Origin of the sequence: Jatrophihabitans sp. (assembly GCF_035474675.1) — a bacterium.
Taxonomy (GTDB): domain Bacteria; phylum Actinomycetota; class Actinomycetes; order Mycobacteriales; family Jatrophihabitantaceae; genus Jatrophihabitans_A.
Map to the genome: position 1 here is coordinate 1 of NZ_DATINC010000185.1, position 55,166 is coordinate 55,166.

The 55,166-nt window shown below is 70.9% G+C and carries 41 protein-coding genes, 2 tRNA genes and 1 other RNA gene; 23 read left to right on the forward strand and 21 right to left on the reverse strand.

Annotated features, from left to right (window positions below; translation table 11 throughout):
* Positions 1-19 precede the first annotated feature (19 nt).
* Genes VLJ82_RS21015 through VLJ82_RS21030 form a run of 4 tightly spaced genes read left to right on the forward strand, consistent with a single transcriptional unit; the run spans position 20 to position 4,636 of the window.
* On the forward strand, positions 20-532 hold the full coding sequence (locus VLJ82_RS21015; protein WP_408665362.1) for a (2Fe-2S)-binding protein: 513 nt from the start codon (positions 20-22) through the stop codon (positions 530-532).
* The gene (locus VLJ82_RS21020; RefSeq protein ID WP_408665323.1) at positions 529-1,872 is read left to right on the forward strand and encodes an 8-oxoguanine deaminase; all 1,344 of its coding nucleotides are present in this window, start codon (positions 529-531) and stop codon (positions 1,870-1,872) included. Before VLJ82_RS21015 ends, VLJ82_RS21020 begins: the two co-directional genes overlap by 4 nt.
* Positions 1,869-4,094 carry a xanthine dehydrogenase family protein molybdopterin-binding subunit gene (locus VLJ82_RS21025; RefSeq protein ID WP_408665324.1) on the forward strand — a complete coding sequence of 742 codons (2,226 nt, stop codon included), beginning with the start codon at positions 1,869-1,871 and terminating at the stop codon, positions 4,092-4,094. Before VLJ82_RS21020 ends, VLJ82_RS21025 begins: the two co-directional genes overlap by 4 nt.
* Positions 4,095-4,096: 2 nt before the next feature.
* Positions 4,097-4,636 (forward strand): hypothetical protein, encoded by a 540-nt coding sequence (locus tag VLJ82_RS21030; protein WP_408665325.1) that lies wholly within the window; start codon positions 4,097-4,099, stop codon positions 4,634-4,636.
* A 58-nt stretch (positions 4,637-4,694) separates the two neighbouring features.
* Here VLJ82_RS21030 and VLJ82_RS21035 read toward each other — a convergent pair whose 3' ends face one another.
* The 5 genes from VLJ82_RS21035 to ffs form a co-directional block, all read right to left on the reverse strand.
* Positions 4,695-4,952, reverse strand: a complete 258-nt coding sequence (locus VLJ82_RS21035) for a Txe/YoeB family addiction module toxin (protein WP_408665326.1) — start codon at positions 4,950-4,952, stop codon at positions 4,695-4,697.
* On the reverse strand, positions 4,949-5,194 hold the full coding sequence (locus VLJ82_RS21040) for a type II toxin-antitoxin system Phd/YefM family antitoxin (RefSeq protein WP_408665327.1): 246 nt from the start codon (positions 5,192-5,194) through the stop codon (positions 4,949-4,951). Before VLJ82_RS21040 ends, VLJ82_RS21035 begins: the two co-directional genes overlap by 4 nt.
* Before the next feature lie 59 nt (positions 5,195-5,253).
* Positions 5,254-6,021 (reverse strand): 3-oxoacyl-ACP reductase, encoded by a 768-nt coding sequence (locus VLJ82_RS21045; RefSeq protein ID WP_408665328.1) that lies wholly within the window; start codon positions 6,019-6,021, stop codon positions 5,254-5,256.
* Between the two features lie 54 nt (positions 6,022-6,075).
* Positions 6,076-6,798: a FadR/GntR family transcriptional regulator gene (locus VLJ82_RS21050; protein ID WP_408665329.1), complete on the reverse strand. Its 723-nt coding sequence runs from the start codon at positions 6,796-6,798 to the stop codon at positions 6,076-6,078.
* Positions 6,799-6,979: 181 nt separating this feature from the next.
* Positions 6,980-7,076: signal recognition particle sRNA small type (ffs, locus tag VLJ82_RS21055), an RNA gene on the reverse strand.
* Positions 7,077-7,218: 142 nt separating this feature from the next.
* Here ffs and VLJ82_RS21060 point away from each other — a divergent pair.
* The 7 genes from VLJ82_RS21060 (at position 7,219) to VLJ82_RS21090 (ending at position 14,395) form a co-directional block, all read left to right on the forward strand.
* Positions 7,219-7,731, forward strand: a complete 513-nt coding sequence (locus tag VLJ82_RS21060) for a hypothetical protein (protein WP_408665330.1) — start codon at positions 7,219-7,221, stop codon at positions 7,729-7,731.
* A 112-nt stretch (positions 7,732-7,843) separates the two neighbouring features.
* The gene (locus VLJ82_RS21065) at positions 7,844-8,380 is read left to right on the forward strand and encodes a MauE/DoxX family redox-associated membrane protein (protein ID WP_408665331.1); all 537 of its coding nucleotides are present in this window, start codon (positions 7,844-7,846) and stop codon (positions 8,378-8,380) included.
* Positions 8,377-9,165 (forward strand): hypothetical protein, encoded by a 789-nt coding sequence (locus VLJ82_RS21070; RefSeq protein ID WP_408665332.1) that lies wholly within the window; start codon positions 8,377-8,379, stop codon positions 9,163-9,165. Before VLJ82_RS21065 ends, VLJ82_RS21070 begins: the two co-directional genes overlap by 4 nt.
* Positions 9,162-9,668, forward strand: coding sequence for a hypothetical protein (locus VLJ82_RS21075; protein WP_408665333.1), 507 nt, complete (start codon positions 9,162-9,164; stop codon positions 9,666-9,668). Before VLJ82_RS21070 ends, VLJ82_RS21075 begins: the two co-directional genes overlap by 4 nt.
* Complete coding sequence (locus VLJ82_RS21080) at positions 9,665-11,581, forward strand: twin-arginine translocation signal domain-containing protein (RefSeq protein ID WP_408665334.1); 1,917 nt, start codon at positions 9,665-9,667, stop codon at positions 11,579-11,581. The genes VLJ82_RS21075 and VLJ82_RS21080 overlap by 4 nt, the downstream gene beginning before the upstream one ends.
* Positions 11,578-12,387 carry a hypothetical protein gene (locus tag VLJ82_RS21085; RefSeq protein ID WP_408665335.1) on the forward strand — a complete coding sequence of 270 codons (810 nt, stop codon included), beginning with the start codon at positions 11,578-11,580 and terminating at the stop codon, positions 12,385-12,387. The genes VLJ82_RS21080 and VLJ82_RS21085 overlap by 4 nt, the downstream gene beginning before the upstream one ends.
* A gap of 85 nt (positions 12,388-12,472) precedes the next feature.
* Positions 12,473-14,395 (forward strand): hypothetical protein, encoded by a 1,923-nt coding sequence (locus VLJ82_RS21090; RefSeq protein ID WP_408665336.1) that lies wholly within the window; start codon positions 12,473-12,475, stop codon positions 14,393-14,395.
* A 78-nt stretch (positions 14,396-14,473) separates the two neighbouring features.
* Here VLJ82_RS21090 and VLJ82_RS21095 read toward each other — a convergent pair whose 3' ends face one another.
* Genes VLJ82_RS21095 through VLJ82_RS21110 form a run of 4 tightly spaced genes read right to left on the reverse strand, consistent with a single transcriptional unit; the run spans position 14,474 to position 17,691 of the window.
* On the reverse strand, positions 14,474-15,247 hold the full coding sequence (locus VLJ82_RS21095; protein ID WP_408665337.1) for a phosphatase PAP2 family protein: 774 nt from the start codon (positions 15,245-15,247) through the stop codon (positions 14,474-14,476).
* Positions 15,244-16,122: a diacylglycerol/lipid kinase family protein gene (locus VLJ82_RS21100; protein ID WP_408665338.1), complete on the reverse strand. Its 879-nt coding sequence runs from the start codon at positions 16,120-16,122 to the stop codon at positions 15,244-15,246. The genes VLJ82_RS21095 and VLJ82_RS21100 overlap by 4 nt, the downstream gene beginning before the upstream one ends.
* Positions 16,119-16,844, reverse strand: coding sequence for a phosphatase PAP2 family protein (locus VLJ82_RS21105; protein WP_408665339.1), 726 nt, complete (start codon positions 16,842-16,844; stop codon positions 16,119-16,121). The genes VLJ82_RS21100 and VLJ82_RS21105 overlap by 4 nt, the downstream gene beginning before the upstream one ends.
* A 31-nt stretch (positions 16,845-16,875) precedes the next feature.
* Complete coding sequence (locus tag VLJ82_RS21110; protein ID WP_408665340.1) at positions 16,876-17,691, reverse strand: DUF1206 domain-containing protein; 816 nt, start codon at positions 17,689-17,691, stop codon at positions 16,876-16,878.
* Between the two features lie 79 nt (positions 17,692-17,770).
* Between VLJ82_RS21110 and VLJ82_RS21115 the strand changes: the two genes are divergently transcribed.
* Both VLJ82_RS21115 and VLJ82_RS21120 read left to right on the forward strand, forming a co-directional pair.
* Positions 17,771-18,328 (forward strand): hypothetical protein, encoded by a 558-nt coding sequence (locus tag VLJ82_RS21115; RefSeq protein ID WP_408665341.1) that lies wholly within the window; start codon positions 17,771-17,773, stop codon positions 18,326-18,328.
* Between the two features lie 51 nt (positions 18,329-18,379).
* Positions 18,380-18,467: transfer RNA gene (locus tag VLJ82_RS21120), tRNA-Ser, on the forward strand.
* A gap of 236 nt (positions 18,468-18,703) precedes the next feature.
* On the opposite strand, the gene VLJ82_RS21125 is transcribed toward VLJ82_RS21120, so the two are convergent.
* The 7 genes from VLJ82_RS21125 to VLJ82_RS21155 all read right to left on the reverse strand — a co-directional run bounded on the left by VLJ82_RS21125 (position 18,704) and on the right by VLJ82_RS21155 (position 27,471).
* Positions 18,704-19,189 (reverse strand): hypothetical protein, encoded by a 486-nt coding sequence (locus VLJ82_RS21125; protein WP_408665342.1) that lies wholly within the window; start codon positions 19,187-19,189, stop codon positions 18,704-18,706.
* 321 nt (positions 19,190-19,510) lie between these two features.
* Complete coding sequence (locus VLJ82_RS21130) at positions 19,511-21,274, reverse strand: DEAD/DEAH box helicase (RefSeq protein WP_408665343.1); 1,764 nt, start codon at positions 21,272-21,274, stop codon at positions 19,511-19,513.
* A gap of 60 nt (positions 21,275-21,334) precedes the next feature.
* Positions 21,335-21,736, reverse strand: coding sequence for a DUF2237 family protein (locus VLJ82_RS21135; protein WP_408665344.1), 402 nt, complete (start codon positions 21,734-21,736; stop codon positions 21,335-21,337).
* Between the two features lie 53 nt (positions 21,737-21,789).
* A complete protein-coding gene (locus VLJ82_RS21140) occupies positions 21,790-22,479 on the reverse strand; it encodes an ABC transporter ATP-binding protein (protein WP_408665345.1) in 690 nt (229 codons plus the stop codon).
* Complete coding sequence (locus tag VLJ82_RS21145) at positions 22,476-23,345, reverse strand: ABC transporter ATP-binding protein (protein WP_408665346.1); 870 nt, start codon at positions 23,343-23,345, stop codon at positions 22,476-22,478. The genes VLJ82_RS21140 and VLJ82_RS21145 overlap by 4 nt, the downstream gene beginning before the upstream one ends.
* The gene (locus VLJ82_RS21150) at positions 23,342-26,506 is read right to left on the reverse strand and encodes an FtsX-like permease family protein (RefSeq protein ID WP_408665347.1); all 3,165 of its coding nucleotides are present in this window, start codon (positions 26,504-26,506) and stop codon (positions 23,342-23,344) included. The genes VLJ82_RS21145 and VLJ82_RS21150 overlap by 4 nt, the downstream gene beginning before the upstream one ends.
* A 5-nt stretch (positions 26,507-26,511) precedes the next feature.
* Positions 26,512-27,471 carry a DMT family transporter gene (locus VLJ82_RS21155; protein ID WP_408665348.1) on the reverse strand — a complete coding sequence of 320 codons (960 nt, stop codon included), beginning with the start codon at positions 27,469-27,471 and terminating at the stop codon, positions 26,512-26,514.
* Between the two features lie 71 nt (positions 27,472-27,542).
* Here VLJ82_RS21155 and VLJ82_RS21160 point away from each other — a divergent pair, with 71 nt between their 5' ends.
* A complete protein-coding gene (locus tag VLJ82_RS21160) occupies positions 27,543-28,466 on the forward strand; it encodes a LysR family transcriptional regulator (RefSeq protein ID WP_408665349.1) in 924 nt (307 codons plus the stop codon).
* Positions 28,467-28,519: 53 nt separating this feature from the next.
* On the opposite strand, the gene VLJ82_RS21165 is transcribed toward VLJ82_RS21160, so the two are convergent.
* On the reverse strand, positions 28,520-28,894 hold the full coding sequence (locus tag VLJ82_RS21165; protein WP_408665350.1) for a VOC family protein: 375 nt from the start codon (positions 28,892-28,894) through the stop codon (positions 28,520-28,522).
* Positions 28,895-29,041: 147 nt separating this feature from the next.
* Here VLJ82_RS21165 and VLJ82_RS21170 point away from each other — a divergent pair, with 147 nt between their 5' ends.
* Entirely contained in the window at positions 29,042-29,779 is a 738-nt protein-coding gene (locus tag VLJ82_RS21170; protein WP_408665351.1) for a Type 1 glutamine amidotransferase-like domain-containing protein, read from the forward strand.
* On the forward strand, positions 29,776-32,331 hold the full coding sequence (locus VLJ82_RS21175; protein WP_408665352.1) for a DEAD/DEAH box helicase: 2,556 nt from the start codon (positions 29,776-29,778) through the stop codon (positions 32,329-32,331). Before VLJ82_RS21170 ends, VLJ82_RS21175 begins: the two co-directional genes overlap by 4 nt.
* Here the strand turns inward: VLJ82_RS21175 and VLJ82_RS21180 are convergent.
* Positions 32,309-33,337: a LacI family DNA-binding transcriptional regulator gene (locus VLJ82_RS21180; RefSeq protein ID WP_408665353.1), complete on the reverse strand. Its 1,029-nt coding sequence runs from the start codon at positions 33,335-33,337 to the stop codon at positions 32,309-32,311. The two genes, VLJ82_RS21175 and VLJ82_RS21180, sit on opposite strands and share 23 nt — an antisense overlap.
* A 251-nt stretch (positions 33,338-33,588) precedes the next feature.
* Here VLJ82_RS21180 and VLJ82_RS21185 point away from each other — a divergent pair, with 251 nt between their 5' ends.
* Positions 33,589-34,518, forward strand: coding sequence for a ScbA/BarX family gamma-butyrolactone biosynthesis protein (locus VLJ82_RS21185; protein ID WP_408665354.1), 930 nt, complete (start codon positions 33,589-33,591; stop codon positions 34,516-34,518).
* A 46-nt stretch (positions 34,519-34,564) separates the two neighbouring features.
* Here VLJ82_RS21185 and VLJ82_RS21190 read toward each other — a convergent pair whose 3' ends face one another.
* A complete protein-coding gene (locus VLJ82_RS21190) occupies positions 34,565-35,242 on the reverse strand; it encodes a ScbR family autoregulator-binding transcription factor (protein WP_408665363.1) in 678 nt (225 codons plus the stop codon).
* A gap of 613 nt (positions 35,243-35,855) precedes the next feature.
* Here VLJ82_RS21190 and pglW point away from each other — a divergent pair.
* The 6 genes from pglW to VLJ82_RS21220 are packed head-to-tail and all read left to right on the forward strand — an operon-like array spanning position 35,856 to position 53,427.
* Positions 35,856-40,040: a BREX system serine/threonine kinase PglW gene (gene pglW / locus VLJ82_RS21195; RefSeq protein ID WP_408665355.1), complete on the forward strand. Its 4,185-nt coding sequence runs from the start codon at positions 35,856-35,858 to the stop codon at positions 40,038-40,040.
* Entirely contained in the window at positions 40,037-43,582 is a 3,546-nt protein-coding gene (pglX, locus tag VLJ82_RS21200) for a BREX-2 system adenine-specific DNA-methyltransferase PglX (RefSeq protein WP_408665356.1), read from the forward strand. Before pglW ends, pglX begins: the two co-directional genes overlap by 4 nt.
* Positions 43,579-47,301, forward strand: a complete 3,723-nt coding sequence (locus tag VLJ82_RS21205; protein WP_408665357.1) for a phage resistance protein — start codon at positions 43,579-43,581, stop codon at positions 47,299-47,301. The genes pglX and VLJ82_RS21205 overlap by 4 nt, the downstream gene beginning before the upstream one ends.
* On the forward strand, positions 47,298-50,042 hold the full coding sequence (gene pglZ, locus VLJ82_RS21210; protein ID WP_408665358.1) for a BREX-2 system phosphatase PglZ: 2,745 nt from the start codon (positions 47,298-47,300) through the stop codon (positions 50,040-50,042). Before VLJ82_RS21205 ends, pglZ begins: the two co-directional genes overlap by 4 nt.
* A complete protein-coding gene (brxD, locus tag VLJ82_RS21215; protein ID WP_408665359.1) occupies positions 50,039-51,325 on the forward strand; it encodes a BREX system ATP-binding protein BrxD in 1,287 nt (428 codons plus the stop codon). The genes pglZ and brxD overlap by 4 nt, the downstream gene beginning before the upstream one ends.
* Positions 51,325-53,427, forward strand: a complete 2,103-nt coding sequence (locus VLJ82_RS21220) for a DEAD/DEAH box helicase (RefSeq protein ID WP_408665360.1) — start codon at positions 51,325-51,327, stop codon at positions 53,425-53,427. Before brxD ends, VLJ82_RS21220 begins: the two co-directional genes overlap by 1 nt.
* Here the strand turns inward: VLJ82_RS21220 and VLJ82_RS21225 are convergent.
* Positions 53,424-54,809 (reverse strand): hypothetical protein, encoded by a 1,386-nt coding sequence (locus VLJ82_RS21225; RefSeq protein WP_408665361.1) that lies wholly within the window; start codon positions 54,807-54,809, stop codon positions 53,424-53,426. The two genes, VLJ82_RS21220 and VLJ82_RS21225, sit on opposite strands and share 4 nt — an antisense overlap.
* A 218-nt stretch (positions 54,810-55,027) precedes the next feature.
* Positions 55,028-55,112, reverse strand: a tRNA-Ser gene (locus tag VLJ82_RS21230).
* Between the last annotated feature and the right edge of the window lie 54 nt (positions 55,113-55,166).

Here is a 55,166-nt window from a genome sequence, read left to right on the forward strand (position 1 = left end):
CCTGGCAGGAGTACCGGTCATGCGCCTGAACACCACGGTCAACGGCGAGGCCCGCCAGGTCGACGACGTCTGGGAGGGCGAGAGCCTGCTGTACGTGCTGCGCGAGCGGCTGGGCCTGCCGGGCAGCAAGAACGCCTGCGAGCAGGGCGAGTGCGGCTCCTGCACGGTGTACCTGGACGGCGTGACGGTGTGCGCCTGCCTGGTGGCGGCCGGCCAGGCCGAGGGCCGCGACGTCCGGACCGTCGAGGGCTTGGCGGGCCCGGCCGATCCGGCGGAGCCGGCCGGCCTGGACGAGATCCAGCAGGCGTTCATCGACGCCGGCGCGGTGCAGTGCGGCTTCTGCACGCCTGGCCTGATCGTGGCCACCCATGACCTGCTCAACCGCCGTCCGGACCCCCGGGTGGCCGAGATCCGCGAGGCGCTGGCCGGCAACCTGTGCCGGTGCACCGGCTACCAGCAGATCCTCGAGGCGGTCCAGGCGGCCGCCGCGGCACGGGCAGAGCGCGCCGGAGAACAGCGGGGCCGGCGATGATCGTGCTGGAGGGTGGCCACGTCGCCACCGTGGACGACGCCGGCACCGAATACCCCGTCGGGCACGTGGTGATCGACGGCAGCGCGCTGGTCGCGGTCGGTCCCGGGCCGGCCCCGGACGGGCTGCGCGACGGCGCCGAGTGGGTCGACACCACCGGCTGCCTGGTGACGCCCGGCCTGGTGAACACCCACCACCACCTTTACCAGTGGCTGACCCGGGGGTACGCCACGGACAGCACCCTGTTCGACTGGCTGACCGAGCTGTACCCGGTCTGGGCCCGGCTGGACGCCGACGCCGTGCATGCCGGCGCCTCGGCCAACCTGGGCTGGCTGGCGCTGTCCGGGTGCAGCACCAGCACCGACCACCACTACGTGTTCCCGCAACCCAACCTGCTGGACGCCACCATCGAGGCGGCCCGGGAGATCGGGGTGCGGTTCCACCCGTGCCGGGGCTCGATGGACCTCGGCAGCTCGGCCGGCGGGCTGCCGCCGGACGAGGTGACCGAGGACCGGGAAGCCATCCTGATCGCCACCGAGGCGGCCATCGACCGCTGGCACGACCCGTCGCCGGCCGCCATGACCCGGATCGCGGTGGCGCCCTGCTCGCCGTTCTCGGTCACCGCCGAGCTGATGCGCGAGGCCGCCGAGCTGGCCCGTAGCAAGGGCGTCCGGCTGCACACCCACCTCGCCGAGACCGCCGACGAGGACGAGTTCTGCCAGCAGACGTATGGCCAGACGCCGGCCGAGTACCTGGCCGAGCTGGACTGGCTGGGTCCGGACGTGTGGCTGGCGCACTGCGTGCACCTGTCCGATTCCGCGATCGCCAGCCTGGCCGGTACCGGGACCGCGGTGGCGCACTGCCCGACGTCCAACGGCCGGCTCGGCGCCGGCAGCGCCCGGGTGCGCGACCTGATCGACGCCGGGGTGCCGGTCGGGCTGGGGGTGGACGGGGCGGCCTCCAACGAGGCCGGCCGGCTGGTGGACGAGCTGCGCTCGGCGATGGTGGTGGCCCGGTTGCGGGGCGGGCCGCAGGCGCTGACCGCGCGCGAGGTGCTGCGCCTGGCCACCGGAGGCGGTGCCCGGTGCCTGGGCCGGGAGGCCGAGCTGGGCTCGCTGGAACCGGGCAAGCTCGCCGACGTGGCGGTCTGGCGGCTGGACGAGCTGGGCCAGGCCGGCGGGGTTGACCCCGTGTTCTGCTGGGCATTCTCCTCTTCTGCTCCGCTGCGGCTGCTGCTGGTAAACGGCCGCGCGGTGGTCGCCGAGTCCATCCTGCTGACCGCCGACAGCGGGCGACTGGCCCGTGAGGCGGCCGCCGCCGGTGCCCGGCTGGTGGGGCGATGAGCAGCGGGGCCGCCACCGGCACCGTGGTGGCCGGCGGTATCGGCACCAGCCCGGTCCGTCCGGACGCCATCCTGAAGGTGCGCGGCGAGTTCGCCTACTCCTCGGACATGTGGCTGGACGACATGCTGTGGGGTGCCACCCTGCGCAGCCCGCACCCCCGGGCCCGGATCGTTTCGATCGACATCACCGAGGCATTGAAGACCGTCGGGGTGTATGCGGTGCTGACCGCCCAGGACGTGCCAGGGCGGAACCGGTACGGCCTGGAGATCGCCGACCAGCCGGTGCTCGCCGAGGGCGAGGTGCGCTACCAGGGCGAGCCGGTGGCGCTGGTGGCCGCCGACCATCCCGAGATCGCCCGGCAGGCCTGCAAGAAGATCGCGGTGCACTACGAGGTGCTGGCGCCGGTCACCGACGCGGTGGCGGCCAGCGCTCCGGATGCCCCGCTGGTGCACGAGAATCCCGTTGCCGGGCACGGCATCGAGGGCAACGTGCTGCGCCGGGTGCACATCGAGCGCGGCTCGGCGTCGGCCACCGCCGAGGTGGTGGTGACCGGCGAGTACCAGGTGGGCATGCAGGACCAGGCCTTCCTCGGCCCGGAGTCCGGGCTGGCGGTGCCGGCCGAGGACGGCGGCGTCGACCTCTACATCGCCACCCAGTGGTTGCACGCCGACCAGGCCCAGGTGGCGGCCGCGCTCGGGCTGCCGGCCGAGAAGGTCAGGTTCACCCTGGCCGGGGTGGGCGGTGCGTTCGGCGGCCGGGAGGACGTCTCGATGCAGGCGCATGCCTGCCTGCTGGCACTGCGGACCGGCCGGCCGATCAAGATGGTCTACAGCCGCGAGGAATCCTTCTACGGCCACGTGCACCGGCACCCGGCGGTGCTGCGCTACGAGCACGGTGCCGACGCCTCCGGCCGGCTGGTGTACGTGCGGGCGTCGATCGTGCTGGACGGCGGGGCGTACGCCTCGTCCTCGACGGCGGTGGCCGCCAACGCGGCGACCCTCGGCTTCGGCCCGTACGAGATCCCGAACGTCACGATGGACTGCCTGGTGGCCTACACCAACAACCCGCCGTGCGGCGCGATGCGCGGCTTCGGCGCGGTTCAGGCCTGTTTCGCCTACGAATCGCAGATGGACAAGCTGGCAGCCGCATGCGGGCTGTCGCCGGTGGAGCTGCGGCTGCGCAACGCGATGCGCGAGGGGTCGGTGATGCCCACCGGGCAGCTGGTCGACTCAGCCGCACCGGTTGCCGAGCTGCTGCGCCGGGTGCGCGACGCACCGCTGCCGGCCGATCCGGTGGGGGTGCGCGACGTCCGGGAACTGCCCGGCGGGGTATCCAACACCACGCACGGCGAGGGCGTGGTGCGCGGCATCGGCTACGGCGTCAGCATCAAGAACGTCGGTTTCTCCGAGGGATTCGACGACTACTCCACCGCCCGGGTGCAGCTGGAGCTGTTCGGCGACACCCCGGTGGCATCGGTGCACACCGCCGCCGCCGAGGTGGGCCAGGGCCTGGTGACGCTGCTGCAGCAGATCGTGCGCACCGAGCTGGGGGTGTCCCAGGTGACGGTGCTGCCGGCCGACACCAGCATCGGGTCGGCCGGTTCCACCTCGGCGTCCCGGCAGTCCTACGTCACCGGGGGTGCGGTGCAGGCGGCCTGCCAGGCGGTGCGGGCCAGGCTGGCCGAGCGCGGTGGGCGGCTCGGCGACGAGCCGATCTCGGAGACCGTGCAGTGGCGGCACCGGCCGACCGAGGCGCTGGATCCCGTGACGGGACAGGGGAATTCCCACGTGCAGTACGCCTTCGCCGCGCACCGGGCGGTGGTGGACGTCGACACCGAGCTGGGCCTGGTCAAGGTGGTGCAGATCTCCACCGCGCAGGACGTCGGCAAGGCGATGAACCCGCAGGCGGTGCTGGGCCAGATCCACGGCGGCACCGCACAGGGGCTGGGCCTGGCGGTGATGGAGGAGATCCAGCTGGCGGAGGGAAAACTGCGCAACCCGTCGTTCACCGACTACCTGCTGCCCACCATCCTGGACATGCCACCGATGCAGGTGGACGTGCTGGAGCTGGCCGACCCGCACGCGCCGTACGGCCTGCGCGGGGTGGGCGAGCCGCCGACGATCTCCTCGACGCCGGCCATCGTGGCCGCCATCCGGGATGCGACCGGGCTGACCCTGACCCGGGTGCCGGTGCGCCCGGAGCACATCACCGACCCGCCCTGACGATGAGCCCGCTGCCGTTCGGAATCACGCTCCCCACTGGAGTCCGCGCCCTCGACCCGGCGGAGGTCGCCATCCTGACCCCGGTGTTCGGGTCCTCGCTCGACTACTCGGCGATCCGGGTCAGCGATGCCGTCGGCAGTGCGGGCAGGGCGTACACGGTCTGGGTGCCTCTGCGAGGAACGGTCATCAACATCGGCCCGGCTGCCTACGCCACTCCGGGAGCGGACCCGGCGCTGCTCGTCCACGAGGCGACGCACAGCTGGCAGTCCCAGCACCACCCGGCCTCTGGCGCCTACATGGCCAACTCGCTGGCCAGCCAGGCGGCCGCTGCCGCCGCCGGGGGCAGCCCGTACTGCTACCTGCCCGGCAAGCCGTTCTGGGCATACGGCGCCGAGCAGATCGCCAAGCAGGTCGAGCACGGCGTGCCCGCGATCGTGGCGCATGTTCGCGGAGTGCCCGCAGGCAGCTGGGACTCCGAGAACGTCCGGAGCCTGTCGATTCCGCGGTGGGAGAAGCCGAACGCCCCTGGCGTGGTCTGCTGACGAGTCGCATCCCGACCCACCTGACGGGCGTCGTAACTATGGATTGCACAACTCCAGATCAGGAGTAGTGGTAACGCGCCTGCAACACGACGACATCGTCACCGTCGACCATGTACACCAACCGGTGCTCGTCGCTGATGCGTCGAGACCAACTGCCGGCCAGCGCATGGCGTAGCTGTTCAGGCTTTCCGATACCCGTGAAGGGATCGCGTAGCACGTCATCTAGAAGCCGGTTGATCCGCTTCAGCATGTTCCGATCAGCCGTCTGCCAGTACAGGTAGTCCTCCCAACCATGGGAGGTGAAGACCAGCCTCACGGAATGAGCGGGTGTTCCTGCCGATCGCCACTGCTAGCCTGCTGCAAACTCTCCAGCAGGCGTCGCGCGTTGGCCGGCGAGCGCAGCAGGTGCGCGGTCTCCTCCAGCGCCTCATAGTCCGCCCGCGACATCAGGACCGCATCGCCTCGTCGAGACGTGATCTCCACCGGTGTGCGATCGTCGTTCACCTGCTCGATGAGCGGAAACAGATTCTTACGTGCCTCGCTTGCGGTGATCGCCATACGCCCTCCTAGTGGTACTAAATATCGTACCACTCTGGACTGATGGAAGCTGAGCGGGCCTAGGTCGGGGTGACGTAGGCACCGGCGATGCCGCCGTCCACCAGGAACTGCGAGGCGGTGATGAAGCTGGACTCGTCCGAGGCCAGGAACAGCACCGCCGAGGCGATCTCCTGCGGCTCGGCGAACCGGCCCATCGGGATGTGCACCAGCTGCCGCTCCAGGGCATCTGGCTCAGAGGCAAGGACTTCCTGCGCCAGCGGCGAGGTCACCGGTCCGGGGCACAGCGCGTTGACCCGGATGCCGTCCCGGGCGAACTGCACGCCGAGCTCGCGTGACAGCGCCAGCACCCCGCCCTTGGCGGCGGTGTAGGCGATCCGGGAGTCGGCACTGCCCAGCACCGCGAGGTACGACGCGGTGTTGATGATCGAGCCGCGCTTCTGCTCCAGCATGAAGCGCAACGCCGCCTTGCAGCACAGGTACACCGAGGTCAGGTTCACCTCCTGCATCCGGTGCCAGTCGTCGAGGCCCGCGGCCAGGATCGAGCCGCCCTCCAGCGGCAGGATCTCGGCGTTGTTGAAGGCGATGTCGACGCTGCCGTAGGTGTCGAACGCGGTCTGGAACAGCGCCTCGACCTGCTCGGCATCGGTCACGTCCACCGCGACGAAGGTGGCGTCGAGCTCGGCGGCCAGCGTCGCGCCGGCCTCGGCGTTGACGTCGCCGATCACCAGCTTGGCGCCCTCGTCCACGAACCGCCTGGCGGTCGCCAGCCCGATGCCGGCACAGCCGCCGGTGATCACCGCGACCCTGCCCAGCAACCGTGTGCCCACTGCCCCGCCTCTCGCTGTTGCGGACCCGCCCGCTCCCGGCCGGCGCTGCGGCGATCATGCCAGCAGCGTCTGCACCAGCTCGGCAGTGCCGTCGCACAGCCGCTCCATCTCGGTCCGGGCGGCCAGCGGGTCGGAGGCCAGGATCGCCGCGATCACGGCCCGGTGCGCCTGGTGGGACTGCTCGACGTCGGCCGCTACCAGCGGTATCCGGCTCAGCAGGCCGTCCAGGCAGGCCTGCACCCGCACCACGGCCTCGATGAGCATCGGCGAACCGCTCAGGGTGGCCACCGCCAGGTGCAGCCGGGAGTCGGCGATCCGGTGGGCCTGCGGGGTGCCGGCCGCCCGGACCTGCTCCTCGAAGTCGATCAGCCAGCCGCCCTGGTCGGCGGACAGCTGCCGGGTCGCGGCCAGGTAGGCCGCCCCGGGCTCCACCACCCGCCGGAAGTCCAGCGCGTCGTAGAGCAACGAACGGTCGCGGCGCAGCTCGTCCGGATCGAGCGGTTCGGTGGGGCTGCCGGCGTAGACGACCGTGGTGCCGCCGCCGCGGCCGCGCCGGGTCTGCACCATGCCGGCCTCGCGCAGCACCGCGATCGCCTCGCGCAGGTTCACCCGGCTGACCCCGAGCCGGACCGCCAGCTCCCGCTCGGGCGGCAGCTGCTCGCCGTGCACGAACACCCCGAGCCGGATCACCGCGCTGAGCCGGGCGGCGGTGGAGGAGAACGCCGAGATGTCGCTCAGGGGGCGCAGCACGGCGTCCGGAAGCCGCTGCAAGGTCATCCGCCCCTCCGCCCCTCTGCCTCAACGAGTACTAGCAAGCCCACCGTCAACTTTCGGTCAACAGGGGACAAGCGCCGCAACGTGCAGCAAGCCTGGCTGGATCCTCGCTGGCGCAGACACCCAAGTCAAAGGTGTGATTGCTCGCCATTGCTCTCAAGGTGGGCGGAGCACGGTCCGGGACGGAGAGGACCCCTCGCGCACCCGCCAGAGCCTGCTTATCCTTGCTGCCTTCCGGCCCTGGGGAGGTTCACAGGAGTAGCGCCGCACGAGGGGTCTGCTGCCAGTGTAGTGGGCTCCCCGATTGGCCCGCTGCCCCGGTTGGCTATAGCTTTGCCGGACGCGCCGAACACCCGGCGCCAGCTCGCGTCACCGGACGGCTTCAGCACGACCGGCCGCGACCTCACGAGGAGTCCGTCCCGCATGGTGCTTGATCGGCGTCCGGCCCTGGCCGGCCTGCTCGCCGGCCTGCTGGTCGCCGGGACCGTCGCCGGCTGCGGCGGCTCGACCGGCAGCGGCACCTCCCGGCCGAGCACCTCGATCGCGACCGGCGCCACCTCGGCAGACTCCTCTCCCGCTGACTCCTCCCCGAGCGATGGGGCCGCCGCGTCGCCGTCGCACACCATCAGCATTCCGCCCTACCTGTGCACCGGCACCGACGTCGCCCAGAACGCCGCGGACGCCTACATGGGAGCGCTCAGCGCGGGCCAGTTGGACCAGGCGATGGCCTGCGTGCTACCGAACACGGTGCCGGCCGCGGTGACCCGCAGCCTGCTGGCCAGCTCCGGCCAGACCGCGGTCTACCTGCCCCGCGACGGCGTGGACGGTCCGTCGGTCTTCGGCTACCGCGGCAACGGCAAGCTGGTCGACGTCACCGTCAGCAAGGAGCCGGACGGCCGGTTCTGGGTAACGGCGGTCGCTGTTCGCAGCGGCTGACGCGCGGGCCGGACCACCGGCGGTTCGTCCGGTCCGCGGCTCGCCGGTTGCACAGGCGTCCCCTGCGTGTTGTGCTTGTTATGGTTTTCACATCTGGCGGCTGCAGGGGGCGGTGTTGATCGGTCTGGTGAGCGCGGCAGCGTTGCTGCTCGCGGCAGCCGGGCTGGCCAAGTTCCGGCAGCGCTCCCCCGTCCGGTCGGCGTTGTCCGCCGCGGGCATTCCGGGTGCCGACCGGCTCGGCGCGGCGACGGCGAACCGGCTTTCCGGCGCGCTGGAGCTGGCAGTCGCGGCAGTCGCGCTGGGAACCGGCGGCCGGCTCGCGGCCGCTCTGATCGCGTTCGCCTATCTCGTGCTGGCCGTGCTGTCGGCCCGGATGGTGCGCCGGGAGGCCGGCCAGGACTGCGGCTGCTTCGCCCGCCCGGTCGCGGTCAGCCACTGGCACACCGCGGTCAACGCCGGCTGCGCGCTGGCCGGCCTGGTCGCCCTCGCCTGGCCGGGCGGCTCGCTGGCCGGTGAGTTCGGCCGGCAGCCGGCCACCGCCGCGGGCCTGCTGCTGGCCGCCGCGGTGCTGGCCTACCTGGGCTACCTGGCGATGACGACGCTGCCCGAACTGCTCACGGCCGCCGGCCGGCTGGAGGCCGCCGGGTGACCGCGCTGCTGATCGTCGAAACGGTGATCCTGGCGGTGCTGTGCGTGCTGGTGGCCGGCCTGCTGCGCGGCTACGCCGCCGTGCTCCGCCGGCTGCACCAGCTCGACGGCGGCACCGAGGCCCGACCGGCCGGCGCGCCGCCCTTCCGCACCGCCGCGGGAGTCGTCGAACCGGCGGCCGGCCAGCAGATCGAGGGCCGGGACTCCTGGGCCGAGGCGCACGACATCGACGGCGTCACGCTGGCCGGCGAGATCGTGTCGGTGCGCACCGTCGGCGTCGAGCACGACACCGTCCTGGCGTTCCTGTCCTCCTCCTGCGAGGGCTGCACCGGCTTCTGGCACGAGCTCGGCGAGCCCGGCTCCTGGGCCACGCCGCAGGGCAGCCGGCTGCTGGTGGTGACCAAGGGCCCGGAGGACGAGAGCCCGTCGGTGCTGTCGCAGCTGTGCCCGGACGGGGTGGACCTGGTGATGTCCAGCCAGGCCTGGACCGACTACGCCGTCCCCGGCTCCCCGTACGTGGTGGTCGCCGACGGGCACACCGGACGGGTCAAGGGCGAGGGCTCGGGCAGCTCGTTCAGCCAGGTCGGCGGCCTGATCCGCCAGTCGGTCGATGACAGCCGGCACCCGGCGATGGCGCACAAGCCGGACGCCGACCGCCGCCGTGAGCGCGACGTCGACCGGATCCTGCTCGCGGCCGGCATCGGCCCGCAGGACGAGAGCCTGTACGCCCCGACCCCACCGGGCGAGAGCGTGTACGCACCGGCCGAACGGGACGAGCGCGGATGAGCACACCGACTGCCAAGCGACTCACCGGCCACGGCCTGGCGGTCGGCCTGCCGCCCCGCTGGGAGGGCCGGATCTACCGGCGGGTGATCGACGCCGGCACCGGCCAGCCCGGCCGGCTGCAGGCCACCGGCTGGCCCGGCGAGAACAGTTATCCGGTGCTGCACCTGGCCAACTTCGCGCTGCCCGCCTCGCGCGGGGACTACGGCACCGGCGCGGTCGAGCTGATGGGCCCGGACCACCTGTTCGTGGCCCTGCTGGAGTTCGGCCCGGACTGCCTGGGCAGCGCGCTGTACGCCCCGGTCGGCATCCCGCGCATCCGGCCGGGCCAGTTCAACCCGAACGGCATGCAGCGCCGGGTGGCCGGCCAGGCCGGCTTCCAGCACTTCTTCACCGAGGCCGGCCGGCCGTTCTGCCTGTACGTGGTGATCGGCTCGCACCGCCAGGCGGTGCAGCTGACCCAGCAAGCCAACGCCGTGCTGGAACAGATCGAGGTGAGCCCATGACGGCCAGCCTGGCCGAGCGCATCGTCAACCGGCTCGCGGTGCACGCCGACCGGCCGCGCACCAGCCGGCGCGGCTTCCTCGGCGGCGCGACACTGGTCGGGGCGGCCCTGGTGGTGAGCCCGTGGCGCTACCTGACCCGGCCGGCCAGCGCCTACGACGCGGTGTGCGGCGCGCACAACACCTGCGCCGAGGGGTACACGGTGTTCTGCTGCACCATCAACGGCGGCAACAACAGCTGCCCGCCGGACTCGTTCATCGGCGGCTGGTGGAAGGCCGACAACTCCTCCTTCTGCGGCGGCAACGCCCGCTACTACATCGACTGCAACGCCTACCGGGACGGCCGGTACACCTGCCACTGCAACACCACCACCTGCGACCAGCGCCGGGTGGCCTGCAACCAGTTCCGCTACGGGCAGTGCAACACCCAGATCCCCTGGTCGCAGACCGGGCCAGTGCTGTGCCGGGTGGTCTCCTGCACGCCGCCCTGGGTGCAGTACGGCGGCACCTGCTCGAGCTCCAGCGCCACCGACAACAACACCGCCACCCACTCCGCGCCGTGCCTGACCGGCAAGGTCCCGGTCGGGGTGGTCGAGGAGATCTCGGCCAGCGGCAACACCGTGCACATCAAGGGCTGGGCCTACGACCCGGACTCGCCGGGCACCTCGATCAGCGTGGCGATCTACCAGGACGGCAAGGGTCTGATGGGCATCCACGCCAGCCTGCCCCGCTCGGACGTCAACTCCTCCCGGCACATCACCGGCAACCACGGCTTCGAGGTGCGCTTCACCGCCAGCTCCGGCCAGCACAACTTCACCGTGTTCGCGATGAACATCAAGGGCGGCAGCGGCAATCCGCGGATCGGCAGCAAGACCATCACCGTCAACGCGGGCACCGCGCCGCTCGGCCACCTGGACTCGTGCAACCCGGTCGGCGACAGCGTGGTGCTGACCGGCTGGGCCTTCGACCGGGACGCGCCGAGCACCTCGATCGCGGTCAACATCTACCAGGACAACAAGCCACTGATGGGCATCCACACCGGGGTGCTGCGCTCGGACGTCAACTCCGCCTACCACATCAGCGGAACGCACGGCTTCAAGGTGCAGTTCAAGGCAACCACCGGTGCGCACAACTACAAGGTCTGGGCGATGAACGTCGGCGGCGGCACCGGCAACACCCTGATCGGCAACCACAGCCTGATCGTCCGGGGTGCGGGCACCACCGCGGCACCGGCCGCCGCCGTCGCACCGGCTGGCATCCGGACGGCCGAACTGACCGTCGACCCGGCAGGCAACGCGGTCGGCGAGCTGGAATCCGTCTCGGCCGCCGGCACCAGCGTCCGGCTGGTCGGGTGGCTGCCGGACACCGGTGGCGAGCCGGCGGTGGCGGTGCACGAGGACGACCAGGTGCTGCACTGGTATCCGGTTCCCGGTCCATCCCGAGCCGGCAGGCGCGGCTTCGACATCACCGTCCCGGCCGGTACCGGCCTGCACACCTACTCCGTCTACGCGCTCGCGCCGAACAGCACGGCCGGCACGGACGCCACCGACCTGCCGCTGATCGGCCAGCGCACCGTCCGGGTGAACCAGTCCGGCGCGGTGGGCGTCCTGGAGCGGGTGCAGCGGATCGGCGACACCGTCCGGCTGACCGGCTGGGCCTCCGATCCGGACCGGCCGGGCCGCCGGCTGGCGCTGACCGTCTTCCGGGACGGCGTGGCGCTGTCGCGGCACCAGACCGACTTCTCCCCGGACCGGGACGGCGGCTTCGACATCAGCATCGCCGACCTGCCCGGCGTGCACACCTACACCGTGTACGCCGCCCCGTCCGATCCCGGCGCACCGCCCACCCTGATCGGTGCCCGGACCCTGGCCGAGTCCGAGGATGAGGCCGACGACCCGCAGGTGGTGTCGGTATGACCGGCACGCTGGCGGTAGCGGCCCTGGCCGTCGCGGCGGTGGCCGGCGCCCGGGGCACCTGGTCGCCGTGCGGGCTGTCGATGATCTCGGCGATCAACCCGCTGTCCGAGCGGGCGCGCGGCAACCGGTTCTGGCTCACCGCCGGCTGGTTCGTGCTCGGTTCGGTAGTGGGCGGGCTGCTGCTCGGCTCGGGTGCCGGCCTGCTCGCGGTGGGGCTGCGGCCACTGGCGGGCCATCCGGCGGCCGCGCTCTGGGCCGGCGCCGCGGCCTGCCTGGTGGCACTCGCGGCGGACCGCCGGGTGGCCGGCTTCCAGCTTCCGCTGCATCCCCGGCAGGTCAACGAGCTGTGGCTGACCCAGTACCGCCGCTGGCTGTACGCGGCCGGCTTCGGCGCGCAGATCGGGCTCGGCTTCGCCACCTACATCATGACCGCGGCGACCTACCTGGTGGTGGCCCTGGCGGCGCTGACCGGCTCGCCGGCGCTGGCGGTGGCCACCGGTGCGGTCTTCGGGCTGGTGCGCGGGCTGGCCGTGCTGCTGTCCGCCCGGTGCCGGACCGCGCCGGCGCTGCGGCAGCTGCACCTGCGGTTGAGCCGGCTCGAGCCGCTGTCGCTGCGGGTGGCGGTGGCCGCCGAGGCGCTGGCCGCCGGCGGGCTGGGGTATGCGGCAGCCGGGGTGGCCGGTGGCACCGGTGCGCTGCTGGCAGCTGGCCTGCTGCTGGCGGCCAGCGATGCGCGGCTGGTGGCGCGTACGACGGCTCGGCGCGCGCGGCCGGGACGAACCGGCCATTATGTAGCAGCGGAGTAACGCAAAAGTACTTTCGCGGGGGATCGTTCAGCCAGGTAAACGGCGGACAACAGCGTCCGGTCGGCACCGACAAGATAGGCATGCAATGCGTTCAAAGGTGCTGGCCGTCGCCAGCGGACTGGCCCTGGTACTGGGCCTGGTCAGCGTCGAGATATCCGCCGGGCCGGCCGGCGCCTCGGTCAGCAGCCAGGCCACCAGCGCCGTCAACTACGCCCACGCCAACGGATACCGGTCCGCGATCGGGGTGCTCGACACCCAGACCGGCGCGTTCACCGGGGCCGGCGACTACAACAGCACCTACGCCTCGGAGTCGGTGATGAAGACCTTCATCGCCACCCGGCTGCTGATGACCGGCCAGATGAGCGGCTGGAACGAGACCACCGCGTACAAGATGATCACCCAGTCCGACGATGCCTCGGCCAGCGCGCTGTACGGCCGGGTCGGCGGCGACAGCCTGATCAACTGGGTCAAGCAGGCGCTCAACATCCCCAACCTCGGCTACCCGCCGCTGCGGTCCGGCTGGTGGGGCGGCACCCAGATCACCGCGGCCGGCATGGCCTCGTTCTACAACGCGGTCCGGCACCGGCCGGCGATCTGGAACTGGCTGGGCAACGCCATGCACCACGCCACCCCGTACGGCTCGGACGGGGTGTACCAGTTCTTCGGCATCCCCAGCGCCACCACCGGATTCGCGGTCAAGCAGGGCTGGGGTGCCGACAACTCCGCCGGCCAACCGGCTTTCAACTCCACCGGCTTCGTCAACGGCGACCGGTACGCGGTGGTGATCCTGACCCAGGGCGGCAGCTACGGCACGCCGATCGCGAACATGGTGACCGCGGAGGCCCGGCTGCTGATGCCCGGCGGCAAGATCGCCAGCGACGACCCATTCGGCGGGGTGAGCAGCTGGTCGCTGCACGGGCGCTACCTCACCGTCACCGGCTGGGCGCTGGATCCGAACGCATTGTCCAGCGAGCTGCGGATCTTCTTCTACGTCAACGGCAAACCGTTCACCTACGTCCAGACCACGCTGCCGCGCGGCGACATCAACGCGCACTTCCACGCCAGCGGCAACCACGGCTACTCCAAGACGCTGATGCTGGCCAACGGCACCAACAACGTGTGCGCGTACGCCATCAATGTGGGCGCCGGCAACAACACCAAGCTGGGCTGCCGCACCGTGGCGCTGGACGGCTCGCCGATCGGCGGCATCAGCTCGGTCACCCAGAAGGGGAACCTGGCCACCTTCACCGGCTGGAGCTTCGACTACGACGCACCGGACACCGGGCTGACCGTGGTGGCCAACGTCAACGGCCGCTACGCGGGCTCGGTCGGCTCCACCGTGTCGCGGCCGGACATCAACGCCGCCATGCACGGCACCGGCCCGCACGGCTACCTGCTGAAGGTGCGGGTGCCGGCCGGTGCCAGCACGGTGTGCCTGCACGCGCTCAACCGCGGCGCCGGCCATGAGAGCAGGCTGGGATGTGCCTCCTTCCGGGTGTCGCTGTCACCGATCGGCAAGCTCGATTCGGTGACCGTGCAGGGCAGCCGGGCGCTGGTCACCGGCTGGACCTTCGACTTCTCCGACACCGCCCAGGCGATCGGCACGGTCGTCGACGACAACGGCAAGCACGTCGCGTGGGGTCCGACGAAGGTGGTCCGCAACGACGTCAATACCGCCTGGTCGATCACCGGCGCGCACGGCTTCAGCTACTCCGTCGCGCTGTCCCCCGGTACCAACCGGATCTGCGCGTACGGGGTGAACGTCGGCACCGGCGGCGGCAACTCGCTGCTGGGCTGCCGGTCGGTGAGCCCGGCCTCCGGAGCGGCGGCGGCTGCCCCGGCCACCCCGGCTCCGTCGCCGGCCACCTCAGCCCCGGCCCAGTCGTCGGCGCCGAGCGCCTCGACCCCGGCTGGATCGTCGCCAGCTGAGTCGTCGGCACCGGTTGGGTCGTCGGCCGGCCCGGCGCCGACGCCCAGCCCGTCCGGCTCGGGTACGGCAGGCGACTAGCGGGAGTGGCCGGCTGGCAGGACGGTCAGTCCTGTCGGACGGCCAACGCGCCACCCGGCGCACCGCCGGAGCGTCCGGTCAGGGCTTGAGCCGCTCGCGGTGCTCGGGTTCCAGGCCCTCGTCCAGGTCGGCGACCGGCTTGCCCTCCTCGCGACGCCAGGTCCGGAAGGCGCTCGCCATGCCGATCAGCCACACCGTGCCGATCAGGAATGCTCCGATCACGTCGAAGAGGTAGTGCACGCCGAGCGAGATCCGGGCGAAGCCGACCAGCAGCACCATCAGCGCGGCGGCGGCGATGGCCACGCTGCGCCAGCGGCGCGGGATGATCGGCAGGAAGACCGCCAGCAGCACGCCGTAGCCGACGATGGCGGCCTGGGCGTGCCCGCTGGGGAAGGACTTGCCGCCGGCCACCGCGACCGGGTCGGAAAGGTGTGGCCGGGCCCGGTTGACCAGCAGCTTCACCACGTTGTTGAGCAGCGAGCTGCCCAGCACGGTGACCACGACGAACAGCGCCAGCCGGCGCAGCCGGCGCACCAGTAGCCAGCCGGCCACCAGTGCCATCACCACGAACCAGACCACGGTCTTGTGCAGGTCGCTGAGCCAGCGCATCGCCCGGGTGAAGGCGGGGTGCCGCAGCGCGTAGTGGTGCAGGTCGGCGGCGACCGAGTGGTCGGTCCGGATCACGAACTCGGCCTGCGCGGCGACCAGCAGCAGCACCGCCACGAACAGCGCGGCAGCCAGCAGGCCGATCAGGAAGACCAGCAGCGCCCGGCCGGCGAACCGGCGGCGGCCGGCCTGCTCCCGCCGCTCGGCAGCGGTCTCACCGGTGCGCCTGCGGCGGGAACCGATCACGGCTGCCCGCAGCGCAGCACCAGCGCGGACGGCAGTACCTCGACCCGCAGCTCGGTGGTCGCACCGCGGAAGTCGCCGTCGAACTCCACCGGCACCTCGACCGGGGCACAGATGTGCACCACCTTGCCGCGCCGGATGTCGGCCTGCCGACCGGAGTCCGGACGGCGGCGCAGGATGCGCCAGACCAGCGCCGGCCAGTCCCGGGCGGTGCGCGGGGCCAGCACCAGCACGTCCAGCTGGCCGTCGTCGGGGCTGGCGTCGGGCATCAGGGTGATGCCGGCCTGCAGCTGGCCGACGTTGCCCACCAGGACCCCGATCGCCTTGCTGGTCCGCGGCGGGTCGTCGTCGATGGTCACTGTGAACCGCGCTCGCGGAGTGCGTCGCAGCGCCTTGGCCATGCCTCCAACATAGGCCAGCCAGCCGATCCGGTCCTTGAGGCCCTCGTCGGTATCGCGCATCAGCGCGGCGTCGAAGCCGAGGCCCGCCATCACCACGAACCGCTGGTCGGCGGTCTCCAGCACGTCGATCACCCGCTCGGCCGGGCCGAAGGCGACGTCCAGCGCCTCGGGCACCTCCAGCGGGATGCCGAGGTTGCGGGCCAGCAGGTTGCCGGTGCCGAGCGGCACCATCGCCATCGCCACCCCGGTACCGGCCAGCGCGCCGGCGCAGGCAGCCACCGTGCCGTCCCCGCCGCAGACCAGCACCAGCTCCGCACCCGCCTCGACCGCCGCGGCGGCCTGGCCCGCCCCGGGATCGTCCTCGGTGGTGGAGTACCAATCTGGTTCGGTTCCGTCGCAGCGTTCGGCGACGGCCGCCTTCAGCTCCGCCAGGTCGGCGACCTTCACCGGGTTGAACACCGCGGCGATCCGGCTCACGACGGGCTCCGCCGTCCGAGGATCACCGTGCTGGTCACCGCCAGCCAGCAGCAGGCCAGCAGCGCGCCGGCGATCACGTCGGTGGGGTAGTGCATCCCCCGGTACATCCGGGACAGCGCCACTACCACCGGTACCACTACCGCGGCCACGGTGGCCAGCGTCCGCAGCCAGACCGCGGCACCGACCCGCCAGGCGATCACCGCCAGGCCGCCGTACAGGGCTACCGAGGCCGCGGTGTGCCCGGACGGGAAGCTCGAGGTCGGCGGCGCGCCGTCCAGGTGCTTCACCGGCGGCCGATCCCGGTCCACCAGCAGGGTGGTGGACACGAAGATGGTCACCTCGCCGATCAGGCTCACCGCCAGGAACAGCGGCTCGCGCCAGCGCTTGAGTCCCAGCCGCAACAGCACGACGGCCAGCAGGCCGAGCGCGATCACGGTCTCGGTCTCGGCGAGGTAGGTGGTCAGGTGGGTGATGTCGGTCCACGGCTGGTGCCGGTGGTTGGCCAGGTTGCGGTCCACCGAGGCGTCCCAGTGCACCAGCCCGCTGTTCTTCCACTGGTGGCCGAGCAGGTGCCCGACGGCCACCAGCACCAGCCAGATCAGCACCGCCCCGGCGAGCAGCCAGAGTGCCGAGGTCCGCCAGTTCGGCGACTGCCGGTCCGGGTCCCGCCGGGCGGGGGGCTGGGGTTCCTGTTGGTCAGGCTGCTGGTCCAGCCGGCTCATGCCCGCCGCTCCGGCCTCCGCCGCTCCGCCCTCATGTCCGCCGCCAGGCAGCCTCGGCGTAGCAGTACAGCCCGAAGGCGATCAGGCCGACCGCGACCACCCCTACCAGGGTCCGGCCGAGGTCGGAGTCGGCGACGGTACGGCGCAGCGCCCCGTCCAGGCCGCGGGCCTTGCTCGGGTCGTAGTCCCAGGCGGCCCGGACCAGGAAGAAACCGGTCAGCGCGAAGACCACCCCGCGTGCCGTGGTGCCGAAGGTGCCGAGGAACCAGACGATCCGCCGGCTGCCGGTCGGCATGTCGGCGAGGGCGAAGTACTTCTTGAACTTGCGTTTGAGGCCCTCATAGACCAGCGCCAGGCCGACCACGATCACCACCGCGCCGACGATGCCGACCAGCCACCGGCCGAGCGAGTGCTGCATCACCCGGGTGGTCAACTGCTGCTGCTGGCCGGCCTGGCTCTTGGTCCGGGCGGTCGCCAGCAGGTTGAACGCGTTCACGGCGAAGAAGGCGTACAGGCAGCCTCGGAACAGCGACTTCAACCGCGGGCCCTTCTCGTGCCCCTTGGTGTCGCCGACCACCCCGAAGGCGGCCTCGGAGAACCGGAAGAGGGCATAGCCGGTCAGTCCGATCGCGATCACCCAGAGCAGCAGGAAGCCGCCATTGTGCCGGACCACCTCCTGCAGCGCGCCGCGCTGGTCGGTTTCTGGCGGCTGCTTGCCGAGTGCCAGCAGCACCGCGAACCAGCCGATCAGCAGGTAGATGGTGCCGCGGGCCGCGAAGCCCAGCTTGGCCAAACCCTTGAAACCGTCGCTGCGGGCCACCTTGCGCGCAGTCGTGCCTGCCGTCATCGCCCCTCCAGGAGTTCGGCGAAGAGTACTACGGTTCTTACCGCCCCTAGTCGCCGTTCGTGCCAGGAGTTTTACCTCGATGCCACCCCCGGACCAGAACCCTGGTGATCCGCAGCCCGTGGTGCAGGCCGCCGACCGGGTGGCCGACCGGCTGGAGGAGCTGGTACCACCCGGGAACCCGGTGCTGGCCGACGACACCCGGCTGGTCCGGTGGGCCGCTCCGGTGTTCCTCGGCTGCGCGATCGTGCTGGTGCCCTGGATCGTGGTGGCGGCTGCCACGCTGCCGTCCCGGCAGCTGTCGCAGAACTACGACGTGGCCTGGGCCGGCTACGACGTGGGGCTGCTGATCGGGCTGGTGTGGACCGCGCTGAGCGCGCTGCGCCGGTCCCGGCGGCTGACCATCGCCGCGTCGGCCACCGGGGCGCTGCTGCTGGCCGACGCCTGGTTCGACGTGCTGACCTCACCCGGCGGCTGGGACCTGGTGCAGGCGGTGGCGATGTCGGTGCTGGCCGAGCTGCCGCTGGCCACGCTGTGCTTCTGGCTGGCCTTCCACAGCCAGGAGGTGGCCGAGCGGCGGCTGGTGCTGCTGTCCGGCGGGCGGCTGCTTCCTCGGTCCGGCCGCCGCCGGTCACGTTGAGCGCCACCCCAGGTGGCAGGACGGCTGGAGCCGACCCGTATCCTCGTCGGCGGAGGATTCGCATAGTGGCCTAGTGCGCACGCTTGGAAAGCGTGTTGGGTTAACGCCCTCAGGGGTTCGAATCCCCTATCCTCCGCCATGTGATCAGTCGGGCCATCGTTGATAGGTGAGTCGGATCATTGTTGAGAGCCTGGCCATGGCCGGGCTCTCGTTGTTTGTCGGGCCCGCCAGTCCTTGGTACACCACAAGATATGCCCCAGCACCACCGCGCCGATCCTCGCTGCGGCGGATTTCAATCTATCCACTGAAACTCCCGGTCTTGCTAGTCCCCACTTCCAGCGCGCCAGCTGCTGCGTCGAAAAGGCAGAACCCGTACTAAAGGTCGAGTAGCACGTCCACGGCCGCGAGGCAGGTTGCGGTATCGCTGACGTCGAAGTACACCGAACCATTTGAGCGGACGTCGGCACCAGGGACCGCAGCCACCAGAGGGCGCAGCTTCTGAGCGTGAACCGAGAAGCTGTCGGTGTTGATATAGGCCGTCACGGTAACGCCAGTCCTCGACTGCGTACGAAGCCGGAGGTAGGGCTCGACGCTCTTACCCTCCTTCCGGACCGTCGGTGCTACGACTGCCAGTCCCCGCTCGCGCAGAGCGTTCACTAGCGCGAAGGCGCCCGACTGCGCGTCCTGCTTCTTCCAGCGGTCAAGGACATGCGTCACGGCATCATCGGGGGTCTCATCGATGGATTCGGCCCGACCCCCACTCAGGCCTTGGATGAGAAGGTCACCGTTCTCAGTGCGGCTGATGATGATGGGCGACCCGTCCCATGCGACGGGATCGAGTGCGAGATTCAGCGTAGCCACGTGCGACTCCTTTTCTAGCTTCCGCGCGTTTATCCGAGCTATTCGCAGCTTATCCCGGGATCCAGTCGAAAACAAGAAATTTCCGAGCACTATCCGAGCTATTTCCGCGCGGTCACTAATTTGGGCCGGCACCGTGTGTCTGGCTCAGGTGGAATCAGCTCTCATGCCAGCCTCCACGGCGCACCTGCACACGGCAGGGAAGGGGTCAGCGCCATGCCTGCCCGACGGAAGACCGTTACTTGGTGATCCGGCTACCGGAGCTGCCCAGGACCAGATGTCTCGCCCCGGTGCTTCGCGGTGTCTAGTACGGCGACGTGCCTCTCAGAAGGTGCGGCGTGACTTCCGCGGCCGGTGCGGCTGGCCGGGCCGGTCGCCGCCGTCCTCGCGGGTGATGTCGATCAGCTGGCCGGAGATGCGGGTGCGGCGCAGGGCGTCCAGGGTGCCGCGCGGCAGGTCGGCCGGCAGCTCCACCAGGCTGTGGTCGACCCGGATGTCGATGTGGCCGAAGTCCTCGCGGCTCAGCCCGCCCTCGTTGGCGATCGCACCCACGATGGCGCCCGGCTGCACCTTGTGCCGCTTGCCCACCCGGATCCGGTAGGTCGCCAGCGGCACCTCACTGCGGCCCCGGCGCCGGCCGGCAACCCGGGCCGGCGACCGGTTCCGGTCATAGGCCCGATCAGCTGGCCGGTCATACGCCCGCTCGCCCGCCCGGTCCCCCGCGGCCGGACGCTTGACCGGCGGCGGCTCCGGCGCCATCAGGAACGACTGGCCGTCCTGCGACAGCACTGCCAGCGCCGCCGCCACGTCGGCCATCGGCACGTCGTGCTCCCGGACGTAGTCCTCTACCAGCCCGCGGAACAGCCCCAGCTGCGGTGAGGCCAGGCTCTCGGTGATCGAGTCGGCGAACTTGGCCACCCGGGTCGAGTTGACGTCCTCGACGGTCGGCAGCGACATCTCGGAGATCCGCTGCCGGGTGGCCCGCTCGATGGCCGAGAGCAGATGCCGCTCCCGGTGGGTCAGGAACAGCAGCGCCTCGCCGGTCCGCCCGGCCCGGCCGGTGCGCCCGATCCGGTGCACGTAGGACTCGGTGTCGGTGGGGATGTCGTAGTTGAGCACGTGGCTGATCCGCTCGACGTCCAGCCCGCGGGCCGCCACGTCGGTGGCCACCAGGATGTCCAGCGCGCCGCTGCGCAGCTGGGCGATGGTGCGCTCGCGCTGCGCCTGCACCAGGTCGCCGTTGATGGCCGCCGCCGAGAAGCCGCGGGCCCGCAACCGCTCGGCCAGCTCCTCGGTGGCCTGCTTGGTCCGGACGAAGACGATCATCGCCTCGAACGGCTCGACCTCGAGTATCCGGGTCAGCGCGTCCATCTTCTGCGGGTTGGCCACCTGCAGGTAGCGCTGCCGGGTGTTGGCCGCGGTCACCGTCTGCTCGCGAACGGTGATCTCGGCCGCGTCGGTGAGGTAGCGCTTGGCGATCCGGCGGATCTGCGGCGGCATGGTCGCCGAGAACAGCGCCACCTGCTTGTCCGCCGGGGTGCCGGCCAGGATCGTCTCGACGTCCTCGGCGAAGCCCATGTTCAACATCTCGTCGGCCTCGTCCAGCACCAGGAAGCGCAGCTCGCTCAGGTCCAGGCTCTTGCGCTCCAGGTGGTCGATCACCCGGCCCGGGGTGCCGACCACCACGTGCGCGCCGCGCCGCAGCCCGGCCAGCTGCACCCCGTAGCTGGACCCCCCGTAGACCGGCAGCACGTGCAGGCCGGGCAGGTAGTGCGCGTACTTGCCGATCGCCTCGGCCACCTGCAACGCCAGCTCACGGGTCGGGGCCAGCACCAGGGCCTGCGGAGCCTTCGGCGCCTGCTCGCCCAGCTCGATCGCCGACAGCATCGGCAGCGCGAACGCGGCGGTCTTGCCGGTGCCGGTCTGGGCCAGGCCCACCACGTGCCGGCCGGCCAGCAGCGCCGGGATGGTGGCCGCCTGGATCGGCGACGGGCTCTCGTAGCCGACATCGGACAGGGCACGCAGCACCCGGGGGTCGATGCCGAGGTCGGCGAAGCCGACGGCGGGCTGGTTCTCGGACGCGTCCATCGGCATCCAATCTAGTGGAGCCGGGCCCAGTGAAATTCCGCCCCGATCCCGGCGAACCCGTCAGCCGGACTCGGTCAGCGAACGCGGGTCGGCCGGCACGTCGATGGCGTGCTCGCGCAGCATCTCCAGCGGGATGATCTCCAGCGCCAGCTCGTTGGTCGCGGCCAGCACCACCGGCGCGGCCACCCCGGCCCGGTAGGACTGCAACCAGCGCATCGCCACCACGCACCAGCGGTCCCCCGGACCCAGCCCGGGAAAGTCGTACTCCGGACGGGGCGTCATCAGGTTGTTGCCCAGCTGGCGCTGGTGCTGCAGGAACTCCGAGGTCAGCACCACGCAGACGGTGTGGCTGCCGGTGTCGGCCGGGCCCGAGGTGCAGCAGCCGTCCCGGTAGAAGCCGGTCACCGGATCGGTGCCGCACTCCTCCAGCTCGGTGCCCAGCACGTTGCGCTTCTCGCCCACCGGACAAGTCTGGCACCGCCGGAGCGTGGTCGAGGTGAGCCGGGCGGGAGAAATTACTCGGATTCTGCTGTCTTTTCCGGCCCAGCTCTACCGGCCCAGCTGGCTGCACCCTCGTCCAACCGCAGCTCGGCGTCGCACAGCGCAGCGGCGTCCGGGTCGTGGGTGGCCACCAGCACCCCTGCGCCGCGGTCGGCCTCGGCCCGCAGCAGGGCCATCACCCGGCCCCGGTTGGCGGCGTCCAGCTCGCTGGTCGGCTCATCGGCCAGCAGGTAGCAGGCCCGCTCGGCGAGCCCTCGGGCGACCGCCACCCGCTGCTGCTGGCCGCCGGACAGCTCCTCCAGCAACTGTCCGCCCGCCTCGTCCAGGCCCACCGCCGCCAGCGCCGCCTCGGCCCGCTGCCGGGCGTCCGGAAGCCGGGCCGCCACCAGCGGCACGGCCACGTTCTCCAGCGCGGTGAGCACCCGGAGCAGGGCGTTTCCCTGCGGTATCAGGGCGATCCCGCTCGCCACCGCCTCGTCGCGTCCGGCGATCGGCCGGCCGGCCACGCTGAGCGTGCCAGCCGCCGGCACGACCAGGCCGGCGAGGGCGGCCAGCAGCGAGGACTTGCCGGCGCCGGACGGGCCGGTGACGGCGATCAGCTGCCCCGGACCCAGCACCAGGTCGACCGGCCGGACGGCCAGCACCGGGCCGTAGCGCACCTCGATCCCGTCGGCCCGCAGGTCACCGGAAACCGCGGCGCTCACGGCTCGACCTGCCGGCCGCGCGGGTCCAGCAGCACCGTGCCGTCCGGATTGAGCTGGACCCGCAGCAGGGTGCCGGGCGCGATCCGCTCCCGGATGTCGGGCGGCAGCTGCAGCGAGCCGTCCCGGCCGAGCACCGCGAAGTCCTCGCCGCCGTGCCCCTCGGCCCCGATCCGGCCGTCCCGGATGGTGATGGTGCGGGGCATCCGGGCGGCCACCTCCGGGTCGTGGGTCACCGTGATCACCGTGGTGCCGACCGACCGGTTGACCGAGCCGATCGCGGCCAGCACCTCGTCGCGGTAACGGTGGTCGAGCTGGCTGGTCGGCTCGTCGGCCAGCAGCAGGCCGGGCAGCGTCGCCATGCCGACCGCCACCGCCAGCCGCTGCAGCTGGCCGGGGGTGAGCTCGACCAGCCGGCGCTCGGCGCAGTCGGCCAGCGACAGCAGGTCCAGCACCTCCCGCGGCCGGGGCAGCTCGCGCGCCCCCAGCCGGCGGGCCGCCTTCTGCGCGAACGCCACGTTCTGCTCCGGGGAGGCGTAGCTGAGCAGATTGCGCACCGCCGACTGCAGCACCGCCCCGATCTCGATCGCCCGCAACCGGTCGAGGTCGGCGTCGGCCAGCAGGCTCAGGTCGTGCTCGCCCACCCGCAACCGTCCGGCGCTGGGCCGCTGCACCCCGGCCAGCAGGGTGATCAGCGTCGACTTGCCCGACCCGGACGGCCCGAGCAGGCCGACCAGCTGACCGGCCGGCACCTCCAGGTCGACGCTGGTCAGCGCCACCACGTCGTTGCCCTCCAGCCGGTAGATGTGCACCAGGCCGTGCGCCGACACCGACAGGCCACCGCTCCGGCCGGACACCAGGCTCGTCACTGGCCCTCCCGCAGCACCGCGGGCGAGACGGCGCGCAGCATCACGGCCGCGGCTAGCGCCGCCGCGCAGCACAGCAGCACCGCTGCGCCGGCGACCGCCAGCAGGACGGCCGGCCACGCGGTGCGGTAACTGGGCAGCGGCACCGCCGCCGGGCTGACGAACAGCGCGATCGCCGGCAGCGCCAGCCGGGCCCCGGCAACCCCCACCACCGCACCGGCGAGCAGCCCGGCCAGCACCGCGAGCAGCTGCTCGGCCAGCACCGCCCGGCGCAACGGGGCCAGCGGCAGCCCGAGCAACCGCAACGCCGCCAGGTCATAGCTGCGCACCCGGCGCGAGGTGGCGGCCACGATCCCGATCACCAGCGCTGCCAGCAGGACGGCGACCACCCCGGCCGCCAGCGCCGCCCGCAACGCCCAGGCCGGCGGCGCCTGGTCGTAGCCCGCCTGCCGGTCGGCCGCCGTCGACCGGCCGGTGACCGGGATGCCGGCCTCGGCCAGCAGCTGGGTCAGCCGCCGTTCCCGGGCCGGGTCCGCCGAGGCCAGCCAGACGCTGCCGGTGCTGTTGGTGAGCACCGACTCGCTGGCCGCGATCGCCAGGTCCAGGTCCACCAGCAGCGCACCGGTGCCGAGTCGGGGCAGGAAGGGCAGCGTCCCGACCGGCTGGCAGCCGGCCGACTCGCCGTCGATGCCGTGCGTGGCGACGGTGGCCTCGGCGGTCCCGTTGGTCCGGTCCGGTGCGGCGCCGGGGCCGGCCAGCAGGCACGGCAGGTTCACCGGGACGTCCAGGTGTTGCAGGGTGGCGTCCGACCCGTGGCTGACCGCCTGCAGCAGCAGGCCGCCGGTCGGCGCGGCGCTGAACGAGACGGTGGCCGCGGCGCCGGTCGCGGCCGCCTCCGCCTCGGCGTTGCGCCAGTCCTGCGGCCGGCCCAGCGACACCGGCTGCCAGCCGGCCGGGTCGGCGTCCGGGTTGACCTCCAGGCCGCGCAGCTGGATCGCGGTCCTGACCGCCAGGAAGTCGCCGACGGTCCGCACCAGCTCGATCCGGCTCAGCGTGCAGCCCCGCTCGCAGCCGGCCAGCCGGGCGCTCGGGCTGCCACCAGAGCCACCGGCCGGCATCGGCAGCAGCACGCTGGTCAACGAGCCGTCCGGACGGCGCACCCGCAGCCGCAGCGACACCGGTTGCGGCCGGTCGGGCGAGGTCGGGTCGTCGCTGACGATCCGGACACTGCCCAGCCGCAGCCGCACCGTCCGGCCGGTCAGCACGATCGGGGCGGGCGGGTCGGCCGGCACCAGCCGGTCCAGCAGCGGCTGCGGCGGGACGTCGCGGTCGAAGCCCCAGTCGGCGATCCGGTTCAGCTGCCGGTGGTCGACCGCCAGCACCGGGCTGGCGCCGCCGTCCGGACGCTGGACGATCACCGCCATCGCGTAGTCGCCGCCCGGGTCGGCCGAGGCCACCACCGACCGGAGCGTGGCCGCCGTCGGGGCGGCGACGTCCAGCACCACCGCAGCACCCGTCTCGCCCTGGGCCCGGGCGGCCCGATTGGCCGCCGCCACCTGCTCCTGGTCGACGCTGGAGACCAGCAGCGCCACCGCCACGCAGACCAGGGTGAGCACCCGGCGGAAGCCCGGCCGGCGGGCTGCCTGCAGGCCGGCCAGCGCGGTCGCCAGCCGGCCCCGCCAGAGCGTCCGGTGCCCGGCCCAGCGGGCGGCCCGCACCGCCAGCCGGCTCAGCAGCAGGCCGGTGAGGACGGCGATCAGGCTGGGGGTGACCAGCGCGGGCGCGCTGGTGCGGTCCCCGGTCAACGCCACCGCAACCCCGGCGCCGGCCGCCACCGCCAGCGCGATCTCGGCCGTTCCGGCGCCCCGGCCGGTCCGCGGGCCGACCGTGCGCAGCAGCTGCCCAATCGGCTGGGCCGCGGTCCGGCGGGCCAGCAGCGCGGCCAGTGCCAGCTCCACTCCGGCGACCGCGAGGCCGGCCAGCAGCACCGGCCAGCGCCACTCCGGTGCCACGCCGGCCGGCAGCCACCACCGGCACAGCAGCAGGCAGCCGAGCCAGGCCAGCAGCAGGCCGGGGACCAGCGTGCCGGCGACCAGCAGGGCGACCTCACCGGAGTACAGGCCGGCCGCGGCACCCTTGCGCTGGCCGCGCAGCCGGGCCAGGGCAAGCTCCGTGCGGCGCTGGTCGAGGCCGACCGCCACCACCAGGCCGAGCACCACCAGCACCACCAGCGCCAGCTGGACCGCCAGCGTCGGAATGATCACCCGGCTCTGCCGCCGTCCGGCGTCGGCTTGCTGCAGTAACGGGACCAGCGCCGAGCGGACGCTGCCCCGGTTCGGGTCGCCGGCCGGATGCGCGGCATCGATCCGGGCCTGGATGGCCTGCACCGCCTGCAGCAGCTGCCGGCTGCCGTCGATGGTGATCCGGCCGGCCGGCACCGGCAGGTCGGCGAAGTACCGGAACGGCGTGCTGCTACCGGCGGTCGCCGAGCGGCGGGCCGCCTCGAACGCGGCGATGCCGGCCGGCGAGAGCAGCAGGGCGTCGGAATGCTGCAGGTCCGGCAGGTCGCCCTGCGGCTCGTGCAGCACGCCGGCCTGGCTGGCGTAGGCCCGGTCGAACCAGTAGTCGGTGCCGGCGTCGAAGGGCTGGTAGAGGCCCACCACCCGGACCGCGCCGATCTCGTAGGCCGCCGAGCCGCCCCGGCCGGTCACCTCCAGCCGGTCGCCCAGGCCCACCCGCAGCGCCCGGGCGCTGGCGGAGCTGACCAGCACCTCCAGCCCGGCGGCGGGGCAGCGTCCGGCCACGATCCGCAGCTGCCGGCAGAGGTCGTCCCGGCCGGCCGCCACCGCGTCGAAGGCCGACCGTGGCGCCCGGACCGAGACATCGGTCTCGAAGCCGGTCACCGGGGTGGCGAACAGCGCGAGCTGCCGGCCGGTGGGCAGGTACGAGCGCACCTCGCCGGGCGAGGACGCGGTGATCGTCAGGCCCCGCTCGGCGGTTCCGGTGGAGCTCAGCTGGGACCGGATCGCCGCCTGCTCCACCGCCCGCTGGTACATCGGCCCGGCGGCGCACGCCGCGATGGCAATGGTGGACAGGACGGCGAGCAACACCGACTGGCCGGCCCGGTGGCGAACCGAGCGCCACCACAGCCGGCCGTCGATCATGGCCGTCAGGCTAACTCGGCCGGCGCCACCACCTCGGGTCGGCGCACCCGTGCCGGACGCAGCAGCACCACCGCCGCCAGCACCACCGCCGCCCCGACCGCCTGCCAGGCGGTCAGCCGCTCGCCGAACACCACGATGGCCGAGGCCGCGGTGACCAGCGGCTCCAGGCAGGACAGGATCGCCGCCGTGGAGGGGCCGACCAGCCGCAGGCCGGCCAGGAAGCAGCCGATCGAGACCACGCTGGACACCAGCGCCAGCGGCAGCAGCCAGAGCCAGCCGGACGGGGCGGCCGGCACCCGCAGCGAGCCGCTGCCCGCCCCGAACAGGGTCACGCTGACCGCCGCACTGCTGCACACCAGCGCCGAGAGCAGGTAGACGTCGATGTCGGCGGGCAGGTCGTTGGCCACCAGGATGTAGAGCGCGTAGGTCACCGCCGAGCAGAACGCCAGCAACACCCCGGCCGGCGCCACCGGGCCGTGCGAACCGGCCGAGCCGAGCAGCAGCGCCAGGCCCGACACCGAGCAGCCGAGGGCGGCCAGCTTGCGCCGGCTGGCCCGCTCGCGGCGCAACGCCACCCCGAGCACCAGCACGACGGCGGGGTAGACGTAGAGGATCTGGGCGGTCAGCGAGGCGTCGATGCGGGTGAGCGCACTGAAGTAGCAGGCGGCCTGGACGGCGTAGCCGAGCCCGCCGAGGGCAAGGCAGGTCAGCAACACCCGGGGTCCGGGCAGCGCCGGGCGGCGGATCGCCACGATCACCCAGAACACCAGCGCCGCGAGCCCGAACCGGCCGGCCAGCATCGCGCTGACGCTGAAGCCGGCGGCGAAGCACTCCTTGGCGAACAGCGCGGCCAGCCCGAAGGCGGTCGCCGACAGCATGCACAGCCCCATGCCCAGCACCGCACCCGACCGGGCAGCGGATGCGCCGGCCGCCGGGCGGGGCAGTTCCAGGGTGGTCTGGGTCACCGGCTCAACGTACGGGCAGCGCCATAGATCGAGGTAGCCTTGGTTTCCTTCACCTGTCGAAGGGAAATCCTTTGATTTCGCTGCACCAGCTGCGTTGCTTCCTGGCCACCTTCGAGCACGGCTCGTTCACCGCCGCGGCCGCCGAGCTGGGCCTGGCGCAGCCCTCGATCTCCGAGCAGGTCCGGCTGCTGGAGCAGGGCCTCGACGCGCCGCTGTTCGACCGCGTCGGCCGCGGCCTGGTGCCGACCGAGGCCGCCCGCGCGCTGCGCCCGCACGCCGAGCGCGCGCTGACCGCGGTCGCCGAGGCCGGCCAGGCGGTCGCCTCGGTGCGCGACGTGCTGGAGGGCACCATCCGGTTCGGGGTGTTCGGCACCGCCCGGGTGTACCTGGGCAGCGCGCTGGTGGCCGACGTGCTGCGCGAGCACCCGCGGGTCCGGCTGGAGCTGATCGGCCAGCACTCCACCGAGGTGCTGACCGACCTGCGGCACGGCCGGCTGGAGGCGGCGGTGATCGCGCTGCCGATTGCCGACGAGGGCCTGCAGGTGCAGCCGCTGATGCGCGACGAGGTGGTCTACGTCAGCGCCGACCCGCAGCGGGTGCGCAAGCCGGTCACCGCCACCGAGCTCGCCGCCGCGCCACTGGTGCTGTCGGAGGCCAGCTGGGGCAACGAGGACTCCACCCGGCGCCAGATCGCCCGGGCGGTCCAGTCGGTCGGCGGGACGCTGCGGCCCCGGATCGAGGTGGAGGACATCGAGACCGCCCTGGAGGTGGCGGCGCTGGGCCTGGCCGACACGGTCACCGCCCGCGGGCTGCTGCACGGGCTGGGCGACCGGCTCTCCCCCGTCCTGCGGTGGGCGTCGCTGCGGCCGCGGATCTACGACGAGTTCGCGGTGGTGTTCCGGCAGGGCGCCACCCTGTCACCGGCCAGCCGGATGGTGGTGACGCTGGCGGCGGCCCGGATGCGCGCCATCGGCGCGGCCGCGGCCGGCCGCTGAAGGGCTGGCGGGCGGCCAGCCCTGTCCCGTCCGGGCCGGCCCTGCAGGCCGGTTCAGCGCGGGTCGCTGCGCAGCGGGTGCTCGCGCGGCACCTGCACCAGCACGATCCGGATGCCGTCCGGGTCGGCGATCCACATCTCGACCAGCCCCCACGGCTCGGTCTGCGGCGCTCGCAGCACCGGCACCCCGAGCGCGGCCAGCCGGGTGTGCTCGGCGCCGACGTCGCGCACCTGCAACCACAGCTCCAGGCCGGTCGCCGGCCCGTCCGCCGACCGGCCGGACACCTCGAGCAGCCCGTTGCCCAGGAAGTACACCTCGCCGCCGGCGAACTCCCGGTACACCGCCAGGCCGAGGATCTCGCGGTAGAAGCGCTGGCTGGCCGCCAGGTCGCGCGGGCGCAGCAGCAGCCGGCTGCTCAGGACGTCCATGGCTGCCATGATGCCGCGCGGCTGCAGCGGCGAGCCTCTCAAGCTGTGTCTAACCACCCGGCCGCACCGGGTGTCGGCGGGTCCCGCCGGAGGGCTGCGGCTTGCTGCCGGAAGACCCGGATTCGGCAGGTCGATAGATTTGCCGGTATGACGGCAGCCGAACCGACCATTCTGGCCACCTCGGGCGGCATGGCGCCCGCCCGACGGACCCGCTGGGAGTTCAGCCCGCTCACCGACTACGCCGTGGAGCTCGCCGGCGTCTCCGGCCGGGCCCCGCGGGTGTGCTTCCTGGCCACCGCGATGGGCGACAGCTCCGAGCAGATCAGGAACTTCTACGACGCCGCCCTGCAGCGCGGCTTCGCCCCGAGCCACCTGGCGCTGATCCCGATGCCCAACGTCGCCGACCCGCGCGAGCTGCTGCTGGGCCAGGACGTGATCTGGGTGCTCGGCGGCAGCGTGGCCGGCCTGCTGGCGCTCTGGCGGCTGCACGGGATCGGCGAGGTGATGCGCGAGGCCTGGCAGGCCGGGGTGGTGCTGACCGGGGTGTCGGCCGGTTCCATCTGCTGGCACACCGGCGGCACCACCGACTCCTACGGGCCGCAACTTCGCCCGGTCACCGACGGCCTGGGCCTGGTGCCGTTCTCCAACGGCGTGCACTACGACAGCGAGCCGGGGCGCCGGCCGGTCTTCCAGTCCCTGATCGGCGACGGCACGCTGGCCGACGGCTACGCCACCGAGGACGGCACCGGCGTGCTGTACCGGGGCGAGCGCTTCGTCGAGGCGGTGTCCGAGCAGGACGGGAAGCTGGCCTACTCCGTCACCCGGTCCGCGGACGGGAAGGTAGTCGAGCAACCGCTGGAGACCCGGCTGCTGACCTCGCCGTGACCGGGCAGTCGCTGGGCGAACTGCTGGATGCCGGCACGCTCGCCGGCGCGGACCCGGACTCGATCTACGACGCGTTCAGCGGCTGGGCGGCGGGCCTGGGCCTGGAGCTGTATCCCGCCCAGTCCGAGGCGCTGATCGAGCTGCTGTCCGGCTCGAACGTGATCCTGTCCACGCCCACCGGGTCGGGCAAGTCCCTGGTCGCGACCGGCGCGATCTTCGCCACCCTGCTCTCGCCCCCGTCCGGGCCGGCCACCGGCCAGCAGGCCCGGCGGCGCTGCTTCTACACCGCGCCGATCAAGGCGCTGGTGAGCGAGAAGTTCTTCGGGCTGTGCGAGGTCTTCGGCTCCGCCCGGGTGGGCATGATGACCGGCGACGCCAGCGTCAACGGCGAGGCGGAGATCATCTGCTGCACCGCCGAGGTGCTGGCCAACCTGGCGTTGCGGGCCGGCAGCGACGCCGACATCGGCCTGGTGGTGATGGACGAGTTCCACTACTACGGCGACGCCGACCGCGGCTGGGCCTGGCAGGTGCCGCTGCTGGAGCTCCCCCGCGCCCAGTTCCTGCTGATGTCGGCCACCCTCGGCCCGGTCGGCTTCTTCCGCGACGACCTGACCCGCCGCACCGGGCGGCCGACCGCCGAGGTGGCCTCGGCCGAGCGCCCGGTTCCGCTGTTCCACTACTACGCCACCACCCCGCTGCACGAGACCGTCGCCGAGCTGCTGAGCACCGGCCAGTTCCCGGTCTACGTCGTGCACTTCACCCAGGCCGCCGCCCTGGAACAAGCCCAGGCGCTGACCAGCATCAACGTCTGCAGCCGGGCCGAGAAGGACCTGATCGCTGCGGCGATCGGCGACTTCCGGTTCCGCTCCGGCTTCGGCAAGACGCTGTCCCGGCTGGTCCGGCACGGCATCGGGGTGCACCACGCCGGGATGCTGCCCCGGTACCGGCGGCTGGTCGAGCAGCTGGCCCAGGCCGGGCTGCTCAAGGTCATCTGCGGCACCGACACCCTGGGGGTCGGCATCAACGTGCCGATCCGGACGGTGGTGCTCAGCTCGCTGAGCAAGTACGACGGGCGGCGCAGCCGGCAACTGCAGGCCCGCGAGTTCCACCAGATCGCCGGCCGGGCCGGCCGGGCCGGCTACGACACCGCCGGAACCGTGGTGGTGCAGGCACCCGAGCACGAGGTGGAGAACGTCCGGCTGCTGGCCAGGGCCGGCGACGACGAGAAGAAGCGCCGCCGGGTGCAGCGCAAGAAGCCGCCGGAGGGCTTCGTCTCCTGGTCCAAGGCCACCCATGACCGGCTGCTGGCCGCCGAACCGGAGCCGCTGGGCTCGCACTTCGCAGTCAGCCACTCGATGCTGCTCAACGTCATCGCCCGGCCGGGGGACGCCTTCGCCGCGATGCGCTCGCTGCTGACCGACAACCACGAGCCCCGCCCGGCGCAGCGCCGGCACGTCCGGGCCGCCATCCAGGCCTACCGGGCGTTGCTGGCCGCCGGGGTGATCCAGCGGCTCGACGAGCCGGACTCCACCGGCCGGCGGGTGCGGCTCACCGTCGACCTGCCGCCGAACTTCGCGCTCAACCACCCGCTGTCGACGTTCGCGCTGGCCGCCATCGAGCTGCTCGACCCGGCCTCGGACACCTTCGCCCTCGACGTGCTGTCGGTGATCGAGGCGACCCTGGAGGACCCGCGCCAAGTGTTGTATGCCCAGCAGTCCAAGGCGCGCGGCGAGGTGGTCGCCCAGCTCAAGGCCGAGGGGGTGGAGTACGAGGAACGGCTGGCCCTGCTGGAGGAGGTCAGCTACCCGCAACCGCTGGCCGAGCTGCTGGAGGCGGCCTACCGCACCTACCGCACCGGCCATCCGTGGCTGGCCGACCACGAGCTGCGTCCCAAATCGGTCGTGCGCGACCTGTGGGAGCGCGCGATGAGCTTTTCCGAGTACGTCTCCTACTACGGGCTGACCCGCTCGGAGGGCCTGCTGCTGCGCTACCTCAGCGACGCCTACCGGGCGCTGCGGGCCGGGGTTCCGCAGGCCGCCCGCACCGAGGGAGTGGAGGACCTGACCGCCTGGCTCGGCGAGCTGGTGCGCCAGGTGGACTCCAGCCTGCTCGACGAGTGGGAGCAGCTGACCTCGCCCGGGCCCGAGCAGCAGCCGGCGCCGGCCGGTGGGACGGCCCGGCCGCTGACCACCCAGTCCCGGGCCTTCACGGTGCTGGTCCGCAACGCGCTGTTCCGCCGGGTGGAGCTGGCCGCCCGGCGGCGCTACGCCGAGCTGGGCGAGCTGGACGCCGAGGCGGGCTGGGACGCCGCGGCCTGGCAGGACGCGCTGAGCGCTTATTTCGACGAGTACGACGAGATCGGCACCGGCCCGGACGCCCACAGCCCGGAGCTGTTCCGGGTCACCGTGGAGCCGGGCCGCTGGCTGGTGCGGCAGGTGCTGCACGACGAGAACGCCGAGCACGCCTGGGGAATCGACGCCGAGGTCGACCTCGCCGCCAGCGACGAGGCCGGTGAGCTGGTGCTGCGCGTCACCGGGGTGGGCCACTGGTGACGGCGGCGCCGGCGGTCGACTCGCGCACCTGCAGGCGGTGCCCGGCGACCACGTCCACCGGTGGGCCGGCCGAGCGTTCCCGCAACCGCCGGCACAGCAGTTCCACTGCCGTCTCGGCAATGCCGGCCTTGTCCGGCGCGACGGTGGTCAGGCTCGGGGTGCAGTAGCGGGCCTCCTCGATGTCGTCGAAGCCGGTCACCGCCACCTCCTCGGGCACCCGCACCCCGGCCGACAGCAGGGTGCGCAGGGCGCCGACCGCGAGCAGGTCGCTGGCACACACCACCGCATCCGGCAGCTGCCGGCCGGCGAGCAGCCGGGTCATCGCCGCCGCCCCCTCGGTCCGCCGGAACGGGCCGGTCGGCAGGATCAGGTCCTCGTCGAGCCGGTGGCCGGCCTCGACCAGCGCCGACCGGTAGCCGGCCAACCGCACCCCGCCGATCCGGGTGGCCGGCTGCTCGCCGATGAAGGCGATCCGCCGCCGGCCCAGCTCGATCAGGTGCCGGGTGACCTCCCGCGCTGCCTGCACACTGTCTACAGCGACGTGGTCGGCGGCGGGCCGGGGAAACCGCTCGCCCAGCAGCACCAGCGGCCGCTGGCCGGCCAGCTCCACGACGTCGGCGCCGGTCAGCGCCAGCGGGCAGGCGATGCAGCCGTCGATGCGGTGGAACCGGGAACCGGCTGCGGCCTGCCGTTCCAGGCCGCGGTCGCCGCCGGTCTGCTCGATCAGCACCGTCCAGCCCTGCCGGGCGGCCGCCTCGACGATCAGCCCGCTCAGCTCGGCGAAGTACGGCTCGTCCAGCGCCGGGATGGCCAGCGCGATCAGGTCGGTGCGGCCGGTGCGCAGCCCGCGGGCGGAGATGTTCGGCCGGTAGTCCAGGGCCTCCAGCGCGGCGCGCACCCGGGCCGCGGTGGCCGCGCTGACCGCCGGGGAGTTGTTCACCACGTTGGACACCGTCTTGATCGACACGCCAGCCAGCCGGGCCACGTCCTTCAGGCTGACGGCCATCCGCACCCTCCCTCGCTGCCCCGGCGGCCGGTTCCGCGCCGCATGACTGCTCGAAACGTACCTGCCGGTACCGGCAGCCGGTAGCCGGCCGTACCGGCGTTTGCCCTGTTGGAACAGGCTAAGGCGGATCAGGCGCACCCTGCCGCGAGGCGTTACAGCATGATGTTTAGTAAAGGTAAAGTCTTACGTAGACAGCGTGCAGGCGGATACGGTCCCTGCCATTTCAGGCACTGCTGCGGGGGGAGGGTCTGTTGTCTACGTCCGATCCGGCAGCACCGGCGGGCCGCCCCCTGCACTGGGACCGCACCATCGACCGCGGGCTGGTGCACCGCGACGCGATCGCCGAGGTGCTGCTCACCGACCTGCTCCGGACCGGCGAGACCAGCTTCCTGGTCGCGGCCCAGTGGTCGAGGTCGCACCGGGTGTACCGGCCCGACGCCACCGGCCGGCACGATCCGATGCTGTTCCTGGAATCCATCCGGCAGAGCGGCCTGGCCGTCTCGCACCTGGCATTCGGCGTCGGCCCCGACCAGCAGTCGCTGATGCGCGACGTCAGCTTCACCCTCGACCCGCGCACCGAGCCGCGGGGACTGCTGCACTCGACCAACCTGGCCATCACGGTCGACTGCCGGGACCTGATCGTCCGGTCCGGCCGGCTGCGCGGCATGACGCTGGAGCTGACCTTCGCCGCCGACGACCTGCAGTTCGCCACCGGGTACGGGACCATCCGGTGGATCTCGGCGGGCAGCTACGCCGCGTTGCGGGCCCGCACCGGCCACCGGCTGGACTGGGACCAGTTGCGGTGGAGCAGCACCATCCCGCCGCGGGTGGCCTCGACCATCCGGGATGCCCCGGACGTGCTGCTGGCCGCCGAGCCCGGCCCGGGCCCGCGCCGGCGGCTGGTGGTGCCGCTGGAGCACCCGGTGTACTTCGACCACGCACTCGACCACGCACCCGGCATGCTGCTGATGGACGCCGCCTGGCAGGCGGTCTTCGAGCACCGGGGCGACCGCGCCCGGCTGGTCAGCTGCGCGCTGGACTGCCCTACCTTCACCGAGCTCGGCGTCGACACCGACATCCTGCTGCTGCCGGTGTCGGCCCAGACCACCGAGTTCGCCGTGCTGCAGGCCGGCCAGCGCACCGCGTTCGGCTACGTGCGGGTAGGACCGGCGCCGCCCTGACTCAGTCCTGGCGAGTTCAGTCTTGGCGGGTTCAGTCCTGGCGGGTTCAGTCCTGGCGGGACCGGTCGAGATCGGGCTCGGGCGGCGACTTGCGCACCGCGGCCCGAACCCGGCGCACCGCGCGCTGGGTGGCCGCCCAGTCCGGCTCGGAGGCGATCCCGACCAGGAAGATCTTCCAGAACTCGTCCAGCCGGGCCTCCAGGTCGGTCCGGTCGGTCAGGATCTCCGAGACGTGCTGGATGCCGAAGAAGCTGCCGACCAGCGACCGGGCGATCGGCCCGGGTTGCAGCCCGGGCCGCAGCTGGCCTTCTCGGCGGGCCCGTCCGAACAGCTCCTGCAGGATGCCGATCCAGCCGACGAACGGGGTTGGCATGGCCGCGTGCACCAGCTCCCGCTCGAAGGACAGCCGGATGCCGGCGGTGGTGAGCACGTCGTCACGGAACCGGCTGCCCACCTCGTAGGTCAGCGCCACCACCCCGGTGAGAGCGTCCGGCGAATGCTCGATGATCGCCGCCACCACCGCCGGCCACTGGGCGAACTGCTCCTCGACGATCGCCACCGCGAGCGCTTCCTTGCTGGCGAAATGGAAGTACACCGCGCCCTTGGTGACGCCGGCAGCCTCCACGATGTCGTTCATGCTGGCGCCCAGGAAGCCGGTCCGGGCGAACACCTCCGCGGCGGCGAGCAGCACGCGGCCACGAGTCAGGACCGCTCGCTGCTGCATCGCCACAGGCGCTTCCTCCTTGACCGTGCGAGTCCGAAAGTCTAACCGGCAGCCTTCCCCGCTGGGCTTCCACCACTTTGTCCAGATTCCCCCTGGACACGGCTCGAAAAAGACCGCGTGGTCGGTTTACTTTCCCTCGCTCCGGGTTTACTCTTTCCGCAGCGGCGCGCGGAGTCAGGTCAAACTCCTGCAGCGCCGCGCCAACTTTGCCATAGAGCGGTGGCGGTCAGCCGCCTCCGCTTTTGTGCGTGCCGCGGAGGATGGGCCTATGAGCGACACTTCGCCGCGTCAGCGACTGTTTGCCCTGCCATGCTCCTATTCCCCTGGCTCCAACGGCAAGGCTAAAGGAGGCATTGCTGACAATTGCCTCGTTCCTGGTTTAAACTAGCTGCGCCGAGGTGGGCGGGGTAGATGTCAACCGACGCTGTCCGGACGGCACCGATGGGCGCGCCGACCCGAGCACATGATGCTGTTGCGCGACCGCCAGACATGCTGCGGGAACCGTCCTAGGAGCGGTCCGCCGCCGCCGGGGGCTATGCCGAAAACATCGGGCTACGGCTGGCAAGATATGACGCGCGTGTGATCGATCTTGGCCGAAGGGAGGCAAGGCCACGTGCGTTCGAACAGTCCCCGCTGGCATGAGGTCTCACCGTCCCAGTTCGCCCACGAACGCGCCGGTCTTGATCTTATTCGCGAGCTCATCCCGGACCGCAAACCATTTCATGTCTGGACAAACTTCGAATTCCGTGACTCTCAAGGACGCTGGCACGAGGTCGACGCTCTCGTCCTCGGGGAGCGCCGTCTCCACCTTGTCGAGCTCAAGCACTATGCTGGCACGATCGGTGGCAACTCCTACCGATGGCAGCGTGGACGAGGCAGTGAGGACAACCCCCTCCTCAGTGCCCGGCGCAAGGCCCAGCGCCTCGCCGGCCTGATCCGTGACGCCCTGCGCGAACTGGACACGAGCGGCCAGCTGAAGGCGCCGTACGTCCAGGAGTCGGTATTCCTGCACCACGCCGACTCTCGCTGCATCCTGCCCGCGGGCGACCGCATCGATCTCTTCGGCCCGGACGGCAAGTCGGCGAGAACCAACCTGCCCGGCATCAGCGACCGGCTGCTCGAACCGCAAGCCGGCCCGCGAAATCCGCTGATCGAGAATGACGACCTGCTGGTCCAGGTGTTCGACAAGATCGGCTTCGCCGTACGCCGCGAACGCGAAATCGGGTCCTGGCGCCTCATCGGTCCCATCGCCGACGGCGAGGACTGGCAGGACTGGGCCGCCGAGCACAAGCACATGCACTCCAAGCGGGCCCGCGTCCGCTTCTTCGTCACGCCCGCCGGGGCCGCTGATGCTGAGCGCGCGACCGTTCGCACCCTCGTCAAGCGTGAGTACGACGTCACCGCACGGCTCAACCACGACGGTGTGGCCAAGCCGGAGGACTACATCGAGGACGAACTCGGCGTGGGCCTGGTGTACGCCCGCCTCGACGACGAGCGGCGCCTCGACCTTTGGCTCGCCGATCACGGCGACGAACTCGGCCTGGAGGACCGGCTGCGCCTCGTGCGCCAGATCGCCGAGACGATGAAGTACGTACACCAGCGGCACCTGGTCCACCGTGCGCTCTCACCGGCTGCCATCACGGTCAGCGGCACGACGAGCGAACCGACGGTCAAGATCGGCGACTGGCAGTTCGCCGGCGAGACCGTCCCCGACGAACAGCGCTCCCGAGGCACTGCCACCAAGCTCTTCGCCGCCGATGAACAGTCCGCCGCCGCCGCCAACGATCCTGCAGGGGCGTATCTCGCTCCCGAGGCGCGCTGGGTTCGGGACGTCGACCGCGTCCGCCTCGACGTCTTTGCCCTCGGAGCGGTCACCTATCTAGTTCTCTCCGGCATAGCGCCCGCGGCCGACGGTGGCGAGTTGCGCCAGCGCGTTCGCAACCAGAACGGGCTGGATCTCGCTGTCGACGTGCCCGAACTGGCGAGCGGGCTGCGACAGGTCGTGCTGAGCGCCACCAACCCGATGGTCAGCGACCGGCTCGCCGACGCCGACGCCTTCCTCGCGGGTCTCGACGCGGCCGCTGAGCAGGCTCCGAACACGAACGAGCCGGACGAAGACCCACTCGACGCGATGCCAGGCGCGACCGTCGGCAACCGGTACCGGATCAGGCGCCGTCTCGGCTCTGGTTCCACCGCCGTCGGCCTACTCGTCGAGGACGCGCAGAACGAGAACGAGCCGTACGTGCTCAAGGTCGGCCTCAACGACCGGGCCGGCCAGCGCCTCGCCGACGAAGCCCAGGTGCTCGCGCAGCTCGCTTCGACCCGATCGCCACGCATCGTCCGCATCGTCGGCGACGCACCTGTGACAGTGGGCAATCGGCAGGCTCTGATCCTCGAATCCGCCGGCGAGCAGACGCTTTCGGACGAGCTGCGCAGCCGCCGGCGGCTCTCGCTCGACCTGCTCGAGCGGTGGGGCACCGACCTGCTCGAAGCCTTGGTCACTCTTGACGCCGCCGGCATCTCGCACCGCGATATCAAGCCGTCGAACCTCGGCATCCGCGAGGACCGCAAGTACCGGACCAAGCACTTGGTGCTCTTCGACTTCTCGCTGAGCCGAGCCGGGGCCTCTGCCATCGAGGCCGGAACTCCGCCGTACCTCGACCCGTTCCTCGGCCCACCGCAGCGTCCGACCTTCGACTCGGCCGCCGAGCGGTACGCCGCCGCGGTGACGCTCTACCAGATGGCGACGGGCAGTCCCTCCGGCCCGGTCTTCGGCGACGGCGTCAGCGACCCGGCGGTGGTTGCCGCCGAGGCCGCACTGGACGCGACGGTCTTCGATCCGAGCATCGCCCCGGCGCTGGTCGCGTTCTTCGCCAAGGCGCTGCGCCGCAACGCCACGGAGCGGTTCGACACCGCGCACGAGATGTTGAACGCCTGGCGCGTCATCTTCCAGGCGGAAGCAACCGCCCGCGAGGTGGCTGTTCCTGCCGACCAGATCACCGCCGAAACCGAGCTGCGCGTCTCGGGGCTCTCACCCCGCGCGCTGTCGGCGCTGGAGCAGCTACGGGTCGCCACGGTCGGCGACCTCGCCACTGTCGATCCGGCTCGCCTGACACGTCTGTCCGGCGTTGCCGAGGCCACCCGCAAGGAGATCCGCGAACAGGCCAAAGCCTGGCGGCAGTCATTCGGCGGAACCGCCCGCCGAAGCGATACCGCGCCGGGCGACAGTCCGCTCGCCGATTCTGTCGCCACCGCGGAACGCCTCGTCGAGCTCTCCGGCGGCGACAAAGCACCCGCTCGGAGCGAGTTCGTTCGCATCATGCTCGGCCTGGAGGGCACTGCCGATCCGTTCGGCGTCGGTGACGAGATCGCGCGGGCGACCGGCAAGGGTGGACAGCCCCAGGTCTCGAACCTGATGGGCGAGTTGCAGAAGAGATGGTCGGAGCAGCGGGAGGCAACCGAGCTGCTCGACCGGGTAACGACCTTCGCCATCGAGGCCATCAACGACCTCGGCGGAGTGGCTGCGGTGCAGGACATCGTCGCCTACCTGCTACCTGCGGACGCCGACCTGGGGCAGATCCGCGTGACGACCGGCCTGCTGCGCTTCGCGATCGACCGCTCGGACGACGTGGCGGCCGGCGCAGACGAGCCGCCGCTGCTGGCGCGCCGCCGCCTTCGCAAGTCGGGCACCGTCCTGCTCGCCACCGACCCGGCGATCATCGAGGCGGGTACCGCACTCGGCCGCGCGACGGACTCGCTGCTCGACGAGGCCCGGCGCACCGGGCAGGCGCTGGTACCGGCGGACCGCGTCATCGAACGCCTCAGCGCCGCGTGGCCCGCCGACCGTACGCGCCCCATCGACCGGAAGCTCACCCGGCTTGCGGCCCGATTCAGCCAGTCAGCCGCCGTCTCAGCTCGCGGCGAACTGCATGACCGCGACCTTCCCGCGGCGACCGCACTCTCGCTGGCAATCACCGGTCTCACGCCGGGGCAGACGCTCAGCGTCGACGATGTCCTTGCCTACGTCCGTTCGCGCTTCCCTGATCTCAGTCCGCTGCCCAAGCGCCCCCAGCTCGACGCGTTGATCGCCGGGTCGGGCCTGAGCTTGTCGTGGGACGAGCAGCGCAACAAGTACGCGGTCCCTGCAGATCCCGCTTTCACGATGAGCCACGTCAACCGCACCCGGCTCACCCTCGGCGCCGGACGGGCGGGCCTGCAATCCGGTCGCGAGCAGAGCCCGGCACACCTCGCCCTGGTCTCCAGCGTGCAGACCCCGACGTTCCTCGTTCTGGGGGTACCCAAGCAGCGGCGCCTCAGCCAGGCGGTTTCTGTGCTGACGCAGCGGTATGACGCCGAGGTGCTGGACGTATCCCGGATCGTGATCAGCGCGATGCGCGAACGCGCGCAGAGCGTGGGTGTGCCGTGGGAAGCCATGGTCGCAGCGGACGCCGCACCACAGGGCTCCCGAGAATGGCAGGGCATCACCGCCATCGCAGCCCAGGTTGCGCCGGCCATCGAGGAGCAACTCCGCGCCGCCACCAACCTCCCGAGCGAGCGGCCCCTGCTTCTCATCGATGCAGCCCCCCTGGCGAGGTACCGCCAGACCCAGATCCTCGCCCGTCTCGCCGACATCGCCACCGTCCGAGCCCGAGCGACGTGGCTGCTGCTTCCGCTCGGCAACTACACCGGACCGGTCCTCGACGGCGCGGACCTGCAGTTGAGTCACAGCGGTCAGCTCCTCACGCTCGACGAACCGTGGTTCACGCATGGCGCAGTTCCGGAAGGCGACGCCGCATGACGATCAGCAACGACCTGACCACGCAGCTTCGTACCGAAGTGCTCTGGCTCGAAAACGACCTGCGTGCGCGCCTTGAAGCACTGCCCGAGAGAAAGACAGCATGGGAGGACGAGCACAACCGCGCCGTCTCGCGCGGACGTACCGCCGCGGCGTGGGAGTCGTGGCGCGACGAGCGGATCACGCAGGTGGCCGTCGCGTGGGTGCTGGCGACGGTCTTCGTGCGGTTCTGTGAGGACAACGATCTCGTTCACGGGTTGTGGCTGGCCGGAACGGGCACCCGGCTTCAGCAGGCCGTCGAGTCGCAGAACGCGTTCCTGCTTGAGAAGGCCCGCACCCGCGACGTGACCGACACCGACTGGATCCTCGATGCGGTCGAGCACCTCGCGGGCCTCCGGGCGACCGCGAGCCTGGTCGCCAGGGAGAACCCGCTCCGGCTGCTACCGATCTCCGGCGACGCAGCGGAGCGGCTGATCGCGTTCTGGCGCGCCCGCGACGACGAGGGCAACCTGCTGCGGAACTTCACCGACCCCGAGTGGGACAGCCGGTTCCTCGGCGACCTGTATCAGGACCTCTCCGAGTCGGCCCGCAAGAAGTTCGCGCTGCTGCAGACGCCGGTCTTCGTCGAGGAGTTCATCCTCGACCGTACCCTGGAGCCTGCCCTCGCCGAACGGCCCCTGGAGGGGTTCAAAGCCATCGACCCCGCGTGCGGTTCCGGGCACTTCCTGCTCGGCATCTTCGCCCGCCTGCTCGACCGCTGGCACCGGGCCGCGCCCGGCATGGACGAGCGCGCCCGCGTGCAGAAGGCCCTCGACTCGGTCTACGGCGTCGACCTCAACCCCTTTGCCGTGGCAATTGCACGCTTCCGGCTCACCCTTGCCGCTCTGAAGGCGAGTGGCGAGACGAGCCTGGAGAACGCCCCCGCGTTCAAATACCACCTCGCGGTGGGTGACTCGCTGCTCTTCGGTTACGGACAGGCCGAGCTGCAGGGTGTGCACGACTACCACGACTTCGCATACACCACCGAGGACCGCGATCTGCTGGAATCGATTCTGGCGGACGGCCAGTACGACGCCGTCGTGGCCAACCCGCCGTACATCACGGTCAAGGACTCAGCGCTCAATGCGAAGTACCGGTGGCGCTACTCGAGCTGCAAGGGAACCTACGCCCTCTCGATTCCCTTCATGGAAAAGCTCTTTGCGTTGGCCAAGGCCGGCGAGCCCGCAGGCTGGGTGGGCCAGATCACGAGCAACTCATTCATGAAACGTGAGTTCGGCTCGAAACTCATCGAAGAGTTCTTCCCCGAAGTGGATCTCCTTTACGTGATCAACTCCGAGGGAGCGTGGATTCCAGGACACAATACCGACGGCACGCCCACCGCTATCTTGGTCGGAAGAAACCGACGGCCTGCTGCCTCGACGCTGCGAGCCGTACTAAGCAATGGGCGCCGAGAAACTCGCACCGTAGGTGATGACGGAGACGGGCCCTACTGGCAAGCACTCGTCGGCCATCTTGACGATCCTTCGTACACGGACGACTGGGTTTCGGTCACGGATCTCGATCGGGCGGTGCTTGCTCGCCACCCGTGGTCGCTCAGCGGCGGCGGGGCCGTGGAACTGAAGGCGGCGATCGAGGCCTCCGCGGCGAGACGCTTGTCCGCAGCGATCGAGGGCCAAGTGGGTTTTGCCAGCTTCCCCGGCGCTGACGATGCGTTCTTCGCCCCCGAACATGCGCTGCTCCGCGATGACGTCCCGGCCAGCCTGATCCGCGCGGTGCTGGCAGGAGATGTCGTGCGTGACTGGGAGGTGAGGCTCGACGAATTCGCACTTGTTCCTTACGACACGCACGCCGACCTGGTGCAGTTGGACATGGACAGCTGGGGGCGACGCCAGTGGCCGCAGCGCACCGTACTCGGAGGCGTTACGGGCTTCGGGGGCGAAACGCGCGCCGACGCTGGAACTCCGTGGTGGGGGTGGTATCGATGGGTCGCAAGTCGCTACCGCACGCCGTTGTCGATCACGTTCGCCGAAGTCGCAACCCACAACCACTTCGTCCTCGACTACGGCAAGAAGGTGTTCAAGCAGACGGCCCCGGTCATCAAACTTCCCCCCGGTGCTACGCAAGAGCAGCACCACAGCTTGCTGACTGCCCTGAACTCATCGGTGGTCTGTTTCTGGCTCAAGGAAAAGTGCCAGCCCAAGGGCGGCGCGGCAGGCACTTTCTGGGCGCGGACGTATCAGTTCAACGGCAGCAATGTCGAAGACATCCCGCTGCCCGCACAACCAGATGCGTTCTGGGGCCAGCGGATGACCGCGCTGATCGAGTGTGCCAATGCCTCGTCACCGGAGCAGGCGGTATCGAACGGGCTGCTCAGCCGCCCCGAGCTCGACGAGCGACGCAGCGTCTACGAAGAGCGCCGTCGCATCGCGATCAGCTGCCAGGAGGACCTGGACTGGGCGATGTACAGAGCCTACGGACTCATCGACGAGGATCTCACCTGGGAACCCAACCTCGACATGGCGATCAGCCTCGGGCAGCGCGCTTTCGAGATAGTGCTGGCCCGCAAGATCGCGGCCGGCGAGGCAGAGACAGCCTGGTTCGACGGGCACAACTCTACGCCAATCACGGAGCTCCCGGCCGAATGGCCCGCCGAGTACCGCAAGCTCGTGGAGCGGCGCATCGAACTGATCGAGACGAACCCGTTCATCGGGCTGCTGGAGCGGCCCGAATACAAGCGGCGCTGGATGAGCGAGTCGTGGGAGGTGCGCGAGAAGCGTGCGCTCGCCGGCTGGCTCCTGGACCGGCTCGAAGGCAGAAAGTTCTGGTTCGACCCGCAGGGCCGCCCGGTCACGCGGTCGGTCCAGCAGCTCGCGGACGAACTCGGGCGCGACACGGAGTTCACCGACGTCCTCGATGTGTGGGCGGGTCGCCCTGGCATCCCGGTCGTCACCAGCCTCGCCACGCTCACGGCGGACGAGTCGGTGCCCTTCCTCGCTGCGTACCGCTACAAGGATTCCGGCCTGCGCACGCGCGCGGCGTGGGAGCGGACTTGGGAGCTGCAGCGTCAAGAAGATGCCGGGATGACGCTGCGCACCCCGATCCCGGTTCCACCGAAGTACACGAGCGCCGACTTCGTGAAGCCTTCGTACTGGACGCAGCGCGGCAAGCTCGATGTACCCAAGGAGCGCTTCATCCTGTACCCGAACGCCGGCCGCGAGACGGATCCGACACTGGTGCTCGGGTGGGCTGGGTGGGACCACGCCCAGCAGTCACTCGCCCTGGCTACGTTGCTCCAGCAGCGCTCCGACGAGGGTGCCTCTGACGAGCGACTCGTTCCGCTCGTCGCGGGGCTGGCCGAACTGCTCCCGTGGGTCAAGCAGTGGCACCATGACCTCGACCCGATGTACGGCGACAGTCCGGCCGCTTTCTTCACCGAGCAGTTGGCCCAATGGTCGTTCCGAGTGGGGGCGACGGCGGCCGATCTCTCGGCGTGGCAGCCCAAGGCCCCGACTCGTGGTCGGCGAGGCAGGAAGGCGACCTCATGACGAACCTGTTGCGGAACCTCATCGACATCCCCGAGCGCGCCGGGGCGAACGACTACGTCCTCAAACTCGCCGACGGGGTCGCGCCGGGCACGATCGAAGCGACGATCGATCAGTACGTCCTCACTGACGACCTCGTCAGTGCCTTCGACCAGGCACTTCACCAGGTTTCCGCGGCGCTCGTCGACGGCAAGAGCCGTGGCGCGTTCCTGGAAGGGTCGTTCGGCTCCGGCAAATCGCATTTCATGGCCGTGCTCTACGCGCTGCTCGGGCACGTCCCCGCCGCGCGTGCGAAGCCGGAACTCGCCGAGGTGATCGCCCGCTACGACGACAAGATCAGTGGCAAGAAGATCCTGCGCCTCGCCTACCACTTCCTCGGCGCGCGGACGATGGAAGAAGTGCTCCTCGGCGGCTACGTGCAGCAGATCCGCGAGCTGCATCCCGACTGCGTGCTTCCGGCGGTGCACCGCAGCGACGCGCTGTTCGACGATGCCGATCGCCTTCGCTCCACGATGGGCGACGAGGCCTTCTTCGCCAGGCTGAACGAAGGAGGGGCCCGGAGTTCCGACGTCTGGGCCGCCGTCCTGGGAGGAAGCTGGGATCCGGCCAGCTACGACAGCGCCCGCTCGGCCACCGTCGCCGAGAACAGCCGGACGCGACTGGTCAGTGACCTCGTCCGGGTCTACTTCAGCGCCTTCACCCGCTCCGAGGACTACGTCTCCCTCGAAGAGGGCCTCGCGGTCGTCACCGCCCACGCCAGGTCACTCGGTTACGACGCGGTCGTCCAGTTCCTGGACGAGCTGGTGCTGTGGCTGGCCTTCGCTGTGCGCGACAACGAGTTCTTCGCGCGTGAGTCGCAGAAACTGACGAAGCTCGTCGAGTTCGGCGGTGAGGCTCGTGCGCTTCCGCTCGTCTCCTTCGTCGCCCGGCAGATGGACCTGCGGCGCTACTTCGCCGAGCAGGGTGGTGCCGGTGCCCAGCTCGAAGCCGTCGACAGCGCGCTGCAGCACCAGAACGAGCGGTTCGCACACATCGTGCTCGGTGACGACAACCTGCAGTTCGTGGCCGAAAAGCGCCTGCTGAAGCCCCGCGACGCTTCCTCGAAGGCCGTCATCGACGTGGCCTTCGAGGCGCTCGACCGGCGACCGGCGGTGTGGGACGTGCTCCTCGACGGCATCAGCGTCGACGGCACGCACCGCGGCTCGGACAAGGAGGGGTTCCGCCGCACCTACCCGTTCTCGCCGGCGCTGGTCTCGACGCTGCGCGCGCTGGCCTCGGCGATGCAGCGCGACCGCACCGCCCTGAAGGTGATGCAGAAGCTGCTCGTCGACGGCCGGGAGTCGCTCACCGTCGACTCCGTGATCCCGGTCGGCGACGTCTACGCCCAGGTGGTCGACGGCCAGAATGCGGTCACTCCCGAGATGGGCGCGCGCATCTCGAATGCCAAGAAGCTCTACGACACCAAGCTGCGGCCGATTCTGCTGCGCCAGAACAACCTTCACGAGGACGACGTCGCGGGCCTGCCGGCCAATCACCCGTTCATCGCCGACGAGCGCCTCGCCAAGACGCTGGTGCTTTCGGCCGTGGCCACCAACGTGCCCGCCCTGCAGGACCTCACGGCCGGACGTCTCGCCGCACTCAACCACGGCTCGATCGTCGCCCCCATCCCCGGCCAAGAGGTCTCGGCCGTCCTGGCCAAGATCCGTCGGTGGCACGTCGACGTCCCCGAGATCCACATCGGTGAAGGCAACGACCCGGTCATCCGGCTGCAGATCTCCGAGGTCGCGTACGAAACGATCATCCAACGGGCGCGGATCGAGGACAACGTCGGACGGCGGCGCGACACCCTCAAGCAGCTGGTGTACTCCGCGTTCGGCTTCGAAGACGTCTCCCCCGACGCGTTCGGAGTGCAGCGCCAGAGCCGGGTCTGGCGTGGGTCGAGGCGTGAGATCGAGGTGCTCTTCGGCAACGTCCGCGATCCGGCCTGGCTCACCGACCAGAGTTTCCGAGCCGGCCCGGACACCTGGCGCTTCGTCGTGGACTACCCGTTCGACGAGGACGGCCGCGGGCCGGTCGACGACCTGCGCCGTGTCGAGGCGCTGAGGTCGAGCGGGTTCAGTTCCACCACAGTGGCATGGTTGCCGCACTTCCTCACGCCGCAGCTGCAGAACGAGCTGGGCGAGCTGGTGATCCTGGACTGGGTACTGGCCTCGGACCAACGGTACGGCCAGTACGCCGATCACCTCGCCGAAGCCGACCGTCCACAGGCGAAGCTGCTGCTCACCAACCGGCAGAGCGCTCTGCACGATCGCCTGACCCGAGCCGTTCAAGAGGCCTATGGGGCAGCAGCGCGCACGCCTGGAACCATCGAGGTCGACCCGGCGCACACTGACGTCATCTTCAGCCTGGATGCCTCGTTCGCACCCGCGCCACCGGTGGGAACCGACCTCGCCGCGGCGTTCACGAACCTGCTCGATCAAGCGTTTATCGCGCTCTTTCCCGCGCACCCGGACTTCCAGCCGTCGAATGAGCCGGTCCGCCCGACGGAGATCGCCACGGTGCTCGACGCCCTGGAGCAGGCACACCAGGACCCGAGCGGCCGGGTGCCGGTGGAGCCGGGCAAGCGCGATGTCGTGCGCCGGGTCGTGGACCCGCTCAAGATCGCCAATATGGGCCAGACGCACCTGAGCTTCGACGCCGCGCGGTTCTGGTGGGCAGGCCGATTCTCCATCGCAATGGGAGTCGCCGGCCTGGCCGCCGACGAACCGGTGACCGTCGACCAGTTGCGTGGCTGGATCACGGCCGAGCAGCCGGCGTGGGGATTGCGTCCGGAGATCGCCGACCTGGTGATCCGCGCGTGGGCGGTCCTGCAGGACCGGGCGTGGTATCGCCACGGGACGAACCTGCCCGCACCGGTACCGGGCACGCCGCAGTTCGCCGGGGACATCGAACTGCGCCCCGAGCCGTTGCCCGCCACCGCCGACTGGACCGCGGCGGTTACCCGGGCCGGCGCGGTCTTCGGGTGGACCGGGAACAGCAACCTCACCGCCTCGGCTGTCGGCGAGCTGTTCGAGTCCGTCTCGAAGACAGCATCAGAACTCGCGGCTGCGGCCAGCGACCTCGAGACGCAGCTGACGAGCGCCGCCGCCTCTCTCGCTGTGCCACCGGGAAGTGGTGCCCGCTTCGCCACCGCGGCTGCGGCGAAGCGGTTCGTCGACACGTTGCGCGCGACGCGGGACAAGGTCGCTTTCATCGAGCGGATCGCGCGGACCTCGTTCCCGTCACCGGACCAGGCGGTCGCCCGCTCGCTGAGATCAGCGAACGAGGTTGCCGAGGCGCTTCGGGGGTTCACCTGGAATCGACTCAGGCCGCTGCTCGCCGCCGAGCATGGGGTTGACCCGCGCAGCGTGCAGGCCAAGGCGATCCTCGACCGGGTGCGTGCGGCATTCGGCCACGACGAACTGACCGAGGCGCTCGCTCCCGCCCTGACGCGCGCGGGGAACGAAGCCTGGGACTTCGTCACCGCCGCTGCTGCACCCGCTCCGACCCCGCCCGGAACGAGTACTCCAGCACCGCCGACGCCCGCTGCGCCGACAACTGCGGCACAGGGAAGCCGGACGATCCGCTCCGCCACGGAGTTGCAGGCCGCACTCGATGAACTCACCGCCTTCGGGGCAGCGAACAGCAACCGCACCATCACCGTCGAGTGGCGGGCGGAGTGACGACTCCGGTCTCGGCGGCAGTGATCCGCGATCTCCTGAACCGGGACGGTGCCGCCGCACCCACGGACGGGGGCGTACTCGGGATTCGAGCCCGGCCGGAATGGTCGGGAGCGCCGATCACCTTCGCGGGAAAGCCTGTCACCGTCGTCGCGTGCGCTTCGTCGCTTGCCGTGCGAGAGGTCCTGCTGTCACGCTCCCCCGGTGAATGGCTCGTCGTCCTCACCGACCGCGACGACGACGACCTCGGCACGGGCATCACCGCCCATTTCGTGGGACGGCGGTTGCGCAGCCCGGACCCGTGGGAAGCCGTCAAGCACGGCTTCGAGGCAACCGCGATCGACAGTGCACTCGCCCGTGCCGAGAACCGCACAGAGCTGGCGAACGCGCTCTTGAACGCCACCCCGAGCAGCGGATGGCCGGCCGCCCGCAGCGGGACGCTCACCTACGACCACGCCATGCGATCCGTCGCCGCCGCGCACCTCGGCCTGGAGGCCACGTCGATCGACCTCGAGCGAGTCCTGGAGTGGACGACATCGGCGAGCCTGGCACGGTCGTTGGCCAATCTCACCTCCCTCGCCGGACAACAGCTTGCCGGATCGGTCGTCCGCTGGATCGCGGGCCAGGCCGGTGACCTGGCCGGCGTACTCGGCGCTCTGGTGCTGGCCGGTCGCGCCGAGGACGTCCTGCCACTCGGGTTGGTCGCGCGGGCCGTGAGTGCCACGGTGAGCGACTCGGGTCCGCAAGCGCTCTTCCGACGGAGTGCATCGCTTTCCGCGGACAGGGGACCGGTAGCGCTGGGCGCGTGGGCGGATGCCGCCGAATCGGTCGTGAAGCGCTGGCTCGCCCAGGGCAACCCCGCGCCCGAGACGCTGGTCCGGGTGCTGAACCGTGTCGACCGGCTGCTCGCCGACGTCGAGGCAGCGGACTACGCCGGTTCCTCCGACGTCATGCGCAGTGGGCTGACCCAACGACTCGCATCACTGGGTGACGCCCTGGCGCAGGCCGGATCACGTGCCGCCGGGCGGGTTGCGGCCGGCGCGCTCGGGGAAGCGCTCGTCCAGTCCGACGAGCGGAAAGCGGTCGAGGCAGCCTGGGAGCGCGTCACCGCTCATGCCCTCGCTCGGCGTGACGGCGAAGTGCGGGTCGTCCGGTCGCAGGCGGCGGTGCAGCTCGTGCGGTGGCTGGCGTTGGCATCGGCCGAACCGGCGGACCTCGGCTCGGCGATCGAGCAGTACTGGACCACCACGAGCTGGGTCGACCGCGCCGCGGCTGACGCATGGAACGGCGTCGACGACGAAGAGCTGGCCCGGGGCCTTCGCGGAGTGCTGGAAGCGGTGCGTGCACGGCGCGCCGCCTTCGACGGCCGGTTCGCCCAACTGCTGGCGGCACATGAGCGGATCGGTGCTGCCGCACCGGCCGGAGCGGTCAACGCAGAGGACCTGCTCCGCAGGTACGTCCTGCCGATTGCCGCACAGCTTCCCGTGCTGTTCGTCCTCGCTGACGGGATGAACTGCGCCGTCGCCAGCGAAGTCATGGACGACATCGGCCGCCAGCTCGACGCGTGGGTCGAATGTGTCCCCGCAGGCCGGACGACACGGCTCGCAGCTATCGCCAGCTACCCGACGCTGACCCGGGTTGCGCGACCGAGCCTGTTCTGCGGGGAACTGGCGACCGGTGAGCAGGCCGTCGAACAGGCAGGCTTCGCCAAGCTGCTGCAGTCGGTCGGCTTGACCGGTGCGCTGTTCCACAAGCTGGGTCTGGACAGCAGCGAACCCGGCTTCTCCTCGGCGCACGACGTCCGCGCGGCGATCGACAACCCGAACACGGGCGTGGTTGCGTGCGTGCTCAACACCATCGACGACGCACTCGATCGTTCAGACCCGGGTGGCACCGAGTGGGGTGCCGAGTCGGTGAAGCACCTGCGGCCGCTGCTCGAGCGCGCCTACCGGGCCGGACGGGTCGTCGTGCTGGCATCGGACCACGGCCACATCGTCGAGCGCCGGGCCGGCCGCATGCTGACCGTCGAAGCGGCGTCGAGCAACCGATCGCACGCCTACACCGGCACCGTGCAACCCGGCGAAATCCGCCTCACCGGCCGTCGCGTGCTTGAACACAACGGCGATGCCGTTCTCGCGGTGGAGGACGGGCTGCGCTACGGGCCCCTCAAAGCCGGCTACCACGGCGGGGCCGCACCGGCCGAGGTCGTCATCCCGGTCACCCTGCTGACCACCGGCGCAGTACCGGCAGGATGGGATCTGGCGCTGCCGCAGGCTCCTGCATGGTGGCGCGGGTCTATCGCGTCTGCCGCTCCGGTGCGGCCCGTCGCCGCCGCGCGGCCGGTGGTGATGCCGAGCAAGCCATCGGACCCGCCGACCCTGTTCGACACCGAGCCCGAAACGGCGGCACCGCAGCCGCCGGCTTCGTCCGATCCGATCACGCAGCTGTTGTCGTCGCCCGTCTATGCCGAGCAGCGAAATCGCGCCCGTGGCCAGGCCATGCCCGACGAGAAGGTCGCCCGTCTCGTGCGAGCGCTCCTGACCACCCCTGGCAACCGGATCGACGCCGAATCGGCGGCTGCCGCGCTACAGGTTCCGGTCATCCAGCTCGCCGGTGCCCTGCCGCGCGTGCAGCGGCTCCTCAACGTCGAGCAGTACCCGGTGCTCGACCGGGACGGAACGTCGGTTGTCCTGGACGTCACCCTCCTACGCGAGCAGTTCAGCGTCTTCGGAGAGCTGACATGACGAGCCCGGTCAGCGCCCGGCGGCGTCGCGAGATCATAGATGCCCTGCGCCGCGGGACCGTTCCGCAGAACGGCCTCGATCAGTTCGCGGTCGGCCTCGAGCGCTTCGCCGATGCGCTGGCGGCAGAACTTGACCTGCTCCCTGCGGGAGGCGCGGTCTTCAAGGCCGTCCGTGGCGAGTACGGCTCCGGCAAGACCTTCTTCGCCCGGTGGCTCGGTGAACAGGCCAAGGGCCGGGGCATGGCCGTGGCAGAGGTTCAGATCAGCGAGACGGAGACACCGCTGCACAGGCTGGAGACCGTATACCGCCGGGTGTGTGAGTCGCTGCAGACCGCGGAGTTTCCTCCCTCGGCGTTCCGGCCGGTGCTCGACGCATGGTTGTTCGGCCTGGAGGATCCCACCTCGAGCGGAGCTGTCGACGAGATGCTCGAACGTCGACTCTCGTCGGTATCGCGCACGACCCCGGCCTTCGCCACTGCGCTGCGTGCCTACCGGCTGGCATTCCTCGCCGAAAACGTCGCCGATGCGGAGGGGCTCGCCGCGTGGCTCGCGGGACAGCCACACGTCGCGGCGTCGGTCCGTCGCGCTGCCGGTGTCCGCGGCGAACTCGACCACTTCGGTGCCTTCGGCTTCCTGCAGGGACTGCTCACGGTACTTCGCGACGCCGGGCATCCTGGCCTGCTTCTCGTGCTCGATGAAGTGGAAACGCTGCAACGCGTCCGGGGTGACGTGCGCGAGAAGGCACTCAACGCGCTGCGCCAACTGATCGATGAGGTCGATGGCGGGCGTTTTCCCGGATTGTACTTGCTGATCACCGGCACCCCGGCGTTCTTCGATGGCATCCAAGGTGTGCAACGGCTCGCACCGCTGGCCGGCCGACTGGCCACCGACTTCACCACCGACGCCCGGTTCGACAACCCTCGGGCGGTCCAGATCAGGCTGCCGGGATTCACGTCCGCATCGCTCGTCGAGGTCGGACGCAAGGTGCGGGACCTCTATGCCGCAGGTTCGGATGCCGCACCCCGGATCACGACTGTCGTGGACGATGGGTATATCGGCAGCCTTGCCTCTGCGGTGTCCGGAGAACTCGGTGGCCGGGTCGGCGTCGCACCTCGGCTGTTCCTGAAGAAGCTGGTCGGCGATGTCCTCGACCGGGTGGACCAGTTCCCCGACTTCGACCCCCGCCGCGACTACGCGCTGACCGTCAACGCGTCCGAGCTGAATGCCGTCGAGACGAATGCGCGCGCCCGCACGAATCCGGACGACATCGCGCTGGACCTCTGATGACCGGGCGCGGCGAGGATCTGCTCCACCCGGTCCTGCTCCACCACATCGTCAACACGCTCGGGTGGCCGTCGCTGCGTCCGTTCCAGGCAGAGGCCGTCGAGCCGGTGCTCAGCGGCGCGGACGTACTGATGGTGGCGCCGACGGCGGGCGGCAAGACCGAGGCAGCCTCGTTTCCATTGCTGTCGGCCATGGTCACCCGCGACTGGCGCGGGCTGTCAGTGCTGTACGTGTGTCCGCTGCGGGCGCTGCTCAACAATCTGCAGCCCCGCCTGTCCGGATACGCCTCGTGGCTCGGGCGCCGTGCGGAGCTGTGGCACGGCGACACCGGAGACACCGCTCGACGCCGGATCCTGTCGGACCCGCCTGACCTGTTGCTGACCACTCCCGAGTCACTCGAAGCGATGCTCGTATCGACTCGCGTCATACCCCAGGAGTTGTTCGGAAATCTGCAGGCGATCGTCGTCGACGAACTCCATGCCTTCGCTGGAGACGATCGCGGCTGGCACCTGCTGGCAGTGCTGGAGCGGTTGCAGCGGTTGGCTCGTCGTCCCATCCAGCGGGTGGGGCTCTCGGCGACGGTCGGCAATCCGGCGGAGTTGCTCTCCTGGCTGCAAGGGAGTGGACGAGACACTCGACCCGCCGCCGTCGTACACGCCCGATCCGCTCAATCCCCCCATACTGGCGTGGACGTCGGACTTGACTACGTCGGGTCGACGGAGAACGCGGCGACCGTGATCGCCGGTCTGCACAGGGGTGAGAAGCGTCTGGCGTTCTGCGAGAGCCGGCGCCAGGTGGAGGAGCTCGCTATCGCCCTTCGTGCGCGCTCCGTCGAGACCTACGTGTCGCACTCCTCGCTGTCCGTCGACGAGCGGCGGCGGGCTGAGGAGGCGTTCGCCCAGTCGCGGGACTGCGTGATCGTCTCCACTTCTACGCTCGAACTCGGCATCGACGTCGGCGATCTCGACCGGGTGATCCAGATCGACGCGCCGCGCACCGTCGCATCATTCCTGCAGCGGCTGGGCCGGACGGGTCGCCGCGCAGGCAGCACCCGTAACGCCCTGTTCCTGGCAACGCGGACGTCGGGCCTCGTCCACGCGGCAGGCCTGCTGCGGTTGTGGTTGTCAGGGTGGGTCGAACCGGTCACCCCTCCTCCATCACCCCGTCACCTGATCACGCAACAGGTTCTGGCGCTCTGCCTCCAGGAACACCAGGTCGGAACGAACCTCTGGCCCGAGTGGTGGAGCGGACTCGGGGCCTGGACCGACGAAGATGCACGCGCGGTAGTCCTGTGGCTGGTCGAGACCGGACACCTCGACGCGGACGATGGGATGCTCTTCGTCGGACCAGAGGCCGAGCGCCGCTACGGCCGGCGGCACTTTATGGAACTGGTTTCCGTCTTCACCTCCGACCCGGAACTCGTTGTCTTCGCCGGCAACGACGAGATCGGCAGGATCGATCCGATCGTGCTCCTGAAGAAGGAGGACGGGCCGCGCCACCTCTCCCTCGCCGGGCATGCTTGGCGGGTGACGCACATCGACTGGCGCCGTCACCGGTGTTGGGTCGAACGAGCCGACCAGGGCGCGCGGATGCGCTGGACCAGCAGCCCGCAGCCGATGTCCTTTGAGTTGTGCCGGGCACGACGCGATGTCCTGCTCGGCACTGATCCCGAGGTGTGGCGGTCGCAGCGCGCCGTGGCAGAGTTCGCCGCCATCCGTGCCGATTCCGCCGGCCGGGTCCGGCACGGTGCAACGGCCATCGACAGCGATCGGTGGTGGTGGACCTTCGCCGGCGCACGTGCCAACGCCACGCTCGCCGCCGCGCTTCCGGCCGTGATCGAGGACTCGGCCGGCTTCGACAACGACCGGGTGCGGATCAGGGAGGACTTGCCGGACACGGCACTCGACGCTGCAGTGGCTTCGTTGGATCCCGCTCGAGAGCCTGTCATCTCGGTGGACCAGAACGCCGTCCGGGAGCTGAAGTTCGCCGAGTCACTGCCGCCTGAGTTCGCGTCGTTGACCCTTGCGGAGCGGATCATCGATGTAGCCGGGATGCGCGCCGTGGTGGACCAGCCGCGCATCCGGCTCGGCGAGCCGCATTAGCTTTCTACGGCATCTGCGGGCTTGTCTGCCGCCAGCAGCGTGATCGAACCGTCGCGGTGCTGTAGGCCTTCGAGTTGGAGTGAGCCGCCCGGTCCGATAGCCGCGGGGAGCTCACGCACTGGCTCCGGGTGGGCGAGATCGGCGGAAAGTGTGGCGATCCGGCGAGTCATCGCAAGCGCTTGGTTCGCTGTCCCACCGCTCACCAGCCGGCCGAGCTTGAGGTCCACTGACGCGAGCTCCGCCGCGAACGCCCGCAGGTCGACCACCCCCGCGTCGAGCTCGTCCGCGTGCTGTTGCAGTCCTTCACGGAGCAGCGGGAAAGCATGGTCAGGGTCGTGCGCGACTGCTTCACCAACCGAGAGCAACGTGGCGCGAGTATGTAGCGCCAGACTGGTCCGGTAGAGGGCGATCTCGCGCCAGAACTCGCCGCTCTCGAGGTCGACGATGCCGGGGAACGCCTCGCTCAACTGGTCGAGGTTGACAGCACCGTCGAAGGCGGCCAGTCGGCTTCGCCACTCCTGCAGTTTGCGGCTCGACCGCTGCCACTCGCGACTGACCGTGTCGGCCGCGGAGTCGATGCCGAGGGCGGTCGGAACGAAACCTGCGTCGATCACACTGCGTGCGGCCAGATCCAACCGGCGAGCGGCCGCTTCAAGGCCGGCGATCTGCTGCCTGATCTGCTCATCGCGTGTTGCGGCTGCGAGCTCACGGATCGACTGCAACTGTCGGCGTTGCTCGGCAGCCACGGCCATCTCCAACCCGGCCGTGACCGCAGCGACCAGGAGGACGGGCGCCAGAGCAGGCGCCGCTGCGGCCGTGGCATCGGCACCTGCTGCCCCGCCACCGGCGGGAACGTAGCTGCCATGCCCGACGACCGTCTTTGCCGCAACCGTACGGACCGGTGAGCGGTACCCCCCGGATACCGAAGGCATGATCTCGTACATCCCACGGGCGATGCCGTGCAGCAACTCCGGGCTGGCTTCGAACCGAAAGAACAGGTCGGTGCTCAGGCTCGTCGCCGTCACCATGAGCCGGCCGGCGCGCGTTCGGACGATCTCCTGCACAGCCCGGGCGAGCGGAGCACCTGCGGGCAGCAGGTGGCCCGACGGGCCGGGGCTCGACGCCGGCCACGGGGTAAGCCACAGCCGTGACGGCTCGGTTGCGGCATCCGGCAGCAGCAGCAGCAGCTCCCAGATGTCAAAGGGACGGCCGCCACCTTCCTCCGGACTGAGCGCGATGGCGGTGTCGGTAGCCGCGAGCGGCGGTGTCGGTCGTACTGCGGGCCCGGCACCGGCAGCTGCCCAGCGGCCACGACCTGGTGCAGCGAGCGCCACCACAGCGACGGCCAACGCCACGCTGAGGATTACCACCGCAAATACCATGTGACCAGTTTGCCCGCGGCAGAGCGTTCATGCCGACAGGACTCCCCCCGAATGACGACCAGCTCGTCAACTTCAGCTTGACGGCGCGGGCTGCTCCTTATCGGAACGCCGACCGGGTACACAAGCGGCACCCACACCGGCACCAAGGCAGGCCCCACAAGAAGAGCCCCCGGACTCGCCAGGTCATGGAGCCCAGCAAATCCGGGGGTTCAAAAGGGCGGTGGCGGTGGGATTTGAACCCACGGAGGCTTTCACCTCACACGCTTTCGAGGCGTGCTCCTTCGGCCGCTCGGACACGCCACCGCCGACGACAATACCGTCACCGGCGCTCGGCGAAGAACCGGGTCAGCAACGCGC

What these genes read in the sequence shown, in the direction of transcription:
- pglX (WP_408665356.1), top strand. Translation starts at nt 40,037, where the DNA reads ATGACGATCAGCAACGACCTGACCACGCAGCTTCGTACCGAAGTGCTC.
- VLJ82_RS21190 (WP_408665363.1), bottom strand. Translation starts at nt 35,242, where the DNA reads ATGCAGCAGCGAGCGGTCCTGACTCGTGGCCGCGTGCTGCTCGCCGCC.
- VLJ82_RS21105 (WP_408665339.1), bottom strand. Translation starts at nt 16,844, where the DNA reads ATGAGCCGGCTGGACCAGCAGCCTGACCAACAGGAACCCCAGCCCCCC.
- VLJ82_RS21205 (WP_408665357.1), top strand. Translation starts at nt 43,579, where the DNA reads ATGACGAACCTGTTGCGGAACCTCATCGACATCCCCGAGCGCGCCGGG.
- VLJ82_RS21110 (WP_408665340.1), bottom strand. Translation starts at nt 17,691, where the DNA reads ATGACGGCAGGCACGACTGCGCGCAAGGTGGCCCGCAGCGACGGTTTC.
- VLJ82_RS21015 (WP_408665362.1), top strand. Translation starts at nt 20, where the DNA reads ATGCGCCTGAACACCACGGTCAACGGCGAGGCCCGCCAGGTCGACGAC.
- VLJ82_RS21165 (WP_408665350.1), bottom strand. Translation starts at nt 28,894, where the DNA reads ATGGACGTCCTGAGCAGCCGGCTGCTGCTGCGCCCGCGCGACCTGGCG.
- VLJ82_RS21060 (WP_408665330.1), top strand. Translation starts at nt 7,219, where the DNA reads ATGGTGCTTGATCGGCGTCCGGCCCTGGCCGGCCTGCTCGCCGGCCTG.
- VLJ82_RS21085 (WP_408665335.1), top strand. Translation starts at nt 11,578, where the DNA reads ATGACCGGCACGCTGGCGGTAGCGGCCCTGGCCGTCGCGGCGGTGGCC.
- VLJ82_RS21040 (WP_408665327.1), bottom strand. Translation starts at nt 5,194, where the DNA reads ATGGCGATCACCGCAAGCGAGGCACGTAAGAATCTGTTTCCGCTCATC.
- VLJ82_RS21115 (WP_408665341.1), top strand. Translation starts at nt 17,771, where the DNA reads ATGCCACCCCCGGACCAGAACCCTGGTGATCCGCAGCCCGTGGTGCAG.
- VLJ82_RS21130 (WP_408665343.1), bottom strand. Translation starts at nt 21,274, where the DNA reads ATGGACGCGTCCGAGAACCAGCCCGCCGTCGGCTTCGCCGACCTCGGC.
- VLJ82_RS21050 (WP_408665329.1), bottom strand. Translation starts at nt 6,798, where the DNA reads ATGACCTTGCAGCGGCTTCCGGACGCCGTGCTGCGCCCCCTGAGCGAC.
- VLJ82_RS21030 (WP_408665325.1), top strand. Translation starts at nt 4,097, where the DNA reads ATGAGCCCGCTGCCGTTCGGAATCACGCTCCCCACTGGAGTCCGCGCC.
- VLJ82_RS21080 (WP_408665334.1), top strand. Translation starts at nt 9,665, where the DNA reads ATGACGGCCAGCCTGGCCGAGCGCATCGTCAACCGGCTCGCGGTGCAC.
- VLJ82_RS21020 (WP_408665323.1), top strand. Translation starts at nt 529, where the DNA reads ATGATCGTGCTGGAGGGTGGCCACGTCGCCACCGTGGACGACGCCGGC.
- VLJ82_RS21170 (WP_408665351.1), top strand. Translation starts at nt 29,042, where the DNA reads ATGACGGCAGCCGAACCGACCATTCTGGCCACCTCGGGCGGCATGGCG.
- VLJ82_RS21150 (WP_408665347.1), bottom strand. Translation starts at nt 26,506, where the DNA reads ATGATCGACGGCCGGCTGTGGTGGCGCTCGGTTCGCCACCGGGCCGGC.
- VLJ82_RS21025 (WP_408665324.1), top strand. Translation starts at nt 1,869, where the DNA reads ATGAGCAGCGGGGCCGCCACCGGCACCGTGGTGGCCGGCGGTATCGGC.
- VLJ82_RS21225 (WP_408665361.1), bottom strand. Translation starts at nt 54,809, where the DNA reads ATGGTATTTGCGGTGGTAATCCTCAGCGTGGCGTTGGCCGTCGCTGTG.
- VLJ82_RS21075 (WP_408665333.1), top strand. Translation starts at nt 9,162, where the DNA reads ATGAGCACACCGACTGCCAAGCGACTCACCGGCCACGGCCTGGCGGTC.
- VLJ82_RS21220 (WP_408665360.1), top strand. Translation starts at nt 51,325, where the DNA reads ATGACCGGGCGCGGCGAGGATCTGCTCCACCCGGTCCTGCTCCACCAC.
- brxD (WP_408665359.1), top strand. Translation starts at nt 50,039, where the DNA reads ATGACGAGCCCGGTCAGCGCCCGGCGGCGTCGCGAGATCATAGATGCC.
- VLJ82_RS21180 (WP_408665353.1), bottom strand. Translation starts at nt 33,337, where the DNA reads ATGGCCGTCAGCCTGAAGGACGTGGCCCGGCTGGCTGGCGTGTCGATC.
- VLJ82_RS21090 (WP_408665336.1), top strand. Translation starts at nt 12,473, where the DNA reads ATGCGTTCAAAGGTGCTGGCCGTCGCCAGCGGACTGGCCCTGGTACTG.